57 protein-coding genes and 7 pseudogenes (1 of these 64 only partly in view) are annotated in these 54735 nt (G+C 69.9%); 29 read left to right on the forward strand and 35 right to left on the reverse strand.

All coding sequences use genetic code 11. The annotated features are described in order from the left end of the window. Positions 1-215 precede the first annotated feature (215 nt). From ABD901_RS44110 to ABD901_RS44135, 6 genes are all read right to left on the reverse strand, one after another. On the reverse strand, positions 216-995 hold the full coding sequence (locus ABD901_RS44110) for an SDR family oxidoreductase (RefSeq protein ID WP_345137222.1): 780 nt from the start codon (positions 993-995) through the stop codon (positions 216-218). Positions 996-1089: 94 nt separating this feature from the next. Next, positions 1090-2214: an IS630 family transposase gene (locus ABD901_RS44115; protein ID WP_345137225.1), complete on the reverse strand. Its 1125-nt coding sequence runs from the start codon at positions 2212-2214 to the stop codon at positions 1090-1092. 79 nt (positions 2215-2293) lie between these two features. After that, on the reverse strand, positions 2294-2626 hold the full coding sequence (locus ABD901_RS44120; RefSeq protein ID WP_345137227.1) for a YybH family protein: 333 nt from the start codon (positions 2624-2626) through the stop codon (positions 2294-2296). A gap of 310 nt (positions 2627-2936) precedes the next feature. Further along, complete coding sequence (locus ABD901_RS44125; RefSeq protein WP_345137228.1) at positions 2937-3710, reverse strand: aquaporin; 774 nt, start codon at positions 3708-3710, stop codon at positions 2937-2939. Positions 3711-3824: 114 nt separating this feature from the next. Then, positions 3825-4076 (reverse strand): hypothetical protein, encoded by a 252-nt coding sequence (locus ABD901_RS44130; RefSeq protein WP_345137229.1) that lies wholly within the window; start codon positions 4074-4076, stop codon positions 3825-3827. Positions 4077-4824: 748 nt separating this feature from the next. Further along, on the reverse strand, positions 4825-5748 hold the full coding sequence (locus ABD901_RS44135) for an alpha/beta hydrolase (RefSeq protein WP_345137232.1): 924 nt from the start codon (positions 5746-5748) through the stop codon (positions 4825-4827). 66 nt (positions 5749-5814) lie between these two features. On the opposite strand from ABD901_RS44135, the gene ABD901_RS44140 reads away from it, so the two are divergent. The 4 genes and pseudogenes from ABD901_RS44140 to ABD901_RS44155 form a co-directional block, all read left to right on the forward strand. Continuing rightward, positions 5815-6267 carry a MarR family winged helix-turn-helix transcriptional regulator gene (locus ABD901_RS44140; protein WP_345137233.1) on the forward strand — a complete coding sequence of 151 codons (453 nt, stop codon included), beginning with the start codon at positions 5815-5817 and terminating at the stop codon, positions 6265-6267. Positions 6268-6453: 186 nt separating this feature from the next. Next, the gene (locus ABD901_RS44145) at positions 6454-6726 is read left to right on the forward strand and encodes an SRPBCC family protein (protein ID WP_345137235.1); all 273 of its coding nucleotides are present in this window, start codon (positions 6454-6456) and stop codon (positions 6724-6726) included. A gap of 12 nt (positions 6727-6738) precedes the next feature. After that, positions 6739-7095, forward strand: coding sequence for an ArsR/SmtB family transcription factor (locus tag ABD901_RS44150; protein ID WP_345137239.1), 357 nt, complete (start codon positions 6739-6741; stop codon positions 7093-7095). Positions 7096-7164: 69 nt separating this feature from the next. Further along, positions 7165-7452 (forward strand): annotated as a pseudogene (locus tag ABD901_RS44155) (SRPBCC family protein); the annotation flags it as partial. 16 nt (positions 7453-7468) lie between these two features. Here the strand turns inward: ABD901_RS44155 and ABD901_RS44160 are convergent. The 6 genes from ABD901_RS44160 to ABD901_RS44185 form a co-directional block, all read right to left on the reverse strand. After that, a complete protein-coding gene (locus tag ABD901_RS44160) occupies positions 7469-7900 on the reverse strand; it encodes an integrase core domain-containing protein (RefSeq protein ID WP_345137241.1) in 432 nt (143 codons plus the stop codon). Then, entirely contained in the window at positions 7897-9051 is a 1155-nt protein-coding gene (locus ABD901_RS44165) for a hypothetical protein (protein WP_345137243.1), read from the reverse strand. The genes ABD901_RS44160 and ABD901_RS44165 overlap by 4 nt, the downstream gene beginning before the upstream one ends. A 35-nt stretch (positions 9052-9086) precedes the next feature. Continuing rightward, entirely contained in the window at positions 9087-9476 is a 390-nt protein-coding gene (locus ABD901_RS44170) for a hypothetical protein (RefSeq protein ID WP_345137246.1), read from the reverse strand. 15 nt (positions 9477-9491) lie between these two features. Then, complete coding sequence (locus tag ABD901_RS44175) at positions 9492-9788, reverse strand: helix-turn-helix domain-containing protein (protein ID WP_345137248.1); 297 nt, start codon at positions 9786-9788, stop codon at positions 9492-9494. After that, a complete protein-coding gene (locus tag ABD901_RS44180) occupies positions 9778-9999 on the reverse strand; it encodes a hypothetical protein (protein ID WP_345137250.1) in 222 nt (73 codons plus the stop codon). The genes ABD901_RS44175 and ABD901_RS44180 overlap by 11 nt, the downstream gene beginning before the upstream one ends. A gap of 392 nt (positions 10000-10391) precedes the next feature. Beyond that, positions 10392-11195, reverse strand: a complete 804-nt coding sequence (locus ABD901_RS44185; RefSeq protein ID WP_345137253.1) for a TetR/AcrR family transcriptional regulator — start codon at positions 11193-11195, stop codon at positions 10392-10394. A 70-nt stretch (positions 11196-11265) separates the two neighbouring features. On the opposite strand from ABD901_RS44185, the gene ABD901_RS44190 reads away from it, so the two are divergent. After that, a complete protein-coding gene (locus ABD901_RS44190) occupies positions 11266-11991 on the forward strand; it encodes a hypothetical protein (RefSeq protein ID WP_345137255.1) in 726 nt (241 codons plus the stop codon). Positions 11992-12292: 301 nt separating this feature from the next. Further along, positions 12293-12814, forward strand: coding sequence for an IS6 family transposase (locus tag ABD901_RS44195; protein ID WP_345137256.1), 522 nt, complete (start codon positions 12293-12295; stop codon positions 12812-12814). A gap of 6 nt (positions 12815-12820) precedes the next feature. Here the strand turns inward: ABD901_RS44195 and ABD901_RS44200 are convergent. Next, positions 12821-13093, reverse strand: a pseudogene (locus ABD901_RS44200) (transposase); the annotation flags it as partial. Positions 13094-13310: 217 nt separating this feature from the next. Continuing rightward, the gene (locus ABD901_RS44205; protein ID WP_345137257.1) at positions 13311-14297 is read right to left on the reverse strand and encodes an ArsR/SmtB family transcription factor; all 987 of its coding nucleotides are present in this window, start codon (positions 14295-14297) and stop codon (positions 13311-13313) included. Between the two features lie 57 nt (positions 14298-14354). Here ABD901_RS44205 and ABD901_RS44210 point away from each other — a divergent pair, with 57 nt between their 5' ends. Together ABD901_RS44210 and ABD901_RS44215 are read left to right on the forward strand one after the other, a co-directional pair. Further along, on the forward strand, positions 14355-15137 hold the full coding sequence (locus ABD901_RS44210) for an SDR family NAD(P)-dependent oxidoreductase (protein ID WP_345137259.1): 783 nt from the start codon (positions 14355-14357) through the stop codon (positions 15135-15137). A 34-nt stretch (positions 15138-15171) separates the two neighbouring features. Then, entirely contained in the window at positions 15172-16410 is a 1239-nt protein-coding gene (locus ABD901_RS44215; protein ID WP_345137261.1) for an MFS transporter, read from the forward strand. Here the strand turns inward: ABD901_RS44215 and ABD901_RS44220 are convergent. Together ABD901_RS44220 and ABD901_RS44225 are read right to left on the reverse strand one after the other, a co-directional pair. After that, complete coding sequence (locus tag ABD901_RS44220) at positions 16377-16976, reverse strand: hypothetical protein (protein WP_345137263.1); 600 nt, start codon at positions 16974-16976, stop codon at positions 16377-16379. The genes ABD901_RS44215 and ABD901_RS44220 overlap by 34 nt on opposite strands. Before the next feature lie 376 nt (positions 16977-17352). Then, positions 17353-18144, reverse strand: a complete 792-nt coding sequence (locus ABD901_RS44225; protein ID WP_345137265.1) for a hypothetical protein — start codon at positions 18142-18144, stop codon at positions 17353-17355. Between the two features lie 296 nt (positions 18145-18440). Between ABD901_RS44225 and ABD901_RS44230 the strand changes: the two genes are divergently transcribed. The 16 genes and pseudogenes from ABD901_RS44230 to ABD901_RS59230 form a co-directional block, all read left to right on the forward strand. Then, positions 18441-18917 (forward strand): hypothetical protein, encoded by a 477-nt coding sequence (locus tag ABD901_RS44230; protein ID WP_345137267.1) that lies wholly within the window; start codon positions 18441-18443, stop codon positions 18915-18917. A 10-nt stretch (positions 18918-18927) separates the two neighbouring features. After that, the gene (locus ABD901_RS44235) at positions 18928-19113 is read left to right on the forward strand and encodes a hypothetical protein (RefSeq protein ID WP_345137269.1); all 186 of its coding nucleotides are present in this window, start codon (positions 18928-18930) and stop codon (positions 19111-19113) included. Between the two features lie 53 nt (positions 19114-19166). Then, positions 19167-19403 (forward strand): annotated as a pseudogene (locus ABD901_RS59225) (IS3 family transposase); the annotation flags it as partial. Positions 19404-19491: 88 nt separating this feature from the next. Next, positions 19492-20319 carry a YhjD/YihY/BrkB family envelope integrity protein gene (locus tag ABD901_RS44240; protein WP_345137271.1) on the forward strand — a complete coding sequence of 276 codons (828 nt, stop codon included), beginning with the start codon at positions 19492-19494 and terminating at the stop codon, positions 20317-20319. A gap of 211 nt (positions 20320-20530) precedes the next feature. Continuing rightward, positions 20531-21805, forward strand: a complete 1275-nt coding sequence (locus tag ABD901_RS44245; protein WP_345137273.1) for an FAD-dependent oxidoreductase — start codon at positions 20531-20533, stop codon at positions 21803-21805. A gap of 236 nt (positions 21806-22041) precedes the next feature. After that, complete coding sequence (locus ABD901_RS44250; protein WP_345137275.1) at positions 22042-22644, forward strand: pyridoxal 5'-phosphate synthase; 603 nt, start codon at positions 22042-22044, stop codon at positions 22642-22644. A gap of 146 nt (positions 22645-22790) precedes the next feature. Then, complete coding sequence (locus ABD901_RS44255) at positions 22791-23684, forward strand: NAD(P)H-binding protein (RefSeq protein ID WP_345137277.1); 894 nt, start codon at positions 22791-22793, stop codon at positions 23682-23684. Next, complete coding sequence (locus tag ABD901_RS44260; protein WP_345137279.1) at positions 23681-24382, forward strand: CPBP family glutamic-type intramembrane protease; 702 nt, start codon at positions 23681-23683, stop codon at positions 24380-24382. The genes ABD901_RS44255 and ABD901_RS44260 overlap by 4 nt, the downstream gene beginning before the upstream one ends. 605 nt (positions 24383-24987) lie before the next feature. Then, complete coding sequence (locus ABD901_RS44265) at positions 24988-25542, forward strand: RNA polymerase sigma factor (protein WP_345137281.1); 555 nt, start codon at positions 24988-24990, stop codon at positions 25540-25542. Beyond that, complete coding sequence (locus ABD901_RS44270; RefSeq protein ID WP_345137283.1) at positions 25539-26369, forward strand: zf-HC2 domain-containing protein; 831 nt, start codon at positions 25539-25541, stop codon at positions 26367-26369. The genes ABD901_RS44265 and ABD901_RS44270 overlap by 4 nt, the downstream gene beginning before the upstream one ends. Further along, positions 26366-27220 (forward strand): ATP-binding cassette domain-containing protein, encoded by an 855-nt coding sequence (locus tag ABD901_RS44275; RefSeq protein ID WP_345137285.1) that lies wholly within the window; start codon positions 26366-26368, stop codon positions 27218-27220. Before ABD901_RS44270 ends, ABD901_RS44275 begins: the two co-directional genes overlap by 4 nt. Next, positions 27217-28116: a hypothetical protein gene (locus ABD901_RS44280; RefSeq protein ID WP_345137287.1), complete on the forward strand. Its 900-nt coding sequence runs from the start codon at positions 27217-27219 to the stop codon at positions 28114-28116. Before ABD901_RS44275 ends, ABD901_RS44280 begins: the two co-directional genes overlap by 4 nt. Next, a complete protein-coding gene (locus ABD901_RS44285) occupies positions 28116-28727 on the forward strand; it encodes a hypothetical protein (RefSeq protein ID WP_345137289.1) in 612 nt (203 codons plus the stop codon). The genes ABD901_RS44280 and ABD901_RS44285 overlap by 1 nt, the downstream gene beginning before the upstream one ends. Positions 28728-28926: 199 nt before the next feature. Beyond that, positions 28927-29595 (forward strand): hypothetical protein, encoded by a 669-nt coding sequence (locus ABD901_RS44290; protein ID WP_345137292.1) that lies wholly within the window; start codon positions 28927-28929, stop codon positions 29593-29595. After that, complete coding sequence (locus ABD901_RS44295) at positions 29520-30083, forward strand: transposase (RefSeq protein ID WP_345137294.1); 564 nt, start codon at positions 29520-29522, stop codon at positions 30081-30083. The genes ABD901_RS44290 and ABD901_RS44295 overlap by 76 nt, the downstream gene beginning before the upstream one ends. A gap of 730 nt (positions 30084-30813) precedes the next feature. Next, positions 30814-31035: pseudogene (locus ABD901_RS59230) on the forward strand (RHS repeat-associated core domain-containing protein); the annotation flags it as partial. Between the two features lie 124 nt (positions 31036-31159). Here the strand turns inward: ABD901_RS59230 and ABD901_RS44305 are convergent. The 6 genes from ABD901_RS44305 to ABD901_RS44330 all read right to left on the reverse strand — a co-directional run bounded on the left by ABD901_RS44305 (position 31160) and on the right by ABD901_RS44330 (position 38217). Further along, the gene (locus ABD901_RS44305) at positions 31160-31588 is read right to left on the reverse strand and encodes a VOC family protein (RefSeq protein ID WP_345137298.1); all 429 of its coding nucleotides are present in this window, start codon (positions 31586-31588) and stop codon (positions 31160-31162) included. A gap of 302 nt (positions 31589-31890) precedes the next feature. Then, complete coding sequence (locus ABD901_RS44310) at positions 31891-32979, reverse strand: IS630 family transposase (protein WP_345137300.1); 1089 nt, start codon at positions 32977-32979, stop codon at positions 31891-31893. Positions 32980-33120: 141 nt separating this feature from the next. Then, a complete protein-coding gene (locus tag ABD901_RS44315) occupies positions 33121-34092 on the reverse strand; it encodes a hypothetical protein (RefSeq protein ID WP_345137302.1) in 972 nt (323 codons plus the stop codon). Next, the gene (locus ABD901_RS44320; protein WP_345137304.1) at positions 34089-34574 is read right to left on the reverse strand and encodes a hypothetical protein; all 486 of its coding nucleotides are present in this window, start codon (positions 34572-34574) and stop codon (positions 34089-34091) included. Before ABD901_RS44320 ends, ABD901_RS44315 begins: the two co-directional genes overlap by 4 nt. After that, on the reverse strand, positions 34571-35824 hold the full coding sequence (locus tag ABD901_RS44325; protein WP_345137305.1) for a CHAT domain-containing protein: 1254 nt from the start codon (positions 35822-35824) through the stop codon (positions 34571-34573). Before ABD901_RS44325 ends, ABD901_RS44320 begins: the two co-directional genes overlap by 4 nt. Then, positions 35821-38217, reverse strand: a complete 2397-nt coding sequence (locus tag ABD901_RS44330; RefSeq protein ID WP_345137307.1) for a hypothetical protein — start codon at positions 38215-38217, stop codon at positions 35821-35823. The genes ABD901_RS44325 and ABD901_RS44330 overlap by 4 nt, the downstream gene beginning before the upstream one ends. Positions 38218-38316: 99 nt before the next feature. Here ABD901_RS44330 and ABD901_RS44335 point away from each other — a divergent pair, with 99 nt between their 5' ends. Continuing rightward, positions 38317-40260 (forward strand): hypothetical protein, encoded by a 1944-nt coding sequence (locus ABD901_RS44335; RefSeq protein ID WP_345137309.1) that lies wholly within the window; start codon positions 38317-38319, stop codon positions 40258-40260. Positions 40261-40726: 466 nt separating this feature from the next. Further along, a complete protein-coding gene (locus ABD901_RS44340) occupies positions 40727-41605 on the forward strand; it encodes a helix-turn-helix domain-containing protein (protein WP_345137311.1) in 879 nt (292 codons plus the stop codon). Here the strand turns inward: ABD901_RS44340 and ABD901_RS44345 are convergent. Next, positions 41602-42234 carry a hypothetical protein gene (locus tag ABD901_RS44345; RefSeq protein ID WP_345137313.1) on the reverse strand — a complete coding sequence of 211 codons (633 nt, stop codon included), beginning with the start codon at positions 42232-42234 and terminating at the stop codon, positions 41602-41604. The two genes, ABD901_RS44340 and ABD901_RS44345, sit on opposite strands and share 4 nt — an antisense overlap. A gap of 384 nt (positions 42235-42618) precedes the next feature. Between ABD901_RS44345 and ABD901_RS44350 the strand changes: the two genes are divergently transcribed. Then, positions 42619-43062 (forward strand): hypothetical protein, encoded by a 444-nt coding sequence (locus tag ABD901_RS44350; protein ID WP_345137315.1) that lies wholly within the window; start codon positions 42619-42621, stop codon positions 43060-43062. Here ABD901_RS44350 and ABD901_RS44355 read toward each other — a convergent pair. The 5 genes and pseudogenes from ABD901_RS44355 to ABD901_RS44370 form a co-directional block, all read right to left on the reverse strand. Continuing rightward, positions 43011-43676, reverse strand: a complete 666-nt coding sequence (locus ABD901_RS44355; protein ID WP_425556802.1) for an Hsp70 family protein — start codon at positions 43674-43676, stop codon at positions 43011-43013. The genes ABD901_RS44350 and ABD901_RS44355 overlap by 52 nt on opposite strands. Further along, positions 43660-43770 (reverse strand): annotated as a pseudogene (locus ABD901_RS59235) (Hsp70 family protein); the annotation flags it as partial. The pseudogene ABD901_RS59235 and the gene ABD901_RS44355, both read right to left, overlap by 17 nt. A 290-nt stretch (positions 43771-44060) precedes the next feature. Continuing rightward, complete coding sequence (locus tag ABD901_RS44360) at positions 44061-44357, reverse strand: hypothetical protein (RefSeq protein ID WP_345137319.1); 297 nt, start codon at positions 44355-44357, stop codon at positions 44061-44063. A gap of 6 nt (positions 44358-44363) precedes the next feature. Further along, positions 44364-44720 (reverse strand): helix-turn-helix domain-containing protein, encoded by a 357-nt coding sequence (locus ABD901_RS44365; protein ID WP_345137324.1) that lies wholly within the window; start codon positions 44718-44720, stop codon positions 44364-44366. Positions 44721-44810: 90 nt separating this feature from the next. Next, the gene (locus ABD901_RS44370) at positions 44811-45299 is read right to left on the reverse strand and encodes an Hsp20/alpha crystallin family protein (RefSeq protein ID WP_345137325.1); all 489 of its coding nucleotides are present in this window, start codon (positions 45297-45299) and stop codon (positions 44811-44813) included. A gap of 631 nt (positions 45300-45930) precedes the next feature. Between ABD901_RS44370 and ABD901_RS44375 the strand changes: the two genes are divergently transcribed. Beyond that, the gene (locus ABD901_RS44375) at positions 45931-46281 is read left to right on the forward strand and encodes a hypothetical protein (protein ID WP_345137326.1); all 351 of its coding nucleotides are present in this window, start codon (positions 45931-45933) and stop codon (positions 46279-46281) included. 487 nt (positions 46282-46768) lie between these two features. Here ABD901_RS44375 and ABD901_RS44380 read toward each other — a convergent pair whose 3' ends face one another. Both ABD901_RS44380 and ABD901_RS44385 read right to left on the reverse strand, forming a co-directional pair. After that, complete coding sequence (locus ABD901_RS44380; protein ID WP_345137327.1) at positions 46769-48295, reverse strand: AAA domain-containing protein; 1527 nt, start codon at positions 48293-48295, stop codon at positions 46769-46771. Positions 48296-48321: 26 nt separating this feature from the next. Next, on the reverse strand, positions 48322-48597 hold the full coding sequence (locus ABD901_RS44385) for a hypothetical protein (RefSeq protein ID WP_345137329.1): 276 nt from the start codon (positions 48595-48597) through the stop codon (positions 48322-48324). A gap of 398 nt (positions 48598-48995) precedes the next feature. Between ABD901_RS44385 and ABD901_RS59240 the strand changes: the two are divergent. Then, a pseudogene (locus ABD901_RS59240) lies at positions 48996-49436 on the forward strand (tyrosine-type recombinase/integrase); the annotation flags it as partial. Between the two features lie 134 nt (positions 49437-49570). Here ABD901_RS59240 and ABD901_RS44390 read toward each other — a convergent pair. The 5 genes and pseudogenes from ABD901_RS44390 to ABD901_RS44410 all read right to left on the reverse strand — a co-directional run. After that, positions 49571-50026: a DDE-type integrase/transposase/recombinase gene (locus ABD901_RS44390; RefSeq protein ID WP_345137396.1), complete on the reverse strand. Its 456-nt coding sequence runs from the start codon at positions 50024-50026 to the stop codon at positions 49571-49573. After that, positions 49936-50466, reverse strand: coding sequence for an IS3 family transposase (locus ABD901_RS44395; protein WP_345137331.1), 531 nt, complete (start codon positions 50464-50466; stop codon positions 49936-49938). The genes ABD901_RS44390 and ABD901_RS44395 overlap by 91 nt, the downstream gene beginning before the upstream one ends. Beyond that, a complete protein-coding gene (locus ABD901_RS44400) occupies positions 50463-50762 on the reverse strand; it encodes a transposase (protein WP_345137333.1) in 300 nt (99 codons plus the stop codon). Before ABD901_RS44400 ends, ABD901_RS44395 begins: the two co-directional genes overlap by 4 nt. A gap of 82 nt (positions 50763-50844) precedes the next feature. Next, positions 50845-51087: pseudogene (locus ABD901_RS44405) on the reverse strand (tyrosine-type recombinase/integrase); the annotation flags it as partial. Between the two features lie 24 nt (positions 51088-51111). Continuing rightward, positions 51112-54735 carry the 3' portion of an nSTAND1 domain-containing NTPase gene (locus ABD901_RS44410; protein WP_345137335.1) on the reverse strand. Its footprint extends 66 nt past the window's final position, so the window shows 3624 of its 3690 coding nt (coding positions 67-3690); the start codon falls outside the window, past its right edge; it ends in the stop codon at positions 51112-51114.

Genomic DNA, 54735 nt, shown 5'->3' on the forward strand with positions numbered 1-54735 from the left:
GGACCACACGCGTCAACACTCCGATCGCGATGCGATCCGACAACCGCTCATCCGTCGGCGGCTTCACCTGTCCAGCACGCGGCACGAAACCAACTATAGCAGTTGATCTATTAAGTCAGCGGTATTGGGTCTAGAGAGCGTTTGAGGTCAGGGTTTGGGTTTCTCCTCCTTGCGGGTGATCGCTTTCGCTGCTGGTGGCGGTTTTCTTGGATGTACTAGATGACGGGGAGTTCACCGCCGTCGACTGTCAGGCTTACTCCAGTGACCCACTGAGCCCGGTCCGATGCGAGGTAGGCGACGGCCTCGGCGATGTCGCGCGGGTCTCCGGGACGACCCAGAGGGATGCCCGCTGTGGTGGCGGCAAGCGGGACGTCCATCGCGTCGGCGAAGTTCTGGCGGATCGCGTCGGCGCCCGGGGTGAGCACGTTGCCGGGGATGATCGTGGTGACGCGGATTCCGGCAGGCGCGAGCTCGGAAGCGAGCGCTTTGCTGTAGGTGTTAAGGGCGGCCTTGGCGGCACCGTAGTGAGCCAATGGCGGCGCCGGCGTGAGAGCCGCTCCCGATGAGATGTTGACGATCACGCTGCCCGGCCCGGCCTCGCGCAGCGCCGGCAGCAGCGCGTTGTTGACCCTCACGGCGGACAGGTAGTTGAGGTCGAGTGCGTCGATCCATTCCTCATCGGGGATGGACGAGACACCCCCGATGTGGGCGCGTGCCGCCGCCGCGTTGTTGACCACGATGTCGACGCCGCCGAGTTCGTCGAGCGCTGCCGCGGTGAATGCCTGCACGCCCGCGAGCGTGCCGATGTCGCCCTGAATGAAGGTGGCGGCCTTCGGCGTCTCGTCGGAGGCGTTACGCGCCGTGGTGACGACGGTCGCGCCGCCGTCGAGCAGCCGCTGCACGATGGCCGCGCCGATCCCGCGAGAACCTCCCGTGACGACCGCGCGCTTGCCCGCGAACTCGGTCGGATCTGGTGGAGCAAGCGTTCTGAACATGAGGCACAGAATAGCGAGTGCCGAGGTGCTCGGCGGGCTGATCGACACCATCGCACTCAAGGAGTGCTCTGACCGGAAACGTTGGCCGGGTTGGTCAGGCCGCCGCCTTCGCGGCGGTCTGACCCCATCGGCGTTGTCGTTCGGAGCGGACCCGGGCTCGTTCGCGGCGTTGGGCGGCGAGGACGTCGGGGTGGCGGGCGTTGGCGTTGCGCCAGCGCAGGTAGTCATGCAGGGCCTGAGTGGCGACCGGGTGGTTGGGGTGGTTGGAGCCGGCCACGACGAACATCCGCAGCGGTCCGAAGTGCGCCTCGATCGGGTTCGCCCACGACGAGTATGTCGGGGTGAAACACAACTCGACCCGGTTGCGGGCGGCCCAGGCCTGGATCGCTTTGCCCTTGTGCGCGGACAGGTTGTCCAGGATGACGTAGACCGGCGCCCCGTCCGGCCGCGCCGCGCGGATGGATTTGAGCGCGGCGAGGGTGTTGGCGGCGGACTTGCGCCGCCGTACGACGCCCCACATGATGTCATCGCCAACGCTGTAGCAGGCGTGGAACTGCCGCACGCCGTGCAGCTTGTGATAGTTGCCGGGCAGCCGGTCCGGGTGCCCGGCCGGCGCCCAGGATGTTCCCGCGTGCGGGCGGATGGTCAGCGGTCCGAACTCGTCGAAGGCGAAGACCCGATCGGGAAATGCCGTGGTGACCTCCTCGATGCGCGCCAGTTTGGCCTCGGCGTGCGGGTCGTTGGTCTCCTTCCACGTCTTCGTCCGCTGGAACGTGATGTCGTGGCGGTGCAGGAGCTCCCGCAACCGTTCCCGACCGATCGCCACGCGGCGCGGGCCGCGGTTGTGGGCGAGGTAGTCGGCGAGTTTGCGCAGGCTCCACCGGGTGAACGGCTGGCCGAGGGCTTGGGGTCGCGTGTTGGCCGTCGCGACGATGAACGCCTCGTCCTCAGGACTGATCCGGCGGGGACGGCCACCCGCCCACTGAGGTCCAGACAGGCCAGGCCCATCTCGTTGAAACCGGTGGATCACCTCACGGACCGCGTCCTCGTCACCCTGGACGAGGCGGGCGATCGCTGGGACCGTGTTCCCGCTGGCCGAGGCCATGATGACCATCGCCCGCCGCAGCCGGATCGGTGACCCGGTCCCACGCCGCACGATCTGTTGCAGTCGCCGGCCCTCGTCATCACTGAGCCGGCGAGCCCGGACAGGTTCCGCCATCCCAACAGCCTGAACCCCACCCAACACCAAAACCGGAAACGTTGACCGGCGTGTCACCCAACCCGGCCAACGTTTCCGGTCAGAGCACTAGATCACCCGCTATTAACGCAGGTCGCTGCTCGACAATGCTGAACTCTGAGCGAACGGCGAACAGCCGGGTGTACGCCGCGCGAATGGCATCGATGCCCACTGCGGTCCCTCCATCGGGCAGAGCGAGCACAGCGCCCGACTCGTACAAGGCGACCACGCCCTCGACGTCGCCTACGCGGGCACGGGCGATGAACAGACGCCCAAGGTCTTCGGGTATCGCGGCGGCCTCGTTGGTCGAGGTTCGCGGGGATTCAGTCACCACTGGTCCTATCGACGCTGTCGGACCGGCAAACGAAGTCAGCTCGGCCAGAACAATTGGCATGACTACTAGCAAGCAATCCGCAGTCTGACTGCCACCCCTCTTCGCGGCACCCGCAGCGGGCGCTGGCAGAGCTGCCTGTTCAGTTGCACATCTTGCGGTCTGACAGGCTTGACGCGCGGGACCGATGACTGGTCAGAACATCGATCGTATCGGGGGTGCACGACCTCGTCGGCTACAACGATCGTGGCGCCACCGTGCGCGTGGCCGTAACGTCGCCCAGGGGAGGCTTCACCCCCGGCGAGCTGCTGCAGTCTCACGGCTGGCTGCGCTCATTGCCGAACACCCCACCCGTGCGGAAGGAAGCTGAATCTCACTGACCCGAGGTGATGCTCGCGCTCTCCTTGGCGATCAGCGACGCGCACGCGAGGGTGCGATAGAGCGCCGCGGCCGCGGCGCCGCCGACCAGCGGGCCCACCAGGTACGCCCACCAATCGGTCAGGTCGCCGGCGACGATCATCGGGCCGAGGGCGCGGGCGGGATTGACCCCGGCCCCCGTGATCGGGCCGCTGATCAGGATGGCCACGCCGAGAGACGTGCCGACGGCTACCCCGCTGGCGAGTCGGGAAAATCGGCCGTCGGCGGCCACCGTGACCACGACTAGTACCAGCACGAACGTCACCAATGCTTCGACCAGGAGGACCCGGGCGCCGCTCACCCCCGCAGCCGGGACGGTCGCGCCCAACCCGGCCGCCGAGAGGGCTCGCTCGCCCTCGGCGGCCCAGGCCGTCAGCGCGGCCAGCAGCGCGCCGGCGAGCTGGGCGACGACGTAGGACGGCACGTGACGCCAGGGGAACTGCCGGGTCACTGCCAGCGCAACGGTGACCGCCGGGTTGAGGTGCGCTCCGCTCACGCCGCCGAAGGCCACCGCCATGATGACGATGGCCGCCGCCCCGGCCAAGGCCACCGTCTCCGAGCTGTACGCGACGCCGGCGATCGCCGTGTTGAGCGCCGCCGAGATGGCGGTGGCGATGATCGTGAGCACCAGCACGAACGTACCGATGAACTCCGCCGCCGTCGCCCGTCCAGTGGCGATGCCGATCGGATGCCCGTGCAGTCCGGCGTGGTGGCGCAGCGTGCTGGTCATGTGTCAGCCCTTTCAGAAGGCGAGCAGGTCCTTGTCGAAGGCCTGCTGGCCATCGGAAGAACTGCTGCAGGCCCTTGTGCTGGTTCAGGGCGGTGGACGCGGAGCGGGTTTCGATCATCCAGGCCTGGAACGCCTCGACGTGGGCCTTGGTGACCACGGTCGGTCGTCGGCGGCGTCGTCGGCGTCCGGGTCGGGGGAGTGCTCGGCGAGGTACCAGGCGAGTTGCGCGGCGGCGAGGAGGTAGTTGTACCGGGTGGTCTCCGGGTAGTTCCCGGCGCGCAGCGAGCGGTCCCAGTCGCGGAGGAATCCCGACCAGTCCCGGGCGAGCCCTTCAACGAGCTTTCGATCTTCAACAGCGGCATTCAAAAACCTGCCTAGTCAAGGGGTCCAACAGCGGCGTGCTAGACCTGGCAGTGATGCCGAGCAATGAAAAAGGGGCCCCCGCAAGTCGCTGACCTGCCGAAACCCCTAGCTGGTCGGGACAGCGGGATTTGAACCCACGACCCCCAGGCTTGAACCGGGTCCACTATGGAGTGTCGCCTCGTGTCGGCCTATACCCCCACATCCAAGTGACCTGACGATACTAACACTGCTGTGTGCTGACCGGTGCTGCGTGATGATGACGTCCACCTGGAGGTGATCTCCGCTGTGAGCGCATTCGTTAGCCCCTCGGATCAAGCGCCGTTCGTGATGCTGCGTCCACGATGGACTTGCAGGCATAGACGGGGGTGGCTGCTGGGTCGTTGATCTTCCAGGCTAGTTTCGGCGGTCGGTCTGCTCTGTCGAGGTGTGTGTGACAGCTGCTGTTGGTGTGATGAGGTCGGCGAGGTCGTGGCGACCCGGCTGTCCGACCCGGCCAAACGGGTCTAACGCACGCCGTCCGGACTTCTTGCGCGGCTGTCGAGTCAGAGGTTGGTTATGCGTTTCGGCCTGTTCGGAGTAGCGGCCGCCCTGGATGTCGGGGATCGGCACGATCCAGGGCCGCTGGGCGAGAATGCGGGGCTGCGTAGGGCGGGCTGGTGTCCGCGTGCGTGCGCACGGCGAAGAGGGCGCTCGGGCGGCGCAGATCGTGCGCACCTCGGAAGGCGTTTCTCGGTGACTCGGGCGGGAGGCCCTACCTTGCTGACGTGTGCGCGGCGCCCCTGGCGCGGATGCGCTGGCTGAGGAAGAGAGCCGCGCGGTCCAGTGCCTCGTCTGCCTCGTCCAAGACGCCGGCGAACGATTGGAACACGTGCGGCACGTCGGCGGTGACGTCCAGGATGACGTCCACTCCGGCTGCCCTCGCACGCGCTGCCAGGCGCGTGGAGTCGTCCAGCAGGATCTCGTTGGTGCCCACCTGGATCAGCATCGGGGGGAAGCCGGTCAGGTCGGCGAGGACGGCCGGGCTGAGCAGCGGCTGGTGCGGGTCGGCTCCCGCGAGGTACATGGCTCCAGTGCGTTCCACGGCCTTGCGGGTGAAGATCGGGTCGATGCCTTCCTTGATGTCCATGCTTCTGCCCGTTCGGGTGGCGTCGAGGCCCGGGGAGAACGCCACGATTGCGGCGGGCAGCGGCAGGCCGGCGTCGCGAGCGGCGAGGCAGGTGGTGACGGTGAGGCCGCCGCCGGCCGAGTCCCCGGCGAAGGCGATGGTCGAAGGGTCCTCGCCGCGGTCGAGGAGGGCGCGGTAGGCGCTCAGTGTGTCTTCGATTGCGGCCGGGAACGGGTGTTCGGGCGCAAGCCGGTAGTCCAGTGAGTATGCCCCGAAGCCGGTCTTGGCCACGAGGTGGCCCGTCAGTGGCAGAGCGGTCTCGGGTGAGCCGAACACCCAGCCGCCGCCGTGGAAGTACAGGATCGTCCCGGCGCGTGGTCCGTTGTCCGGCTCGACCCGCAGTGCGGGCCGGTCGGCGAGCGTTGTCCGCGTGGTGCGGATGTTGCCGGGCACGATCATCTGAGCCATTAGCTCCTCGAATCCAACTCGGATCGCCGCGACTGATCGAGGTCCCTCGGGTCGCGGCTGCCGCATCATCGCGTCGACCCGGGCGCGCTGTTCCCTGCTCATGAGGTGCTCCTACCGTAAGTAGCTTCCGCTACATTATATGCCGTGGCATCTAACTCGAGCCGAGACGTGGTCGACCTCACGGGCTTCTTCGCCGACCTGGTCCGATGCGAAACGCGCCTGTACAACGCCCTCAACGACCGTCTGCGTGAGCGGCACGGGATCGTCACCTCGCAGTTCGAGTTCCTGCGCTACCTGCGCGACCACCCTGGGGTCCGGGTGGCCGACCTTGCCGCCGAATTCGCCATCGGCATCGGGGCGACCAGCAAAGGCGTGGACCGTCTGGAGAAGCAGGGATGGGTCATCCGGCAGCCGAATCCATCCGATCGCCGGTCCTCACTGCTGGCGCTGACCGACGACGGCTCGCAGCTCGTCGATGCGGCCGAGAACACCTTCACCGATGCAGTGACCGAGCTGATCGGAGGCACGCTCGACCGCTCCTCAGCGTCGGCCGCCGCGCAGGCCCTCTCGAAACTGCGCTCCGCACTCGAACGCAACCAGATCGGCACGCCCACAGGCTGACGGGCATCGCTTCAGTACCGGGTGGCGGCGCCCGGTGCCGGGACGGTGAGCGATCGGGCAGCCCTGCGCTCGATGTACCCGCCGGACGTGCGGATCGCGTCAGCCGCTGGTGGGGTCCAACCGAGGGCGACGGGCGGGTCGGCGGCACCCTGGTGACCAGCTTCGGCGCCTACGGGCGCCAACGCGATGCGGGTGCTGGAGGCCGGACCCGGCCGGGTGGTCTGGGAGTCCGTCGCGCCCGACGGCGCCGAGCCCACCGGACACACCCTGGAGTGGCTGGGCACGACCATGGAGTTCGACATCGTCCCGCTGGGCGCCTGCACGCAGCTGCGCTTCCGCCACGCCGGCCTGACGCCCCGGCTGGCCTGCTGGGACGACTGCGCCGCGGCCTGGCGGCAATTCCTGGCCAGCATCCAGGCCTTCGCCGAGACCGGCCGCGGCACCCCGTTCGCGGTCTAACACCCTGATCCCATGGCCACACAACGGGAGCAGCCGGCGCGCTCCGCACCCGACGCGGTGCTGCGGGCGCTGGCCGACCCCAACCGGCGGCAGATCCTCTGGCTGGTGCAGCACACCGAGCTGGCGGCTGGGCAGATCGCCGAGGCATTCCCGCTGACCCAGCAGGCGGTCAGCCAGCACATCGGCGTGCTCAAGCGGGCCGGGCTGCTCAACGAGCGCCGCGGGGGAGTGCGCCGGCTGTATACGATGCGCCGAGAGGCCCTCGAGCCCGTGCGCCGCGTACTGAGCGAGCTCTGGCCGGACGCCCTGGACCGGTTGAAGCAGGCCGTCGAGACCCCACACCCCCAACCACCGCAGAGGGATCCGTGACCGCCGAGATTCACGACGAGGTCATCGTCGCGACCACGCGCATCAAGGCGCCGCCCGAGGTCATGTTTCCCGTACTTCACCGACCCGGCCCTCATCGTGGACTGGATCGGCGAGCGCGCCGAGCTCGACCCGCGGCCCGGCGGCCTGCTCCTGCTCGACTTCGGCACCATCGCCGCGCGCGGCACGTACACCAGCATCGAGCCGCCACACCGCGTCATGTTCGCCTGGGGCATTCCCGGCAGCGACGGGCTGCCGCCCGGCGCCTCGACTGTCGAGGTCGTGCTGACCGCCGACGGCGCGGACACGGTCGTCGTGCTCCGCCACCGCGGCGTGCCTTCCACCCTGCGTGTGCCGTAAACCCTATCCATGCAGGTCATGCGGCATGTCTGTATTCGTGGATGAGGCCGCCGAGACGGTCACGCCGCCGGATGTCGAGTCGGGCGAGTTGGTCCGGGTTGGTGATCGGCTGGGGGAGTGGGTGCAGTGGTCGGGCGTTCGAGATACCTCGGTGGGGTCGGTGATGGTTATAGTGCCGTTCGTACTCGCGCAGGGCGTTCAGGAGTTGCGTCTGGTTCCAGATGAGGGTGCGATCGAGCAGCTCATGGCGGCACGACTGGATCCACCGCTCGATTACGGAGTTCATCCGTGGGATCTGGACACCGCTGAGCACGACCGCGATGCCCGAGTCGGCCAGGATGGCGTCGAACAGGGTTGGGTACTTGCCGTCGCGGTCGCGGATAAGGTACTTCGCTTGACATCCGGCATCCGCGATGTCCATGGCAAGGTTGCGGGCGGCCTGGGTCACCCACGCCGCGGTCGGGTGGGCAGTGGCGCCGAGGATGCGTACCCGGCGGGTGGCGTGCTCGATGACGGCCAGGACGTAGAGTCTGGCGCCGGTGAGGGTGGAGGTTTCGAAGAAGTCCGCGGCGATGATGGCCTGGGCTTGGGAGCGCAGGAACGCCGCCAGGTCTGCGATGCCCGCCGGGGTGCCGGGTCGATGCTGGCGTCCTTGAGAATCTCCCAGACGGTCGAGGCCGCGACCTTGATGCCCAACACGAGGAGTTCACCGTGGATTCTGCGGTATCCCCAGGAGCTGTTGTCGCGGGCCAGCCGCAGCACCAGGGCGCGAATGGAGCGGACGGTGGGTGGTCGACCGACCCGCTTGGGGCGGGAGTTCACGGCGAGTCGGCGGCTGATCAGGTCGCGGTGCCAGCGCAGCACGGTCTCGGGGCGTACCAGCAGCCGGATGCGGCGTAGTACGTCGCGGGGCAGGTTGTGTAGCAGCGCGGCAAGGAATGCCCGGTCAGCGGAGGTGAACCGGATCTTCTCGCCGCGCAGTTGCCGTTCGAGCACGGTGATCTGGTGCCGCAGAGCGAGGATTTCCGTGTCCTTGTCCCGGTCACTCATAGGCAGTAGCCGCAGCAGCGCGAGAGCGTTGGTCACGCCGAGGTAGGCCAGTCGAAACAGCACGACCAGACATCCTCGCCCAGCGGTCGTCAGCGGTAGGACCACCGCGGCTGGTGGGACGTCCTCGCAGAGCAGGTCACATATCGTTCCCTCGACAAGGCCGTAGGCAACCCAGCGGTCTGGCGCGTGAAGCCAACCGCGAAACGTGACGAATCGACCGTCGACCTCGAGTTGCAGTTCGGACCATGCTTGTTCGTCCGGAAGGTCGATCTCTGGCACGGCACCGTGCCAGAGGGTGGTCAGCAGGGCGGCCCTGAACCGGTCTTGTTCAATGGTTGGGGTGCGGTGGGTGGATACCGAGACCCGCCCACCGGACCGGCCGATGTGGGTCAAAGTCCGCCTGTGCAAGACGGGCGGCGCGCCGCCGAATGCCATCTGAGCGAGCCGGGATTCGGCCCGTCCGCGGATACCGAGGAGCGGAACGGTGTCGTCGGCCCAGGCGCGCTCCCGTGCGGCTCGATGACCGAGTCTGCGGATCGGCAGTCTCATGAGTGCCCCCTACCGCCGTCGCTATGCTGTCGAGCCTACCGCCCAAGGCCCTGCACCCTCCTTGGCCGCGAACGCTGCCTCCCCGGCCGGAAAATCGCAAAGTAGATCCGGACAACACCCATCCGGATCGTCCGGACCTGCCTTGCGAGCGGCAGCTCACGCCGTTGATCACTCGCAAGCTTCAGGCGGACGCGACAGACGTGTTGTCCTGTGCCCAGGTTCTTCACCCGGCATCCGGCATCCTCGAGGTCCATCACGAGGTTCTTTGCCGCTTGCGTCACCCAGGTGGCAGCCGGGTGCGGGGTCGCGCCCAGGACCCGGACCCGGCGGTTGGCGTGCTCGATCACCGCGAGCACGTACATCCGCGTTCCGGTCAGGGTGACGGTCTCGAAGAAGTCGCAGGCCAGCAGGGCATCGGCCTGCAAGCGCAGGAATTCGGCTCACGTGCTGCAGCCGCGCTCGGGTGCCGGGTCGATCCCGGCCTCTCGCAAGATCTCCCACACGGTGGACGCGGCCACCTCAATCTCAAGCACGAGCAGATCGCCGTGCAGTCGGCGATATCCCCAGCTGGGATTCTCCCGAGCCAGGCGCAGGACCAGGGCACGAATCGAGTGCACGGTCCGCGGCCGGCCCGGGCGCTTGGGCCGGGACTGGGCCGCGCGGCGGCGAGCGAGCAGGTCCCGGTGCCAGCGCAGGACCGTGTCCGGAAGCACCAGCAGCCGCAACCTACGCAGCACGTCCCGCGGAAGCCGGTGTAGCAGCGCCGCCAGGAACGCCCGATCGCTCGGGTCGAACCGGGGCCTGTCGTTGCCGAGTTTGCCGCTCCAACACGGCGATCTGATGGCGCAGGGCAAGGATCTCCACCTCCTTGTCCCGGTCGCTCATCGGCAGTAGGCGCAGCATGGCGAACGCGTTCGTCACGGCCAGGTAGGCCAGTCGCAGCAGCACGGTCGATCATCATGTCGCGGCGATCGCCAGCCACACCAGCGGCCGACTCGAGCGACCGCTGTCGACATCCAGTACCCCCTCATGCGCCAGCTTCTACCAGGGCGGATGGGGTTTTCGGCAAGGGCAACGGCGGCAGCGGCAGCAGACACGAGCCACCAGTATTTACGCCGAGCCACCCGACCACAGTACCTACGGGAATCAACTATCTACATAAATGATTGTCTAGTCCCGCGTCGCCAGGTAGCCGATAGCGGTGCACGGCACTTGCCGCATGCCCGTGAGGGTCGTCGGCGTCGCCGACCGGCTCACCGCGTTCGTCGTCACCGACGCGGACCACGGCACCGGACTGTCCGAGATGGACCTCGAGCGAACTGCGGGAGCCGTCCGCTGTCTCACCGCTGCACATGTGCCTCGATGCCGTCGAGGATCCTCGCAAGGCCGAATTCGAAGCCATCGAGCGAGGGCTCGTCGGCGAGAAACGCCGGATCCTCCATCACGTCCGCGACGGCATGCAGATTGCGGGAGCGGAGTTGGCTGTCCAGGAACACGCGGACGGCACGCATCGCCCGCTGCTGATCAGGATTCGCGCGGCGCAACGCGGCCGGTGTTGGCGTGTTGCGCCGCAGGTTGGCGACGTACCGGGCGTGGCTGTCGAGAAGGTACGCACAGGTCAGCATCTGCTGCGCCGCCATCCCGGTCGGCTTGAGCACGGTGATCAGCGCATCCAACCAGGCCGCGTTGTGCGGAGTCAGGGGGACAGTTGTCGGTACGTCCAGCAGCCATGGACGGGATACGAAGCGTTCGAACAGCTGGCGTGACCACAACGCAGCCGCCGCTCGCCAATCGCCGGCTGGCAACGCGGGCGGGTCGCCCCAGGCACGATCGGCCAGGAGCACGATGAGCTCCTCCTTGGAGCTGACGTAGCGATACAGCGCGTTGGTGGTCACGCCGATCCGGCCGGCCACCTTCGGCAGCGAGGCCGCAGCGATGCCTTCCTCGTCGGCCAACTCCGTCGCGGCCGCGACGATCTCCTCGACGCTGTGCGCCGGCTTGGGACCGCGCCGCCCCTCGGTGTCGACAACGCCCCAGGCTGCAGCAAGGCCGGGCGGCAGCGCCTCGAGATCCGCGTCATCGGTGCGCGTGCGATCCGGTGCGACCGGTCCAGCGCCGCGTCCGGAGCTCTTGCGTGGGGTCATGGTCGGCATCCTCTCAGAGGTCTGAACAAAATTGTAGACGGCATACACAGTTGTTGTTACTGTGCATGGCATGAACACTTCACTGCTTACACAGATTCAGCTGCCGGGTACGGCCCGCCGCTGGATCGGCCTGGCCGCGATCCTCGGCGCCGTCTTCGCGATGGCCGAACTTCCGCTCTACTTCGTGGTACCCGCATGTGACGCTGCGGCCTGCGGTGTCGAGACCGGCAGTCCCATGCCGGACTGGCTGATCCTGACCCGTTCGCTCTGCAACTTCCTCGCGCTCACGCTGTTCCTGGTCTCCATGACCGGCGTCCGGTACCTGATCGCGCGGGCCGACGCCCGGTACGAATGGTTCGGCGCCGTGGCCGGTACCGCCGGCGTGGCATGGGCGATCATCGACATGGTCGCCAAGGGGCTCGAAGGCGGCAGCGCCATCAAGGCCACCGAGGAGATCGACCCGACGCGCACCGTGCCCACGTACCTGCTCTACGGCTCCATCAGCCACCTGATGCTGGTCGTCTTCGGTCTTGCCTTCGGGTACGCGGTCCTGCGCACCCGCGCTCTTCCCCGGTGGGTCGGCTGGTCGTCATTTGGCATCGCCGCCCTCCACCTGGCCGCAGTACCGTCCATGTTCTTCGGCTTCAATTCGTCGGAGTTCTACGCCTCCAACGGCTGGGGTGCGGTCGCGATGTTCAATGGCTACGCCGCCATCTGGCTGGCGACCGTCGGCGTCGCAACGCTGACGAAGAAGGACTTCGCCAGCGTTGACACTCGCCTGACCGCCACCGCATAGGCGCGTACGCGTGGCGAGTTCGGCGGGTCGGCTTCCGCTGCGCTCGCCAGCGATGCGCCCAACGGTGGATATGACGCAGCCCGCAGCGCACCGGGTCGTACGTTGCGGGCTGCCCTTGACTTCAATCCTGGCTATTTCCCGCCACCGGCGCGGAATGCCACCCAGGCATCGCTCATCCGGTCCGCCTGCCCGGCGGTGAACATGTTCATGCACGAGTCCTGCGGGCGCTGTTGCATTCGCCGTTGAGCAAGATCAAGGCACGCTTGAGCGATGAAGATCGCGACCCATCGGCGCACTTGCCTTGACACCGAGATCGGCATTCGCGGGATTTCGGTTCCCGCCAGACGTGATCATGGTCGCGGTCCGCTGGTACCTGCGCTACGGCCTGTCCTACCGTGACGTCGAGGAACTCCTCGCTGAGCGCGGTGTTGAGGTCGACCACGTCACGGTGTTCCGCTGGGTGCAACGGTTCACGCCCCTGCTTGCTGACGCGGCCCGGTTCTGCCGGCATGCACCGGGTGACCGGTGGTTTGTCGACGAAACGTATGTGAAGGTCACAGGCGTCTGGCGGTACGTGTACCGCGCCGTCGACCAGCAGGGCCAGGTCATCGACGTGCTGGTCTCGCCCCGCCGGGATGCTGCTGCGGCCCGACGGTTCTTCCACCGCGCATTCAAGACGCTCAAGGTGACCCCGAGCGAGATCGTCACCGACGCCGCGCCCGTCTACCCGGCTGTGCTCGACGAGCTTGTTCCGTCGGCATGGCATCACGTCGAGCGCTACGCCAACAACCCGATCGAAGCCGACGTGATTCATCTGCGCTGAGCCCCCTTTGCGGGCTCCTGCTGCATGCTGGTGCGCCCGCACGATCGTGGCATCGACCTGGGCTCGCCAGTCCAGATCGCCCGCAGCGTCCGCGTCGGCCCGCAACCGCTGCTCGATCCGTGCCCACGTCCCGTCGGACTCCCACCGAGCGAACCGGTCATAGCAGGTCTGCCACGGCCCATACCGCTCTGGGACCTCACGCCACTTCGCGCCGTTGTCGATCCGCCAGAGAATTCCGTTGATCACCTGCCGGTGATCCCGCCACCGACCGCCGCCACCCGTAGAACTCCGACCGGAACCGTGACAGCATCGCCAGCTCCCCGGACGTGGCAGCCACGTCCGCGTCATGCACAATCTTCACGACAGCCCTTGGTAGAGATCATCTTCCTTCGACAAGAACATGATCAATCAAGGGCTGTCGCCATGTCTCACCGGGGCCACCCGCCAGAGCCCACAGGTTAAAGAACAAGTTAATAGCGGCGTACTGCGGCCGCGGTCACCCGCGAGCCGACTGGCCGGCCAGTCGATCGCCGAGCGGGCTGCGGCGGTACAACACCTGCCGGCCGTCGCGGGTGCGGGTGACCAGGCCGGTCGCGTGGAGGACTTGGAGATGCTGTGACACGGCGCTGGGCGTCACCCTGAGCCGGCGAGCGATCTCCACCGTCGGCAGCGGCTCGCCGAGCAGGCCGAGCAGGCGCGTTCTGGGCGCGCCGAGCAGCGACCGGAGAGCGGTCGCGTTCCCGGTCGGCGCCGGGGCCCACAGCGTGGCCACCGCACGGCAGGGGTACGACAGCATCGGTGGTTCCTCCGAGCTGACCGGCGGGGCGGGCTTGTGGGCGAACACGGACGGCACCAGCAGCAGTCCACGGCCGGACGCCACGACCCGGTGCGCACCGATCATCTTGTCGATGTGCAGCACTCCGTCGTGCCATCGCAGGTTCGGATGCATGTCGGCGAACAGTTGGCGGGCGCCGCCCACGGCCAGTTGCCGGGCCCGGTAGGTCATGTCGGCTTCCAGCACGAGCTGCATCTGCGGCCAGCTCGGCTCGATCGCCACGTCCCAGTACCGCTGCAGCTGGTCGCAGATCGACCCGCAGAGCGCGCGGACGGACTCGTCGTCCGCGGTGATGTCCCGCAAGATGTCCGGGAGCCTGCCACGCGGGTACACGGCCACCACGTCACGGCGCACGAGATCCGCCGGCGTGCGGCGTACCGCCGCCAGCTCCTCCTCGAAGGTCGCGGCGAACCGCGTCGGCCGCGGGGTCAGGAAGTCCGCGATGGCGCGGTCCGGCCCGACCAGGGACATCAGCAACTCGGCGTCGAACGCATCGAGTCTGCCCAGCACCGACCTCCGCCACGGCAGGTGCAGCGCGTGCAGGCCCGGCTCGCGCAGCACCCGCAGGCTCAGCACGGTCTCGTGGATCGGTGAGATCGCGAACCGGGTGTCGGCGAGGTCGTCGACGCCGAGGACAAAGCTGATCATTAAGCTATATCCTACATCGTTTTCCTGGCACTCCAGGGGTGGCGTGGACTTACAGGCATGAACGAGATCAACAAGTCAGCCCAGGCCGGTCGGCCAGGTGTAGCGATCGTGACGGGGGCGGCCCGCGGCATCGGGGCGGCAGTGGCCAAGAGGTTGGCGCGGGACGGCTTCGCGGTTGCGGTGATCGACCTGCGCGAAGACGACTGCGCCGGCACCATGGAAGCGATCACCGCCGCCGGCGGGTCGGCGATGGCGGTCGGTGCCGACGTCGCCGACGAGGCTGCCGTGACGGCGGCCGTCGCGCGGGTGGCGGCCGAGTTGGGGCCACCCACCGTGCTCGTCAACAACGCCGGGATCGGTCCGCGTGCCCCGTTGGTGGAAATGCCGACCGCGCAGTGGGACCTAGTCATCGCGGTCAACCTGCGTGGGCCCTTCCTCGTCACCCGGGCTGTCTGCCAGTACATGATCGACGCTGGCTGGGGGCGCATCGTCAACGTGTCCAGCATCTCCGCAGTCGGCGACGCCGGTCGGGTCGACTACGGCAGCGCGAAGGCCGGGTTGCTCGGCTTCACCAAGTCGCTCGCCCTCCAACTCGGGCGGTACGGCATCTCCGCCAACGCCATCGCGCCCGGCTTCGTGGTGAGCGACATGACCAGGGCGTCGGCTCGGCGCCTCGGCATCGACTTCACCGAATTCCAGCGCCGCGCGGCGGAGTCCACCCCGGTCGGCCGGGTCGGCCAGCCCGAGGACATCGCGCACACCGCGTCATACCTCGTCAGCCCAGAGGCGGGCTTCGTTTCCGGCCAGGTCATCTACGTCGCCGGCGGCCCGGTGGACTGACGTACTCGACGATTCCGAACAGGTGGTTACCCTCTTGAACCGTCAGCTGCTGTTCCTCCTCACCGTCACCTGTGGGGTGGCGGTCGGCAACGTCTACTTCCCTCAGACAATCAGCCCGTTGGTTGCCGCCGGTCTGCACGTCAGCCCCGACTCGGCCGCCCTGGTGGTGACCGCGGTGCAGTTCGGTTACGCCGCCGGGATCTTCCTGCTGGTGCCGCTCGGCGACCGGCTCCCACCGCGCCCGTTCATCGTCGCGTTGCTCGGTTTCACCGGGCTCGGACTGCTCGCCGCGAGCATCGCACCCGCGCTGCCACCACTCGTCGGCGCAAGCGCCCTCATCGGGGTCACGACCGTGGTTGCGCCGATCGTCGGGCCGCTGGCAGCCGGTCTGACCGCCGACGAGCGGCGGGGCGCGGTCAGCGGCACGCTGCTGAGCGGCTCGATCGCTGGTATGCTGCTGTCCCGTACGGTCGCCGGAACCATCGGCGACTGGTGGGGATGGCGAGCCCCCTACCTGATGGCTGCAGCGTCCGTGCTGCTCGTCGCGGTGGCCCTGGCGCGCGTGCTGCCGACGACGCGACCGCCGTCCAGGCAGCGGTATCCGGCGCTGCTGGCCGGATCGCTGCGCCTACTGACCACAGAGCCCGAGTTGCGCCGCTCCTGCTTCTACCAGGCGACCGTCTTCGCCGGTTTCTCGGCGGTCTGGATCGGGGTCGCGCTGCTGCTGACCGGCCCGACGTACGGCCTGAGCGCACGGGCAGTGGGGATGCTCGCCCTGGTCAACGCCGCAACCATGCTGTGCACCCCGCTCGCGGGTCGCCAGGTGGACCGTCGCGGCGCCGATGCGGTCAACCTGATCTGCATGCTCGGGGTCGTAGCCGCGGCCGGCGTCCTCGCATTCGGCACAGTCGGCGGAACGACGGGCCTGGTGGCCCTGGTACTGGGCACGTTGCTGCTCGACGTCGGGATGCAATCCGGCATGGTCGCCAACCATGTGCGGATCTACGCCCTGCATCCCGAGGCGCGCGGCAGGCTCAACACCGCCTACATGACCTGCGCCTACCTCGGGGGCAGCTTGGGCTCCTGGCTTGGAGCCAGCGCGTACGGCTACGTCGGATGGTTGGGCGTGTGCGCGGTCCTGGCGTTGCTTGCAGCAGCGGCTCTGGCCGGCCACATGGTGTCGACCGTCGCTACCCGCTGGCGTCCAGCCGTTGTCGCCGCCGCCCGTGCCAAGGAGGGCTACCCCACGGACCCGGTGCTCGACAGGCCGTGATTACCCTCCGCCGCAGAACTCGATGCGGCACCGGCACCGGCACCGGCGAACGCATCTACGTCGATCCCGGCAACGTCAAGAACGTCCTCGATGTACTTGCAGAGCGACTCTCGTTCTCCGGTCTCGTACGCAGCTTCGTCATACCGAACGTTGACGGCGTTCAGTGCCCTTACAGTTCGCTCGATGACCCCGAAGATCTCGGCGTCCCCGGCGGGCTCGTAGCGGTGGTTCACCAGCCCGGCGACGTCCGTCTCGAAGAGGTCCAGCACCTCGTCGGTATCGCGAATCATGTCATCCGGCCACAGTTGAGCCGCCACGGCTTCGTCGGGATCGAGGGTTCCCGCTGCCAGGCCTGCGACGTCTTCTTCCACATTTGCCCGCCACGCAGCGGTTGGTCGCTCCACCATGGTCGGCAGACTAACGTTCGCCTTGCCCGTCGGATCGAACAGGTTGCCGAATGCGGTTCTCGCTGGCCGGCGCATGCTCGCCCCGGGCGCTGCACAGGACCTGCTCCCGGCGGGCAGGACCTCCGGCTCCAGCTGGCGGCCGCCCCTGTCCCAGGCCATGCCGGGCTGCTGGCGTGGCTGGCTGGGCGGGCGGCGCGGAGTCAGTCGATCGGTTGCATCAGCGTCCGGATATCCGCTTCCGGAGGGCGGGCGGCTGTCGACTGGCTGTGATGCGGTGAGCAGCGCATATGCAGGCGGTTGGTCCGTCCAGGCAGGAACTTCGGCGCCTATTCGGCGTGGCGCCGGCGCCGTGGCCTGACCCTCGATGCGAACGGCCAGGGTGGACGCGACGAATGTGTAGTCCAAGTCACGCATTGCCTCCACCTGGGCAGATGCCCCTCGCCGAGCGTTCGTCGGGACGCCTCCTCCATCTCACCCCGCTGTCTGAGCAGGAGCGCGACGTTGTGCGAGGCGTTTGACAATGACGGCTCATTCGTCAGCCCTGTTGCCGACGTTCCGCAGACCAGGTCAGCGGATCATCGTTCAGCTCCCGGTAGGCGGCGAGGACGGCCTCTGCGCGCTCTGTGAAGTCGGCGGCAGGATCAGTGCGATTTCCCCAGGCGGCGACCTCGGCAATACTCGCGTCTACCTGGGCAAGGGTGCGCCGTGCCCGCTCGGCAGTCGCTCGCCTTTTCTGGCTCTCAGCTTCTTCGGTCGCTAAGGCGGTGCTCTGTACTGCCAGGCTTTGCAGCCGCTCAAATCGTTGCTCGATCTCGGTCTCAATAGATCGCAGCTGTTCGGTCAGCAGCGTGTGGCGCAGGTCGAGTTCGCCGTGCAAGGGGTCGTCGGCAGCCAATCCCTGCGTTGAGCGACGAGTGGCCTGTTGCAGATTCATCAGCCGACTTTGATCGCGGATAAGGCAGGCCAAGTCCCAACGAGCAGCCTGGACGGCGGACCGCACTTCCCTGCGGCCAAGCGCGCTCACGCTAGGCAGATGCTTGGCGATCGCGTCACAGACCCGGTCGACCCGCTCCCAGCGATAGCGGTCAGCAATCACAACATAACGCGTCGTTAGCCTAGCCACCCACGCGGCCAACCAGAGCGCGACCACGACAGCTGCCAGAGCGATCACGGTCACGATGTTGACGAAAATGAGGACCCTGCCAATGATCAGGGCGGCTGCTGTAACGAACGACAGCCACAGCGTCGTGGCAGGTGACAGCAGCGGCGCCAGCCAAAGCAGCCAGGGTGCACCGTACACACGGATCGGCCCCCTGTGTGCACCCATCTGTTCAGCTCCTTGGCCGCGTCACGGTCGCCACGCTTTCTTGCCTCGCCGTCGGTCAAGCGTCAACGTGGCCGACGCTCCACTGGGGCTGCGAGACGACAGCTGTCTCGTGCCGAACGCAATGCATTTGTTCGCGTAGTTTACGGCCCCGCCCTTCGGCTCGATCCATTAAACGCTCTCGTTGTCGAGGCGGTGGGTCCCGCTGGGATGTACGCAGCGCCGGTGAGCTGCTGGCGTGGTACGGCCTCGATCACGTGCCCGGCTTCGACCGCGCCGGCCGACCCGCGGCCGGTCTGGTGACCGCCGACGAGACCCTTATTCAGGGCCTGCACGACACCGCCCGTTTCGCCGAGGCGTGGGGCCTGGTAGGCGTCGACATGCCGGAGCAGCACCTGCGAGTCAACTGGAGGATGGCGCTCGGCTTCTGGTATCGGTTGCCGCAGGTCGCCGGCGCGGTCCGCCACATCGGTGCCGAGTCCGGCTCGGACCGCGTGGAAGCCGGCTACGAAGGTCGGCCGTACCTGGTGTTCGAGCAGGTAGCGGCCGAGCGGATGCGCATGACATTCAAGTCGCCCTTGTACAAGACCGGCAACCCCTACGTACCGCTCGATCGGCTCGGCGTGCCGCTCGATGCCCTGCTGCTGTACCTGCGGCACCTGCCGCCGGACGACCTGCACCCCCCTGGTCCACGCCGCACTCTTCCCCGAGGCGACGGCGCCGCCGACCGGTCCACCACCGCCCGCCGGACGCAGCTACGCCGACGTTGCGCGTGATTTCGGTTTGGTGGCCGAGACGGTTCGGAATTGGGTAATCGCGGAGCGGAAGAAGAACCCGGGTAGTAGCGACGATGCGCGGGAAGCGATCGACCGGGCCCGCACGGCGGAAATGGAACGGCGCATCCGGGAGCTGGAGCAGGAAAACGCCTTTCTGAAAAAAGCTGCGGCCTTCTTCGCGCGCGAACAACGGTGAGTGAGCGGTACGCGTTCATCGCCGGGGAGAAGTCCGACTTCGAGGTGAGTATGATGTGTCGATTGCTGGACGTTTCCCGGTCCGGTTTCTACGAATGGCTGGATCGACCGGCTTCGGCGCAGGCAGTACGTCGTACGGAACTGACCGAGCAGATCCGGAGCATTTTTGCTGACTCGGGTCGCACCTACGGTTATCGGCGGGTCCATGCCGAGTTGGTGCGCGCCGGCGTGCGCGTCGACGACGAGCTCGTGCGGCGGTTGATGGCTGCGGCTGGTCTGATGCCGGTGCAGGTCAGGCAACGTCGTGGGCTGACGGTGGCCGACCGGGCCGGTCCCTGCTGGCCGTTCTGGTCGGTGTCCGGGTGGGTACCTCGTTGGAGTGATAGTCCGCTTCGCCCGCCTGGTAGCCGGGTTCCTGCGCGGCCGCGACCTCAACCTGCACGCCGCCGCGGTCACGTTCTACGCCGGCGTCGCGGTCGTGCCGGTCGCGCTGCTGGTGATGCGCGTGGCGAGCGCCGTGGCGGGGCCCGGCCGGGTGCGCCACCTGGCCGGGCCGGTGATCGACGCGATGCCCGCGCGGATGGCTGCCGGCGCGGGGGTGCTCGTCTCGGCCGGTCTTGCAATGTCGTGGTGGCTCACGCTTGTCGCGCTCGTGCCGGCCACCCTCTACGGCGAGGGTCTGCGTCGCGCCCTGGCGTCACTGTCCGGCGTGGCCGGCGCCGCGACGGCGGGCTGGCGCGGCCGGCTACTGGTACTGCCGCTGCTGGCCGTCGGGCCGGTGCTGCTGCTGATCATGCTCGCGGCGTTGGCCTGGCCGGCCCGCCTGCTGCGCACGGGCGGCTGGACCGCCGTGGGCTCGGTGGTGCTGTCCTTCCTGGTTGTGTGGCTCGTCCTGAGCCCCGTGCTCATCCTCGTGTACCGCCTGATCGCCCCGGTGAGTCCGGGCTGGGCGGCGACCGCCGCGGTGGGCTCGTTCACCGCAGCGAACCTCGCCGGTTTCGCCCATGGCTTCGTCTTGTTCTGGTCCTTGCCGCTGAACCTCGGCGCGCCGTTCGGCGGCCTCGAAGGCGTCGGCGCGGCCGTTGCCGTGGGGCTGTGGCTCTATCTGTTCCACGTGCTGACCCTTCTCGGGTACGCCGCAACGATCCAGGTGCACCGCATGCTGCTTCTGCGTCGCGAGCCGGAGGCCGGCAATCATCCGAAATAGATCGTTGTCAGGCTCACCGCCGGTCTCGTGCGGTGCAACTTCAGCTCGACGAGTAGGGCAGGCTCCGGGGATCTCTCGCCAGGACAAGCGGGAGCACGTCTTCACCTCGGGGCGCCGCGCGGCGTTCGTATCGTTCCGTGACGCGCTGCCGAGGTGCCGGGTACGCTGGAGGGGAATCGACGCGTAAATCGACGCAACAGGTGGATCCTGGATGGTGCTGCGATGTGTGGTGGTGGGCGGCGGCCCGGGCGGGATGGTGCTGGCCTACCTGCTGGGCCAGGCCGGCGTGGCCGTGTGCCTGCTGGAGTCCCACCGCGACTTCGACCGCGATTTTCGGGGCGACTCGCTGCATCCCTACACCCTGGAACTGCTCGACGAACTCGGCCTGGGCGACGCCCTGCTCACCCTCGGGCATCACCCCGCCCGCCAGTTCCGGTTCCACACCCCTGCCGCGTCCGTCACCGTCGCTGACTACGCCCGCCTGCCCACGCGCCGCAACTACGTGGCGCTCATGCCGCAGGCACAGTTCCTCGACTTCCTCGCCGGCCGCGCCCGGCAACTGCCGGGGTGCGAGATCCGCACCGGCGCGAAGGTCACCGGCCTACTGCACGACGGCGCAGGCACGGTGCGCGGCGTGCAGTACACCGACGCCGCCGACGGCGGACGCCACGAGCTGACTGCGGACCTCGTCGTCGGCGCGGACGGCCGCTTCTCGAAGATCCGGCAGTTGGCCGGCATCCCGGCGCGCAGCCTCGGCGCGAGCACCGACCTGCTGTGGTTCCGCCTGCCCCGCGTGCCCACAGACCCGCCCGACGCCGACGCCGAGCTGTACTTCGGCCGCGACCACTACGTCGGAGTCCTGGGCGGCGTCACCGACTGGCAGGTCGGTTATACGCTGCCCAAGGGCGACTACGCCGCAGCCCGCGACCGTGGCGTCGAGCCGATCCGCGCCTTCATCGCCCGGCACGTGCCGTGGCTGGCCGACCGCGTCCATATGCTCACCGACTTCCGCCAGACCACACTGCTGTCGGTGGAGATCAGCCGCGTCCAGACCTGGCACCGTCCCGGCCTGCTGCTTATCGGCGACGCCGCGCACGTCATCTCGCCCGTCGGCGGCAACGGCATTCTCATGGCGATACAGGACGCCGTCGCCGCAGCGAACGTGCTCGTGCCGGCCCTGCGCCCAATTGACCCGCCCGCGAACGGTGCCAACAATGTCGAGGCGGCCCTGGAACACGTGCAACGGATGCGCGCGCCGGCCATCGAACAGGTCCAGCGAGCCCAGGTCCGCCTCGAACAACGCACCGCCCGCGCCCGCGCCGCCGGGCGCAGCATCGCCCCGCCCGGACGACTCCTCAAGATCGTCACGGCCCTCCCGGTCGTGCGCACCCGCAACGCCCGAGCCAACGCCTACGGTCCCCGACCGCCGAAGCTCTCGACCGCCGTGCTGCGTTGCGCTGAGAATGGAAAGAATACGTACGGCTGACCCGCCACCGATTCGCGCGGCGGTCGGGCGCCCCACCGGAAGGCCGGCCGCCACCTCGATCCCGGCGTGCGCCCGTCGTTGGCACCAACGCCTCGGCCACTGTGCCGCGGAGACCGGTGCCTCACCGGTCGGCGCCGGCGGTACGCGGGCACGCTGGGTGACAGCGGCTGGTCGAACCGAACGGTGGCTGATGCACCGCCAGCAGATCATCGACATGTCTGGGTACCGTGGGCAAGATGGACGACCTGCCGCTGCCCGAGTTCGACGACCCACCGGGGGACCCCGTCGCGCTGCTGTGCGCCTGGCTCGACGGCGCCCAGGCACGGGGCATCGCACTGCCGAACGCGGCCGCCCTCGCCACCGTCGGCGCCGACGGTCGCCCGTCCAACCGCACCGTGCTCGTCCAGCACGTCACCGCCGATGGGCTGGTCTTCGGCACGCACACCGTCAGCCGCAAGGGCCGCGACCTCGCCGCGCGTCCCTATGCGGCCGCGACGTTCTTCTGGCGCGAGACCCTGCAACAGATCCACGTCGCCGGCCCCGTGTACCCGCTGCCGGCACCCGAGTCCGACGCGCTGTTCGCCGAACGGGCGCCGGTGGCCCGGGCCATGGCCGCCGCCTCGCGCCAGAGCGAGCCCATGCCGGACGAGTCCGCCCTGCGCACCCGCGCCGCGGAACTCGCCGCGGCGGGCCCGGTCGCTCGCCCCGACACCTGGGCCGGATACCGTATCGCCTACCAGACGATCGAGTTCTGGCACGACCGCCCCGATCGGCTGCACCGCCGGCTGCGCTACGACCGCACGGAGGACAGTTGGACGTCCGTCCGCCTGCAGCCCTGACTGTGGACCGGCGACCCCGCCTTCCGCAGGTGCTGCTGGGTGACCCGCACATGGGAGGGGGCCGCGATGCGCCGGGCCTGTTCCAAGTATGTCCGACTCGACTGGTTCGCGGGTGACACGGCGGGTACGACAGCGGGGTGAACCGGGTGACGCGAACGGTACTCGTGACGGGTGCATCTGGCTTCATCGGCTCGCACCTCGCATCGGCGCTTGTGCGGGACGGCTACGACGTCCGTGCGATGACCCGGCGCCCCGAGCGGTACACGGGCGCTGGCACGCCGGTCGCCGGTGACGTCGCCGACTTGCCGAGCCTGCGGGCGCCGTTGCGGGGCGTCGACGCTGCCTACTACCTGGTCCACTCTCTGAACTGCGACGACTTCGCGACCAAGGATGCCCAGGCCGCTCGCAACTTCGCCGCGGCGGCCGCGGAGGCCGGGCTGGAGCGGATCGTGTACCTCGGCGGGCTCGGCGCGGACGACGCCGAGCTCAGCGAGCATCTGCGTTCGCGGCGCGAGGTCGAACAGATCCTGACTGCCGGGCCGGTACCGGTGACCACGCTGCGCGCCGCCGTGGTGATCGGGCACGGCGGCATCTCGTGGGAGATCACCCGGCAGATTGTGGCCCACCTGCCGGCAATGGTCACCCCACGCTGGGTGGAGACCCGGACCCAGCCGATCGCCCTGCCGGACGTGATCCGCTACCTCGTCGGCGTCCTGGAGCCGAAGCAGGCGCGAGGCCGAGTGTTCGAGATCGGCGGACCGGACGTGCTGCGCTATATCGACATGCTGCAGCGTGCCGCGGTCGTGCACGGCCGGGCAGTGCCGAACATCACCGTGCCGCTGCTGACCCCGCGGCTGTCCTCGGCCTGGCTCGCCCTGGTAACCGACGTCGACATCCCCACCGCGCGCAACCTCGTCGACTCGCTCACCACCGAGGTCGTCGTGCACGAGAGCAGCATCGAGGAGATCGTGCGCGGCCCGACGATCGGCTACGACGAAGCCGTCCGGCTTGCCCTGCGCGACCAGGCCGCCGCCAAGTGAAGGCGCCGCGCGGCTGGTTCCGGGCGGCGCTGGTCGACGTCGTGCCGCGCGACCACACGCAGACCGGCGCCCAGTTCCGCCGGCGCCGCGTGGTGGTCGGCGCAACCCTCGTCGCCGGTGCGGTACTGCTCGGGATCTCCCTCGCCATCCGGCCCGGCGACCCCTTGTTCTACGTAATGACCACGGCGGTGGCAGGCGTCTGGATCGGCGGCGCGGCGCTGTCCGGACCGCTGCACCTGGGCTGGATGCCGTACCGCGGCAACCTGCGCCGCCCGATCATCACCCCGATCGTGACCGGGCTGCTCATCGGCGCAATGTTTGTCCTGGGCGGGCTTTTCCTGCAGCAACTGCCCGCCCTGCGTGACTCGGCGAACGAGGTCCTCAACCACGCCCGCGAGGGATCGATCGTGATGATCGCTATCGTCACCCTGCTCAACGGGATTGCCGAGGAGATCTTCTTCAGGGGCGCGCTGTTCGCCGCGATCGGCCGCTCCCACCCGGTGCTCATCTCGACCGGCGTCTACGCCCTGGTGACGGTCGTCACCGCCAACCCGCTGTTGGTCTTCGCCGCGCTGCTGCTCGGCGCCGTGCTCGGCCTGCAGCGCCGGGCGTCGGGCGGCATCCTCGGCCCGATTCTGACGCACGTGACCTGGTCCACCATCATGCTGTTCGCCCTGCCCGCGATCATCCGCCGTTGAGCTGGCGGCGCGGCGCCGAGACCGCCGCCCAGGCCTGTGGGCCGGTCCCGGCCCACCACACCACCACAGCCACGGGCAGCCACGAGCCTCCCGCTTCCTCGCTGCCCGTCACCATCACGAAGACAGCCGCAGGTCCAGCGCGAACGGGGCTTGGCGACCCGTCACGGCGCGTAACCGTGAGACTCGATCATGGCGTGTGCAACCGGCACACCGAGCAGCGCCGAAACTGGTGTCCCGTGCCATCGAGCCCGAGGCACTTGCCATTCGAGGTGAGGCACCGACGGCAAGGCGCCTGACCAACGTCAATTCGGTCAGGCGCCTCGAGTCGTGCTAGCGGCCGCGAACGAGAGGTCGTTGACAACAGGGAGGGGAGTCGGAACTGTTCCCGACTTTTGGCGAGAAGACGCTGCCAGGCGGATACGGCTCTGGCGTTGTCCCGGCCGGGATGGCAGGTGGTGTCGAAGGTACGGATGCGGCAATGCCGGCAACCAGCGACACGCCCGCTGCCCGCCTCGAGGGCTGGAGCGCCGACGATCCTCGCGGCGGTGGAAAACTTGTCGCTTCGGCTGTGATCCGATCGGGTCGGTAGCCGCGACAGTGAGGTCATGAAGACGCCTCCGCTGAGCGACGCCGAGCTGCTGGCGCAGGTCGCGGCTGGCGACGAGCATGCGCTCCGGGTGCTGGTGGAGCGGCACTCGGCCTGGGTGCTGCTCCGGCTGCGGCGGCGCACGTCCGACGAGGAGTTGGCCGCCTCGGCCGTGCAGGACACCTTTGTCGCGGTGTGGCACAACGCCCGCCGTTACCGCGGCGACGGCGATGTCGGCGCCTGGCTGTGGGGTATCGCGATCAAGCAGCTTGTGTCGCGGCTGCGGACGAGGCGGCAGCCGATCCCGGTCAGTAAGCAGGTCATCTCCGCATTGTCGCCCAGCCTGCGCAGCGCCGAGGACGAGCTGCTGATCGCGGTCGAGCATGGTGATCTCGGGGCCGCCCTGCGGGGTCTGTCACCGGAGTTGCGGCAGGCGTTGCAGGTGACCGTCCTCGACGGTCTCAGCACGAAGGAGGCGGCGCTGCTGCTCGGCGTGCCCCAGGGCACGGTGAAGAGCCGGGTGCGGTTGGCCAAGGCACGGCTGCGGCAGCAGCTGATGGAGGAATTGGCATGAGTTGGCACGTCGACGAGACGATCTGGCGGGCGTACGCAGCCGGTCGCCTGGATGCGGTGGCCGAGGCCGCCGTGGAGGGGCACGTGACGTCGTGTCCGAGTTGCCGCGACGGGGCGCGCACGGTCGTGCCGGATGTGCAGCCGCTCTGGCCCGCGGTCCACGCTGAGATCACCGCCCGAACCACCGCACCCCGACGGTCCGGGCCGCTGCGCCTGCTCGCCCGCCTCGGGGTCTCCGACGCCGACCTGGTCGTCGTTGGCGCCGCCGGCGATCTGTTGCTGTCCTGGTCGGTCGCCGTCGGCGCCGCTGTGGCCTGCGCCCTGCTCACCGGTCTGGCCCCGGTGCCCCTTCCCGGTGGGTCGCCGGCGCTCTTCCTCATCCTCGCGCCGCTGATCCCGGCGCTGGCCGTGGTGGCGGCGTACGACGCCACGGACCCGCTCCGCGAGGTCACCGAGACCGCGCCCTTCTCCAAGCTCCGGGTCGCGTTGCTGCGCACCGCCGCCGCCCTCACCGCGGCGATCCCGCTGACCGTGGCGGTCGCCCTGCTCGTGCCCGTCCTGCGCGGCTCCTTCGCCGCCTGGCTGCTGCCCGGGCTGGCCCTCACCGTGGCCACGCTGATTCTGCTGACCTGGCTCACCGCGTGGATCGCCGGCGCGGTGGTGGGCGCCGGCTGGCTCGGCGCGGCCTCGGTGGCTGCCGGGACCGGAAGCATCGGGGGCGTCGCGACGGCACCGGGCCAGGCCCTGTCCGCACTCGCCGTGGTGGTCCTCGGCGTCGTGCTCGTTCACGTCACCACCACCCAGCACACAGGGGGAGTCACCAGATGACCGCCATCCTCGACAACGTCGCCAAAAGCTACGGCCGTATCGTCGCGCTGCACCCGACCACGCTGCGGTTCGACCACGGCGTGATCGGCTTGCTCGGCCCCAACGGTGCGGGCAAGACCACGATGCTGCGGGTGCTTTCGAGCGCGCTGGCGCCAAGTACCGGCACGGTCACCGTCGCCGGGCACGAGATCACCGGTTCGCATGCCGAGCGCACCGAGGCCCGCCGCCGGATCGGCTACCTACCCCAGGAGGTCGTCTTTCCCCGAGGCATGACCGTGTTCGGATTCCTCGACTACATCGCCGTGCTCAAGGAATGGAGCGACACCACACGCCGTCACCACGAGGTCCGCCGGGTACTCGCACTGGTCGACCTGGCCGAGCGCGCCACCGTCAAGGTGAAGAAGCTCTCCGGTGGGCAGCGGCGCCGCCTTGCGATCGCCCAGGCGCTGCTCGGCGACCCCGCCTTGCTGATCCTCGACGAGCCCACCACCGGGCTGGACCCCGAGCAGCGGGCCTCGCTGCGCGGCCTGCTCTCCGGCCGGCCCGGCACGGTCCTGATCTCCACCCACCAGACCGAGGACGTCTCCGCGCTGTGCGACCGCGTCGTTGTGCTCGACGCCGGCCGGGTCCGTTTCGACGGCACCGTGCCGACCCTGCTGGCCACCGCCGCGGGCCGGGTACACCAGGGCCGGTCCGCGACACCCGACGCGATCCAGACCTGGCGTACGGGAACAGGGCTCATCCGGTCGGTCGGCGGCCGGCCCACCCCCGGCTCCTCGGCCGTCGAGCCGACCGTCGAGGACGCCTACCTCCTGCTCGGAAGCGCCACAACTGAAGGGACTGCCGCATGACCACCAATGTCACCACCACCGCACCAACGCTGCGTGTCCTCGCCCGACACGAGATCCGTCAGTACCTCAACGCCAAGCTTTACTGGTTCGGAGCGGCTCTGCTCGCCGCCGTCACGGTGGTCAGCGTCGTCGGTTCGGCCGGCAACGACAGCGCAGACCACCAGGCGTCCACCGCCATGGACATGATCGCGCCGGCCGCGCTGCTCGGCGTCCTGGGCCTCATCATCATGGCCGGCCTGACCAGGCGGTCCGATCGGGCCGCGGCCGCGGCCGGCACCGTCGCCGTTCCGGAGCGCACCCGGACCGCGGCCCTCGTGGCGGCGACCGTCGTACCCGTCGCCACCGGCCTGCTGTGGTACACGGCGGCAGTGGTCACCTACCTGGTCAACCCACCGACGCCGGACACGGTGCCGATCCCGCCGTTCGGCGACGGCCACGTTTTCACCGTGATGTTCGCCCTCGGCGTGGTTCCGGCGCTCAGCGGCCCCATCCTCGGCCTGCTGATCGCCCGCTGGCTGCCGCGCCGCGGCGTCACCCCGCTCGCGGTCGTCCTGGTCGTGCTGGTCACGATCGTCATGCAGGGCAACTTCGAGACGACGTGGCATTGGCGGGTCGTCTGGCCCTGGACGTACTGGTACGGCCCGGTCGGCTGGAACACCGGCGAAGGGCGCTGGGCGGCGCTGCCCGGCTCACCCCAACTGTGGATTGCCTACCTGCTGGCCCTCTGTGTGCTCGGCGTACTCGTCGCCGTCTACCACGACCCGGAGTCCGACCGGTCCCGGCTGCGGGTACTGATCGCCGCGACCGCCGTCGTCGCCGTGGCGGCTGTGGTACTCACCATGGTGTTCGGGCTGCCCGAGGCGACCTGGAACCCGGTCACCGGCCCTGTCTCCTGATGCTGCGTTCTGCGTTGCTGCGTCACGCGGCCAGGGCAGTCCCCTGGCGGCTGCTGGCCGCGTCGGCCCTGCTGATCGTCGGACTGCTCGGGGCGGTGCGCTACGACCCTTGGACGCTCTGGCCGTTGCAGGGCACTGCGGTCGGACTACTCGCCGGCGCGGCCGGCTGGTGTCTCGACGAGCCAGCCGCCGCGGTGGTCGACGCCGCCCCACGAGGGCTGGCCTGGCGGACCCTCGCCCGCGCCTGCGGCATTGCGGCCCTGCTCGCCACCTGGTCCGCCGCCGTCTGGTGGGCCCGCGCCGAGCTCTACGGCCACCAGTGGGCAGTGCTCGCCCAGGGTTTCGGGGCGGCGGCCGTCGCGACCGCCTGGGTGACCTGGCGCCGGGCGGCCGGCGAGGCCACTCCCGGCCAGCGCTGGGCCATCGTCATGGTTCCCGCGACCACCGTCTGGGCCCTCGTCCGGCCGCTCGAGAAGTACCTACCCATCTTTCCGTACGCCTTCGGCGGTGACTACGGCAACTGGACGACGAGCAGCGCCGGCTGGACCGTCACCAGCCTGGCCGCCGCCCTGACGCTCGCCACGATCCTCGTCCGAGACGGCCGGCCCTGACGCCGGAACAGGCGCCGAACCAGGCGCTGGACCAGCTACATCTTCCCGCCTTGGCCGGGAGCATTTCCCGGTCGAGAAGGGACAGCGGACCGTGGCGTCGGGCCCGATGTGCCCGCATGCTTGCTTCGACCATCACCACTACAGATGCCAAGGACCATCCTCATGGGCCTCAACGTCGTCAAACAACGAAGGGGAAGTCATGCGCAAGGTCATTACCGGCGTGATCGTGGTGATCCTCGGGCTGGCGATCGTCTCCAATCCGGATGTGAAACGCCGGATCGACGAGTTCCTCCACCCGCCGCTACCGATGGGTTCACCCAAGGCCGACGGCGGTCCTACGTACGGCGCGCCGCCGGCTCCCAGCAGCGCCACAATAAGCACCTGTGGCACCACCAAAGCTACGCGGAGTTGCGAGATCCACGGCTCGGGCTTTGACCCCAGCGAGCAGGTGACACTGAAATTTTCCGATGGCGGAACGGCAACCGAGAAAGCGGACGCGTCAGGAAGGTTTTCGGACCGGCTGTCCAACTCACCGCTAGGTGAAATCACCAAAACCGCTAGCCGGCGTACGGGTCAGCGAGTCACGGCCAGGTTCACCGTTGAGGCTGTCCCCACTCGCATCGTCACCTGCGACACGGCGCCCAATGGAGATTCATGCAAGATCGATTTAGAGGGCTTCCCACCGAACACGACCGTCATGGTGCGGGAGATCTGCTCCGGTTCGATTCCCCCCAGCCATATCTCGATGAAGGTTCTGGGCAACGGCATCGCCAGCAGCGTTATCAATCAACAGTGCGGACCCGGACCGGTGCGCGTGGAGGCCGACGGCCCACACGGGCTCGTCGTCGGGTCCTACGTACAGTCCTGACTACTGCGAACCGGCACGCCCTCGGCCAATACAGACCAGCCGGATCCTGCAGGCCGCGCGCGGCTTTCGGGATTGGGCTGAGCACCGCGATGATCCTCGGTGAGACCGCCGGCGCCACCCGGTTCCGGTCCAAGCACGCCTACGCCCGATTTACCGGTACCGCACCGATCCCTGTGTGGTCGGGTAACAACGTGCGGGTACGGCTCAACCGCGGCGGCAACCGCACCATCAACACCGCCCTGCACATGATCGCCGTCACCCAGGTGCGAGGCGTCGGAGCCGGAAAGTCCTATGTGGACAGCCTGATCGGCAAAGGCAAGACACGCACCGAGGCGCTACGGCTGCTGCGCCGCCGCCTGTCCGACCGGGTCTACTCAGCGCTGCTCGCCGACGAGAAGCCAGCCGGCCAGCCCTCGGCCACACCGCCGATCAGTCCCATCCGCGGCCAGAACGCGCCGGCTGCTGCGACGCTCGCGAACGCGGCTTGACATAGGAGCATCAGGGAGACCCGGTGAACGTGTACCCGTTCATCGAGGCGGAGCAGGCCGGCAAGCACAACGTCAAACGCGCGTGTGAGCTGCTGAAGGTCTCCCGGTCCGCCTACTACGGCGGTAGCGCAGGCGGCTATGCCCAGCAGTTCAACTACGACGCTTGGGGGCATTCGACCGGCGAGGTGCTGCTCGGCTCCGCAGGCAACACCGGTACCGTGACCAACACCTTCGATCTGCACACCGGTCGTCTGCTCGAACAGAACGTCTCCGCCACGAATGGCACCACGACCCGCACTGTCAACGATGAGGCCTACAAGTACGACCTCGCTGGCAACATCATCCGACAGACGTCCACCCGCCGGGGTGCGTCCACGCCCACGGAAACCCAATGCAGCACCTACGACAATCTCGCCAGATTCACCCAGGCGTGGACCGCGACAGACAACTGTGCAGCAACCCCTTCCGGCCAAGGAAATCAGACGCTGACGTGGGACGATGCCGGCCGGCTCACCAAGATCGCGACAACGGCATCGACCAGCACGTACGTCTACGACGCCGACGGCAAACTGCTGATCCAGCACGACCCCGGGTCCACCACGCTCTACCTCGAAGGTGAACAGCTCGTACTCAACACGAGCACTAGCGTCGTCAGCGGAACCCGCTACTGCATTCTGCCGGGCGGCATCATCGCCGTCCGCAACGGCAGCAGCGCCAGCTACCAGTTCGAATTCACCGACCAACACGGCACACCTACGCTCTACCTCGACAGCACCCTGCAAACGCCGTATGGCGGCAGACCACGCCGTATGGCGAGCCTCGGGGCACTGCAGGCGCCTGGCCGGACAACCATGGATTCCTTAACGCGCCCGCCGGCGCGCCCACCGGCCTCACCCGGCTCGGCGCTCGCGAATACGATCCTGCCATCGCACAGTTCATCAGCCTCGACCCCGTCCTGGACGGGTCCGACCCGCAAACGCTCAACGGCTACGCCTATGCACGGAACAACCCGCCGCCGCTACTAACTATGAAAGACGCTCATAGACCATCGACACACCGCAGCTATCCACCTGTGATCAGGCGCAGAACTCGTTGCCCTCCGGGTCGGCGAGCGTGGTCCAGTGGTGCGGGCCCTGGCTCGCCTCGTGCAGGACGGTCGCGCCGCGTGCCACGAGCTTGTCGACCAGCGCCGCGGGGTCGTCTCCGACGCCCCGCAGATCGAGATGCATGCGGTTCTTGGTCGTCTTCGCCTCCGGTACGAGTTGGAACAGCACCCGCGGGGCACGCGTCAGGCCCTCGGGATGGCGGATCGCGGCGCCTTCCTTCCACACCAGCGATCCATTGTGGAGCTTCGTATCGTCGTCGGTTGCGTAGCCCTCGCTGATCATGCGCCGGACGAACGCCTCGTCGGTGGGTTCCACTTCCCAGCCGAGGGTCTCGGCCCACCAGTCGGCGAGCGCGTGCGGGTCGGAACTGTCCTGGGTCACCTGAAAGTCGAATGCCATGAGCAGGACGCTACCGGCAATTGCGGACAGTCTCGGTCCTCGACGTCTGGCAGAATTCTCGCCACGCTCGACACGTCCGCGCGGCTGCTCCGGCTGCTGTCGCTGCTACCGACCCGGCCGGCCGGGTAGCCACGGCGCTGTCGGTGCCGCCGGGGTTCGCGGCACCGATACTGCCCGGCTAGCTGACCCAGCTTACGCCGGCGGCACTGCTGCAACCAGCACCGGGCAACCACCGCCATCGCGGCGATCCCTTGCCCTCGAAACCGGCCACCACCAGCGCTAGCGAGGTCGGAAAAGGCTCACTAGTGTGCTGAGTCGTTAATTCGGCCGCAGTAGGCGGCGAGTGATTCGAGGATCTCGTCGGCGGTTCTGGTCCAAACGAACGGCTTCGGGTCGGCGTTCCACGCCTCGATCCATGCCTTCACGTCGGCTTCCAGGGCGGCGACGCTGCGATGGGTGGAACGACGCAGTTTGCGGTTGGTCAGCTCGGCGAACCAGCGCTCCACGATGTTGAGCCAGGACGAGTAGGTCGGCGTGAAGTGCAGATGGAACCTGGGATGCTTGACCAACCACTGATGGATCTGCGGCGTCTTGTGCGTGCCGTAGTTGTCGAGGATGAGATGAAGGTCCACATCGGACGGTGTGGCCTTGTCGATCGTGCGGAGGAACCGCAGGAGTTCCTGATGCCGGTGCCGGCGCTGGGTCTGCCCGATCACCGTGCCGGTCGCGAGATCCAATGCGGCGAACAGGCTTGTGGTGCCGTGCCGCACATAGTCGTGGGTCTGCCGGGCGGGCGCGGCCGGCATCATCGGCAGAACCGGCGCCGTGCGGTCCAACGCCTGCATCTGACTTTTCTCATCCACGGCAAGGACCATCGCCCCGACCGGCGGGTCGAGGTACAACCCGACAATGTCGCGGACCTTCTCGATGAACTGTGGGTCCGTCGAGAGTTTCCAGTCGTCGATCAGGTGCGGCTTGAGCCCGAACGCCCGCCAGATCCGCGACACCGCGGTCTGGTTCAGTCCGACCGCCCTGGCCATCGACCGGGTCGACCAGTGACTGTCACCTCGCGGCGGCGCCTGCTCCAACGTTGCCACCACCACTGCCTCGACGGCGTCATCGGTCAGCTTGCGCGGTGCTCCGGGCCGCGGCTCGTCTGACAGTCCCTCCAGCCGTTTGGCGATGAACCGCGAACGCCACTTCCCGACCATGTCCCGCGACACGCCCAGCTGCACGGCCACAGCGGTGTTCGGAGTCCCGTCCGCGCACGCCAGGACGATCCGCGCCCGCATCGCCAGCGCCTGCGACGACTTCGCCCGCCGTGTCCACCGCAGCAACGCCTGCCGCTCGTCGTCCGACAACACCAACGAACCCTGCGCCTTCCCTGGCATACCCCAAGTGTAGGGGAATTAACGACTCAGCAACTAGCAAGCAATCCGCAGTCTGACTGCCACCCCCTCTTCGCGGCACCTGCAGCGGGCGCTGGCAGACCGCCGTAGCAGTACTGGGCCTCGAGTGGCGTGCCGCCACCGTCATCGGCGCGTCAGCGCAAGACCGGCCAGTCCGGTCAGCACCATCAACGTCCACCACCAGATGCGCAGCGGTACGGCGGAAAACCGGCCCGGCGCGCCCAGATCCGGCCGCTGCGGCGTTTCCGCGGTGGCGTCGGCGGTGAGCGGGACACCGATCTGCCAGAGGTTGGCGAGTTGCTGCCAGGTGGCGCGTTCCATGGCCGGGTCGGCCGGCAGGTCGAGGCGGTGCAGTAGGTCGGCGCGGTAGAGGTCGAACGCGACCCGCACCTGCAGCGCGTACTGCCGGGCGGGCCCGGCGGCGGCGTGCCGCACGGCTGCCGCGAGCAGCGCCGCACCCCAGTACCAGCCGAGGAACAGCCCGGCCGGCGCGTGCCCGGCGGCGAGCGTGATCCCGCCCGCGACGCCCAGCGCGGTGGCGAGGGTGCTCACCACGACGTACAGCTCCAGGTCGGCCTTCGCGGCCCCGATCGTGGTGACGAACGACGGCGGGAGCAGCGGATACAGCCGCGGCCAGACGATGACGGGGTCGAGCCCGTAGCGCAGCCGCGGATACATCTCGGCCGCCTTGAGCACGTTGCCGACCCGTGTCGGCATGAGCTCCTCGGGCCGCGTCTGCGGCGGGAAGTCGTCGCCGGCCGCGCCGGTCCGGCGGTAGTGGTCGCGGCCCAGCGCGGCGAGCCGCCGGCCGGCCGGGGTCGGCCAGTAGCCCTCGTGCCAGCGGACCAGCGTGCTCGTGTTGGCGGCCAGGAGCCCGGCGAGGATGGCGGTGGCCGCGATCAGGGCGACCACGACGAGCGCCTGGCGCCCGCTGTTCAGCGCGTCCCAGCGCCGCAGCGCCCGCCCGGTGCCGACGCTCACCTGCGCCGCCACGGCCGCCGCCAGAGCGAGGGTGGCGAGCGCGGGCAGCAGCGCGTTGAGCACGAAGCGGCGGTCGAGGAGGCTGCCGGCCTTGCCGGTGAGGTCGGGGATCACCCGATGGCCAGCGGGTGCGGCGGCAGCGCCGGGTTCGCGCAGGGCGGCGGCCGGTCGGGGTCGAAGAAGGTGAGGGTGTTGACGTGGCCGCAGCCGGGGTGGGCGCAGCGGACGCGGGCCACGCCGACCTGGGGGTCGCCGTGCAGGCTGCCGTCGGCGTTGCCGCCGTGCGGGCCGCTCATAGTGGTCGGCCGGGCCGCGTAGTCGCCGCCGGCCAGGTACGCGCCGATCGTCTCGACCGGTACCAGGCCGATCGGCCGTCCGGCCTCGGCGAGGGCCACGAAGCGGGCGCCGAGGTCCAGCAGCGTGACCGCGTCGGAGTCGGCGAATTCAGCGAAGGTCAGGTCCGCGGGTACGACCACCACCGGCGTACTGTCGCCGTCGGCCGTGACTGCGCCCAGTACCTCGCCGGCCTCCTCGACGAGCAGGTGGACCTCGGCCTCGTCGGCGTCGACGGCCGCGTCGCGCAGCCTCCGGTTCATCGCCAGTCTCCGACCAGGGCGAACGGCGCCCAGTAGTAGGGATGGTCGTACATCGTGCGCTCGTGGTCCACGGTGGCCGGTCCTTTCGAGGCCGCCCGGGCGCGCGCGGCGGCCCGGCGCAGGCCGCCGTAGCGCGGTGCTTCCGGTCCTGCGGACGCCAGCAGGTCCGTGTAGGCGGCGAGCGCTCCCGCGGCGTCGCCAGCCCGCAGCCGCGCGCCCGCGAGGTCGGCGGCGAGCAGCGCCCGGGCGGTGGCATTCTGCGCCGAGCCCGCGTCCGGGGCGGCTTCGAGCTCGGCGATGGCGGCGGTGCAGTACGCGATCACGTCGGCCGCCGTGGTGGCGCGCAGCGCGAGCTGGGCCGTGCGCAGCGCGTCCGCCTTGCCGGCGCCGTCCATTAGGGCCTGGTAGAACGCGCGCATCAGCAGGCTCGTGGAGAGCTCGTCGACCGACCAGAGCGACACCAGCAGCGAGGCCGCTCCGGCGTAGATGAACGAGCGGGTCAGGCCGATCAGCTCGTCGCCGGGCCGGCGCGCGTTGACGCCGCTCTGGCAGGCGCTCAGCGTCACCAGGTCGGCGGGGAGGCTGAGCCGCAGTACCTGCTCGCTGGTGAGCAGCGCGTCCTGGGCGAGCATCAGGCCGGAGCGCATGGGCTCGGCGGCGTTGAAGAGCCCGTGGCAGGCGAGGTGGAGCACCCGGGCCGGCTCGCCGGCGGTGAGGCGCTCGGCGGTGGCGTCGTCGCCGAGGTACAGGTTGCTGTGCTCGCCGAAGAGCCGGGCCACGGCCGAGGCCTGCTCGTACGCGTGCACCAGCGGCCGGTCCGGTGGTGCACCGGCGAGGATCCGCACCGCGCGCCCGGCCGGCTGGCGTTTGCGGCGGCAGTAGCGCATGGCCCCGGCGCTCGGCGAGTAGCACACCGGGTGGCGTTCGGCGACGAGGCCGGTGGGCAGTTTCAGGGCGTGCAGCGGCAGGTAGTGCAGCACGTCGTGCGGTACGAACCACACCGTCTCGCCGTCGGGCACGCGCCCGGCGAGCGGCGCGACCAGCGCGTCGAACGGCTCGCTCCACGCCGCGGGGTCCGCCCGCCGCAGCGGCTCGCCCTCGCCCTCGGCGCCGAGCAGCTCCCCGACGAGGTCGCGCAGGGCCGCCCGCCGCAGGGGCACCTCGATCACCTCGGGCCGGTCGCGGTCGCCGCGTACCAGGAAGAGCCAGGTCCTGTCGGCGGTGACGAAGTATTCGGCGAGGACGGTCACCGCAGCATCTCCCGCACGTCCTGGAAGGTGAGCGGGTCGCCGCGCCGCAGGGTGGCGTACTCGGCCGAGGCGGGGTCGGCCGCGATCCGGTCCCACACGGCGACGAGCCCGTCCCTGGCCTGGCGAAGGTTCTGCAGGCCGGTGATGTCGCGGCGCCCTGCACGCAGGGCTTTCAGCCGCTCGTCCGCCGCGCGTTCCTCGGCGGCCAGCTCGGGCGGCAGATGCCCGGCGGCGGGCAGGCCGTCGCCGAGCAACTCCAGCAGCGCGCGGGAGCGGCCGTGCTCGACCAGCTCGAACGCGCGGGTGCTCTCCTGCGGGCCGACCGCGGCGAGCAGGTTGATCAGGTCCTCGTAGGTGTCCTCGGTGTCGCCGCCGAGGTGCATGCGTACCTCGGGGTCGAGCACCTCCAGGCGGGCCTGCTCCTGCAGGTCGAGGGCGGCGGTCAGGTTGCGGATCGCGCGCGGAGGGTCGATGCCGTACAGGGCGCGGCCGAGGCGCTGGCGCACGTTGAGCGCGTTGTGCTCGTAGCCGTCGCGCACCAGCAGACCGGCGGCGCGCTCGTACGCGTCGGCCGCGGCGTCGTAGCGCCCGCGGCCCCACTGGCGGGCCGCCCGCTCGGCCAGGGTGCGCGCCGGGCCGTACGCCCAATCGGAGGTGTCGATCGTCGGGATGTACTGGATCTCGCCGCGTTCCCGCGGACGCGGCTGAGGCGTCTTGCGTCCCGCCCACGCGGTGATGAACTGATAGCCGCGCTGCTGGTACGCCACGAAGGTGTCCCCGGACGCGGGGCCGAGGCCGGCGGCGAGGGACTCGCGCGTGTAGTGCCAGGTGTCGAGCCAGCCGCTGAACGTGAACCGGGCCCGCAGGTCGAGGTCCTGCGCCCGGTCGCTGTCGCCGGAGACCCGGGCGGCCGCGCCGGCGGCGGCGAGGGCCATCCGCCGGATCGTCGGCGTCACCCGCTGGTCGTCGAGGACCGGCGCCAGCGTCGTAAGTGTCTGCGCCGGCTGCCCGAGCCAGAACAGCTGCGCCAGCCCGGCGTCGACGAGGCGCTCGGCCGCGAGATTGGGCAGGCCGTGCCGCAGCAGCAGCTCGGCCGCGGCCTGGTACGCGGCCGCCTCCTCCTCGCGGCGTGACTCCAGGCGGGCGATCGCGGCCTCGCTGGTGAGCAGGTCGGCGCGGGCCAGGTCGAACGCCCGCGCGACGGCCGGGCTGGCGTTGTCGGTGTAGTACAGCATCCGCCACACCAGCGGCTCGGTCCGGCGCAGCCATTGCCGGGCGGCGCGGCCCGTGCCGGACCACTCGGAGGTGAGCATCTGCAGCCCGGTGTTCGGCGCGCCGGCCGCGGCGAGGCGGGTCTCGGCGGCGAGCGTGTGCAGCAGCGCCAGGTCGGGTGCGCGGTCGCGGCGGGCGATCACGGCGTCGTGCACCCAGGCGTCGAAGTCGTCGATGTGACCGATGCGCATGTGCCCGAACCGTCCGGCGTCGAGGCGGCGCAGCTCGTGCGCGGGCGACCGGGACCGCCACAGGTTGCGTGCCTGCAGGGGCACGAGGAACAGCGCCAGCCAGCCTGCGAAGCGCAGGAACGCCGGGTCGGCATGGGACACGCTCGCGAGGAACGCGAACAGGCCCTGCTCGACCAGTACGAAGGCCCAGCTGAGGACGGCGTCGCGCCGGGACGCCCGGATCTCGCGGCGGCGGCGCAGCAGGTCGTAGACCTCGGCGATGAGCACCGGCAGCCCGGCGAGCACGACCGCGACGAGCGCCTCGCGGTGGGTCGCCGCGACGTGGTCACGCCACCACGACACGATGGCCCCGCCGATCGGGCCGGCCGCCACCAGCGCCGCGGCGGTCCAGCGCAGCAGCGCTTTGAACTGCTGGTCGCGCCGGCTGTACCGGGTCAACGGGCGTAGCGCGGCCAGCATCCCGAGCATCAGCAGCGACACCAGGCCACCGACGAGCAGCGGTAACGGCTGCCGTGCGAGGACCACCGCGGCCGCTGCCGGGGCGAGCGCGGCCGCATACGCCGCCAGCGACACCAGACGGACCTGCGGCTCGACGCGCGGCGCGATCGCGGCCTTGTTCGACGGTGCAAGGGTTAGGTTGCGCAGGAAGGCGTCCGGTCTCCGGCGCCTCGGCGGGAGGTTGGCGGCCGCGGCCGGGACGACCCAGCAGACCAGCAGCAGCCACGGGGAGCCGCCGCTCGCGAACGGCCCGGCAACCGCGAGACCAGCGGCGACGCCCGCCGCCGACCATTTGCTGAGCGCGCCGGCGATAAAGGCGGCGTACGCGACGAGCGCGCACGCGGCGAGGCCGTGCGACGCGAACGCGGCCGCGGGGGAGCACCCGGCCGCGCCGAGCACGGCAGAGGACGCGACCACCAGCGTTCTGCGCATCGGCATCGATCTTCCGGGCCCGGCAGCAGCGGCGCAACGGTCCGATCGGATCACTGACAGTAGTCACCCGCCCGTCGTTCCGGGCGGGACGATGGCGGCATGCTCAGCGGCCTGCTGTCGTGGCCCGTCGCGATCGGGGTGCTCGCCGCCGGCTGCGTCGAGCTGCACCGCCGGGTGATCGCTCACCAGCAGCGCGCCCGGACCACCGCGTTCATCCAGGTGCTGCCGCGCTCGTGGATCGGCGCTGGCCTGCTGTGGACGCTGCTCGCCTGGCCGCTCTCGTTCCCGCTGCACTGGCTCTCCGCCACGGCCGGCACGTGGGCGCTCGCCGCGGTCGGCTTCGTGCTCTTCGGGCTGGGCGGGTCACCGGGCGTCGCGATCGGCGCGGCCGTCTGCTACTCGATCTGGCGACCCGATCCCGACCTGATCCAGTACTGGGCAGCCCCGATTGTGGCGGGCGCCGTCGTCAACCTCATCAACACGGGCCCGTCCGCGTGGGGGCCGGTCGCCGTCCGGCTGCGCGAGGCTTCGCGGCGCGTGGGTGCGGTACGGCCGCCGCGTCCGCACGACTGGTTCTGGCTCGCCGCCGCGACGCTCGCGGCGCTGGCGCCGACCGGCTACGTCCTCTGGCACCACCATCCCTTGTGGACCGTGGCCACAGCCGCGGCCGGAGTGCAGCTGCTCGCCTGGGTCTTTGACCTGCGCGCGCTCATCCGCTCGGTGCGGCGCTGGGCCCGGATGGTCGTGGTGGCCGCGGTCGCCGCCGCCGTGATCCTCGCCCGGTCGCCCTGGACGTTCCCGCTCCCGCACGGCTGGGCGGGCGGCGTGGCCCTGGCCGTGCTCGCCTTCACCGCCTGGGCGATCCGCCACTACCTGGTCGAGCGGCAGTCCGTACCCTGGAACGGGACGACTCCCGTGCTCCGGCGGCTCTTCGGCTGGCGCCGGATCGTCGCCCTCCTCGCCGGCGCGGTCCGCCTGGCGCTCGGCACCGGCCTCCTCCCGCTCGCCATCGCCGTCACGCAGGGCTCGCCGTCGCTGGTCGAGGCCGCGACCGTGCTCGCGGTCGCCGAGGCGTTGACCCTGCCGCTGCGGCGGCGCGACCTGCACCGGTCGGCCGAGATCGCGTCGATCACCCGGCTCCTGAGCCAAGACCCGCCCTGGCCGTCAGAAGAACTCGGTGCCTGGCTGCACGACACGTACCTTTCCCGTACGAGCCCCCGCGACCTGGCGATCTACCGGCTGATCACATTGCTGTGCGAGGCGGCGCAGTGGTCCGCCGCCGGAAACATGATCCACGGACAGGGGTTCATGGCCGGGGACATCCGCCTGCGCTTCCCGCTGCGCGGCGAGCGGGCCTTGCGCTGGACCGACCTCGCCGAACAGGCGCTGAGCATGGTGGACGCCGAGGTCGTACCGCGCCTGCTCGACGACGACGGCCCGCTCCCGCGCTGGCAGCACCTGGCTCGCGGTCAGACGGCGGTGACCCGCGCCGCAGTGTGGGCGGTGACCACCCAATGGTTGGCCGCCTACGAGGCCGATCCCTTTTCCGGCAGCTGGGTCATGCCGCTCCCGCCGATCGCCGACTCGGACTATCCCGACCTGACGAAGAGCCAGGCCATCATGTCCAGCGCCGCCGAGATGCGCCAGGCGTCGGCCGAGTTCACGGCGGCGGGCGCGTCGGTCGCCGACCGGCTGGCCCGTTTCAACGCCGCCTACCTGCTCGCGTCGGTCGGGGAACCGCCGCACCGGGTGTTCGCCGAGCTCGGCGACCCCGGCGGCCCCGAGTGGTGGGAGCGGCTGACAGCGGTCATCCGCGCGTCCGTGGCCATGCGCGACAGCGGCGACATCGTGCTCGGCGAACCCTTCGACGAGGCCCTCTTCACCACGATCGTGGCCGACGCCGCGGCCGAGCTGGCCGAGTGGCCGCTCGACATGCTGACCGAGCTCCTCAGCACCGTCGAGGTCGCCGACCGGATCGTCCATGCCGCGGCCGCCCAGCGCGTCGGCTTGGCCTTGACTGATGTGACGGACAGGTCGACGTAGTAGCCAGGGCTACCGTCAAGGGCTCTCCTTCCCCGTGACAGAGGCAGGGTCGGCGAGGGGGAGTGAGGCGGCCGCGGGCGCGGTCCGATGGGGCGGCCGCCGGCGGTTCGGCCGAGCGGGTTGAATCGGTTGCTGAGGTTGTCGGGCCGGAGCGGCTGGCCGCGGCGTCCGAGGAGCATTTGGCCGAAGATGCGCGCCGTCTCCGCGGTTGTCTAATCGTGGTCAGTCCGCTGAGGGTGGTCGGATCGACGAGCAGGGGTGCGGGGGTGCCGTTGTGGGACTTGAGTGGCTCCCTCGGCAAACTCGGCCGAGGCACTGGCGTCGGCCCGGACCACGAGGACCGTGAAACTGACTTTATGCTTGGCGAATGCGTGGGCCGATGAATGCGCCCGTGGCGTTGTCCGACCAAGAGCGCGCGCAGTTGCTTGCCTGGTCGGATCAGTCGGCGAACGCTGACGGGCTGGCGATGCGTGCCAGGATCGTCCTGGCGGCGGCGGCCGGTTCGGCCAACCCGGCGATCGCTCGCGAGCTTGGGATCGCGCGGTCCACGGCCGTCAGGTGGCGCCGGCGGTTCGCCGCCGAGGGCCTCAATGGGCTGCTGGACAAGCCGCGCCCGGCACGGCCGCAGCCGGGATCCGGCGAGCGGCCAAACACGGTCGGCGCCGAACCTCGGCAGACGGCCCCCGATGCGCCGGACGGGTCGGTCCCTGGCCCGGCCGGGCCGCCGGACCCGCCCCCGCCGCCGGTGTCGCTGGTCCGGCGGATGCTCACCTGGCGGCCGCGCCGTCCGGCCTCGGCGACGGCCGGGCGCCGCCCGATGCTCGTGCGCCGGCTCGACGTCGTCGTCCTGGTGCTCGGCATGCTGCTCTCCGGCATCAACGCCGTCGCGGGTGCGGCTCACGTTGCGTGGTACTGGCTGTTCGGGCTGGGAGGCGTGATTGCAGGCATCGGCGCCACCGCGAGCAGCGCTGCCACGGCGACCGAAGCGGGCGCGAAGATTCGGGGGCTGTGGATCGCGTTGGGCCTCAGTGGCGGTTTGCTCCTCGGGATCTTCGGGTACCACACGTATCTGGACCCGGCGTCCCATCAGGTGACCCCGGTCGAGATGGTGGTGACCCTGCCCGCGGAGTCGTACGTTGTGCACCCGCAGGGCCGGCCCGGCGGCAGCGACCAGTTCGCGTTCCCCCCGTTGATCGACGGCGCGCATGTCCGCGTCGACTGCGTGGCCACCGCGCCCGACGGGACCGCCTGGTACCGCCTCGCCGCCGATCACAGCTTCATTCCGGTGGCGGCCGTCAGCACGGTCAAGGGGCTCGGCTCCGGCCGGCCCGCCGCCTGCTCCTAGCAGGGCAGGAAGTCGGCGCCGTGCTGCTCCAGCCGTGGCGTCTGGTCGGGGTGCGGCTCGTACACGGTTGCCTTCGTGAAGCCGCAGTGCTGGCCGGTCACGAGGAACGGCGCGTGAGCGACATCGGCCTGGAACTTCCGGCCGTTGACCTCGTACTCGACCTGGACGCCGAACGCGTAGTTCCCCCGGTGCGCCTCGATTAGCAGGATCAGCTCCTGCTTTGCGGCCCGGCCGACGTGGATGGAGTCCGCCGTGTCGAAGAACGGCCGGTCCGTCGGGTGGAGCTCCTCGTCGAGCGCCCTGGGGAAGGGGTTCGCATCGTCCAGCTCGAACGCCATCCGACCGGGCGTGTCACCCTGGCTCGTGTACAGCCCGACCAGGTAGCCGCCGACCGGCACCTCGGTCCGCTTGCGGTTGACAATCCGCACGTAGGTGACCGTGACCTGGCTGTCGAGCCGCGTCTCGAGCGTCAGGTACAGCAGGAGGGAAACCTGCGCGGAGGCGCCGGCCTGGTACTCGCGTGCCTCGAACGCCTCGACGTCTGCCGGGTAGGCGGTCTGGGCTACGAACGGCTCTGCGGCGGCCGCGCGGTCGGCGGGGAAGACCACGTTCGTCGCGCCGCTGTGCATCCGCGTCAACGTGATCGTCAGCCCGCCGGAGATCGGCCCGGTCGGCGGCGCGGCACTGCTCGGCCCAACCGACCCCCGGGGACTGGCCGACGCCGGGGCGCTTGGCCGGCCGTCCTGGCGGTCCGGCTGGGCCGTGCAGGCGACGGTAGCGAGGGCGGCCAGGCAGATGGCGAACGACGCCGACGCGCGGCGGGCGACTCGACGACCGCCGGAACTGCGCAGTGATCGCCCGCGGCCGTCCATACAGTCCCCTTGGGCTCGGTTGGCTCATTGGCGCGAAGCGCGACCAGACGCCACCGTACGCACCGCGACGAATGCGAGACATCGGCGCATCGGCAGCGTTGCCGGTCCGTCCGGGTGGCCGATTCCGGTAGCGTCTGCGGCATGTCGATGGGGCTGGAGGAATACGTGGGCGCCCCGGAGCTGACCGGCGAGGTCATCTACCAGCCGGGGTGGTACCTGCTCGCTGTACCCCCGGAAGCCCACGCCCGCTTGCTCACCCTGCTCGACCCGCTCGGCGCCCGCCACAAGCCGGCGGGCCTGCCACGAGCCTCGGTCACCAGAAATGAGGCCCCCAACCAGAGCCAGGAGGACTCCAGCACCGCCTTCGGCGGCGAGCGCGTCACCGTCCGGTACTCCACCACCGTCCGCGACGAGAACGGCCTGCGCTTCCGGATCGACTGCCACAGCGAGCGCCTGTGCGAGATCCGCGAGCACTTCGGCCTGGTCACCCTCAAACGCGACAACGGCTGGCACCCGGTCAACTTCCACATCACTTACAGTCGCTGGGGTGAACTACAGCTGGAGGCACGCCGACCGCGGCAGTAACCGATGAGCGCCATTCGCTGGGTCGGACTCAGTCCCGCCACCATCGAGCAGGCGATCCAGATCCTGCTTGTGGAGCTGCATATGGCGCCCGCCCGGTCGAGGTCGCGGGCGCCTGGGCGCGGGTGCGGACCGATCACGTCGTCCCCGCCGGCGTCCCTTTGCCGGCGGGATCGCCGCTGTTCGGGCTCGGGGAGCCATCCGACGCCCCCGCTGGCTGCGAGGCCATGCAGGATCTGCTGCAGATCGGCGGTCAACGGCCGGAGCCGATCCAGTGGAGCCTCGTCCTTGACGGCCTGCCGGGCGTCGGCGATGAGCATCTCGGCGCGGGCCTTGTCGTGCACCGCCACCTGCTCGCCGAGCTCGGCCAGGCGCCGCTGTACCTGGTAGGCGACCGAGTCCAGCCCGTTGCGGGCGTCGACCGCCTCGCGCAGCCGGGCGTCGTCGGCGCGGGCCTGCGGGTCCTTGCGCAGCTCGATGCCGCTGTCCCGGCTGAAGTCCTCGGCGAGGTGGTCGACGAGGCGGCGGTCGAAGTCGTCGCCGCCCAGATGCGTGTCGCCCGCGGTGGCGCGCACCTCGACCACCCCGTCACCGACGTCCAGGATGGACACGTCCACCTTCGGCGTTCGCGAGCACCTGCGGATGGCCGCGCTCGTACACGGCGATCACCGAGTTGGTGGTGCCCAAGTCGATACCTACGGCGCGTCCCATGGTCAACCTCCTCACTCGCTGCGAGCGCGGCGGCCGCAAGCAGATCGAGGCCTGAGCCGGACTGTACAAAGAGCCACCGCTGATCGACCGTCGGTCCTTGCACGTCGGCTTTGCTCCTGGTCACACCCGCGAAGCGGCCCGGCGCCCATCCGGTGCCGGGTCGTGACCTGGCAACCCCGGTTTGTCGTACGCGACGATGTCCGGCGTCCCGGGTGCTCGGTACGGCGCGGCCCGGTTCGGTGCCGACGTAGCCGAGCGGTACGTGGTGGGACTTCGTGGCGTGGGGATGCTCAGCACGGTGTACGGGCCTGCTCTGGTTGGCGTTTGTAGTGTTGATGGTCCTTGACCACAGCTGCCACGGCCGGCTCCGGGTTTGTCGCAGGGACGTCGGTGCGGACGCATGCGGGGCAGTACGTCGGTTGTCCGGGCCGCGTTGCGGCGTCCCAGCCGGCGTAGACGGCTTCGTCCCGCAGTGAGGTGAATTCGTAGCAGGCGTCGTCGTAGCAGGCGAACGGCAGGCCGCAGCGGTCGCAGGTCAGGGAGAAGTAGACGCGGCTGTCGTGGTCGAGGTTGAGATGCAGCGTCATGGCCGTTCACTCCTGGCGGCTGCCGCCTCGCTTGGACGGTCCGGCCTTGCGGCGGAGCACGTCGATCATGGCGTGGGCGGCGGCGAGTTGATATTCGAGGGTGACGATGCGCACGGCGGCGTCCATGCGGATGCCGTCGTCGACGAGCCGGCGGGCGCGGTCGGCGCGGTGCAGGTCGTCGCGGCTGTAGCGGCGGTGTCCGCCGCTGGAGCGGGCGATGTCGAACAGGCCGGCGGCCTCGGCCGCTCGCAGGAAGGCGGGGGTGACCCCGATGGCGTCGGCTGCCGCGCCCATGGCGTAGCCGGGGAAGCCGGCGTCATCCAGCGCCGCGGCCCGCTCGGCCGGGCGGGGCAGTTCCGCCACCGAGGTCACCTCCATCGCAGATGTCGTTGTTCGCAGTTACCGTTCTGTCGACCACCTCCCTCACGCAGCGGAGGTCGCGCGGCGCGCGGGTCAGCTGGTCGCGCCGGCCGACTGACGGTCCTTCCCGGTCTCGCCGGAGATCATCTTGTGGCCTTCGTGGGAGCCGATCGCTGTGCTCCTGGGCCGGGCGATCTCGATCTTGCGGGGCTTGGCTTGCTCAGCGACCGGGATGGTCAACGTAAGCACACCGTCGCTGTACTCGGCCGTGATGTCGTCGAGGGCCAGCCCTTCGCCGAGGACCAGTTGCCGGCTGTAGGTGCCGGACGGGCGTTCGGAGACCAGGTACGTCGAGTCATCCGGGTCGTGGCGGGTGCGCTCCGCGCGTACGGTCAGCGTCTGGTTCTCAGCCGACACGTCGAGGGAGTCGGTGTCGATGCCGGGCAGGTCGAAACGGACCATGAACGTGTCGCCGGTGCGCAGGCAGTCCATCGGCATCAGCGACGGCGTGCGCGCCGTGCCGAATGCCTCGGCGGCGAGCCGGTCGAGGTCGCGGAACGGGTCGAATCGAAGGGGAAACATAACGGACACACCTCCACAAACTGTCCTGAGGAAAGCTGTCGCTCGTGCGGGCCGACCCCGGCGTTCCCGGGCTGGCGCGGCCGGCCTCGCGCTGATCGGCCGTGAGCACCCCGGTCCGGTGCCACGCATGCCACGGGTGGTCAGTGACGCCGGTTCGGCGGTCTGCGGCAGGAGACGCGCCGCCATGGGCGGCGGTGATGGTAATGGGCAGGGACCAGCAAGGCCATCATGATCACCTCCTGTCAGAACCTTCGTCCTCACCGGGAACCATGACCCAACCAACACATAAATTCTGTACTCGCGACTGCAGACTTTGTCAAGTGCTTCGGCCGCCGCTGCTGCCATGATCATCCGTGTGCCGGCGACGTGTCGGCGGGTGGGATTCGGCTTCGAGCGGTGGGCCGGGGTTTGCGCTGGGCGGGGCGGGAATTCGACGCGGGGTGAGGATGGAGGAGGTCGCCGGGGAGCTGTACGGGTTGCCGCCCGAGCATTTCACCGCGCAGCGCAACACCCGGGCGAAGCAGGCGAGGCAGGACGGCGACCGGGAACTCGCCGAGGCGATCCGACGGCTGGCCAAGTCGAACCTGGCAGCGTGGCTGGTCAACCAGATGGTCCGCGAGTACCCGTCGAGATGGCGGAGCTACTCGACCTCGGCGGCGCGTTGCGCGAGGCGACCGCCTCGCTGGACTCGGGGCAATTGCAGGAGCTCTCCGGGCAGCAGCGGCCGGTGGTGCACGCCTGGTACAGCAGGCGCGCAGCCTCGCCGCGCCTGCCGCACCAGGCGCAGACCGCGGCCGAGCGGGCGGACTCCCGGGCCGCTGAACTGCGGGCCCGGCTCGACGAGGCGGCCGCCGAGCAGGCCGAGGCGGACAAGACGGTCCGCGCCAGGAGGTCCGAGGCGAGCCGGATCGAGAAGAAGGCCCGTGAGGCGGAGCGGCGGCTGCACGATGCGACGGAGCGTCGCCGCAGGCTTGCGGGCTGATCCGGGCCGCGGTCCGCTATCACCGGGTCAACGAGCGCACCGGCAAGGAGGTCCACGTCGCCGACATCGTCTCCGTCCGGGCGTAGCCAGGCGATGTCCTCCACGGTGCCCTTGCCGACCGGCCGGCCGCGGAAGAAGTGACGCCTGCGAAAGATCGGGTGAGCGGTACGCAGGCCGATGAGTTCGGCGGTGAACCGCGTCAGTTCGTGGTGCTCCGTGGGAACGCGACAACACGATGCCGGTGATGGCGATCGTCGGGCGGCGGGCGTCCACGGCGCGCGGCGTCGTCATCCGCCCGTCCGGTGGACGACGGCGAGCCCACCGAACGCCGGGCCGTCGCTGCGGTGATCACAGCGCCTGCCCGGCAGGCGGGCACCGCCGCGTCATCGCCGGTCGTTCGCGTCGCATGGCGCGCGTTGCGCACGGCGCGCCAGTGGCTGTGCCTATCGCATCCAGCGTTCGGGCAACAGCCGGGGCAGGACGCCCTTCACCGTGGGCCCGGTACGTACGACTGCGCCAAGTACGAACCGCAGATGATGTTGGCGCCGGCGAGCACGGGCACCGCGACCTGCGTCATGCGCTGACGGCCCTGCCACTTCGCGATTTCCGGTGGTGTATCGGCGGTTGGCACCGTGGCGTCCTGCACCTCGATCCGGTCGCCCCTGGCCGCGGCCTGCTCGGCCGCCCGGCCGATCCGCATGCCGCAATAGGCCGAGTACGCCGTGGCCGCCGCGCCGGCCACGGTGATACCGGCCTTTAACCCGCCCACCGTGCCGAAGCCCTTCTGCAGCGCTATTCGCCGGCGACCGGGCAAAAGCTGCACCGATCGCTGATCACGAGGCGCTGACCATCGCCGGCGGCGCTGATGACCGCCGGCGCCCGGGATAGGTGACGGCTCCTTCAGCTCGATGAAGACGGCGCGCGTCTCGGAGGTGCCGATGTTCTCTCCGGCGTGTTCCTGGGCGCCGACCCACCGGGCGCGCGCCGCCGGCAGCTCGATGTCGGCGTGCCAGCCGCCGCTGCAGACCCGGCGCTGGAAGCTGTTGAGGGTGACCATCACGCTGTCCGGGTGGCGGTGCGGATGCGTCCGCTGGTGCTGTTGCATTTGCCGATCGGAGGGCGCGTTGACAAGCGTGTGCCGAGCGGTCCTCAGATGGCGGTGGCGAGTTCGGTGAACGCCGCGACGACGCGGAGTCCGCGTGGGGCGTCGATGCTGAGTTCGTAGTGTCCGCAGCGGAGGTTCTGCATGAACGCGGTTACGCCACCGGGCCAGGCGGGAACCAGCGTGCAGTTCGCGCAGCACGCCTTCCAGCCGGTTGGCCTCATCGCGGGCGGTCAGGGCGTCCACCGCGACCCGGTCCGCGGCCTGCTGGGCGTCGGCGACCTGGCGCTGCAGCCCGGCGATGCCAGCCAGAGCGGTGCGGCTGTCGGCGGTCTGCGTCAACGCCGTCTGCGCCTCGGAGAGCCCGGCCTCCGACTGGCGTAGCGTCTGCCTGCGGGCGTCCCGTTGTTCGGCGGCGGTGTGGACCTGTTCGGCGAGCTGGGGAATCCGGTCGGTCGCCGCGATCAGGGCTCGGGCTCGGGTGTCGGCTTGTGGGTTGAACCCGGCGAGCGCTTCCTCTTCGGCGGCCAGCCGGTCACCGTCCTCCCGCAGCGTCACCAGCTGCCGGTTGAGCTCCTCGCGGCGATGGTCGACCTCCGCGAGCCGGCCGCGCACGAGGTGGGCCAGCGACACCTGCAGGTTGCTGGCGATCTCGGCCCAATGCGGGGTACCAACGCGTACCAGGTCACCCGGAGCGTGGCCGCGGTGGCGCAGCACCCCGGCAAGGGCGTTGTCGACGGCGATGTTCGTCGACGACACGAGCAGGACCCGTTTGCCGGCCTGAGCGAGAGCGTTGATGGCCTCGCTGAGGACACGGGTCTTGCCGGTCCCCGGCGGGCCCCACACCAGCCGTACTCCAGGGCTCAGGCACGAGGTGTACGCCTCGCATTGCGCGGGCGAGAACCCGTTCACCGCCCGGATCGTCCGCGGTGACTAGGTCAACCGCCCGGCGGCCAGTTCGTGGGCCAAGCCCGAGTCACCCACGGCGTGTAGCCCGTCGCGCAGCTGGGTGCCCGGAAGCCCTCCAGCCGGCGGTTCTGCCACAGGTACGCCTCGGGCAGGTCGACGAACTCTGCCACCCGTACCCGCAGCAGGCGGCCGTCCTGCACCACCTCCAGCGGCGTGAACCCGGCCCCGGGGCCTGGCTGCGAGGCGCCGGCCAGGCGCAGGTCGTCGATCTGGTCGGGGTCGATCCGCTGGTCGCGGACATCCACGGCATACCAGCCCGATGCAGACTCGCGACGGATCCGACCGATGAGCTTCAGCCTTGGCCGCCCGCCCCGCTCCGCGTTATCAGCGCCGCCGACAACCTCGATCCAGCGCTCGACCGCCGTACAGACCTCGTCACGCCAGTCCGGCACTACGCACACCCAGAGGAATGTCCGGCCGAATATCACGCACAGAATAACGTCGATCACTAACAGTGAGATAGCCCTATCGTCGAATAGACGCTGTGCGGCTAACCGTCGGGTAACGGCGGCGCCGCACGAACAGGAACGCGCCGCCCCTTGACGGTGCCGCACCGGCCCGCCGCTGACCTGCGGCGACGGGGCCGGTGGTCGCGGTGTGGTCGCAGGCCGGGCCAGGCTGGTGTTGAAGTCCACCGCACGTCCACGACCTACGCCACCTCGCCGCCACCCTCATGATCACATCCGGCGTCCCGCTCGCCGTGGTCTCCAAAACCCTGCGACACAGCACGCTCTCGGTGACCGTCAACATCTACGGCCATCTGACCCGACAGGCCGCCCACGACGCCGTCGAAGCCACCGCCGCCGCCGCAACCCCAACCCAACCCAGGGTAGGCAGCCGGGCCGGGCCCGCAGCGCCCTGGCAGCAATCCCGGACGGCGCGACCATCTAGCGACCACGCCCCGGACAGCTACAGCCCCGAACACCGCCGTCGCACCGAACGCACACACCAGCGTGCCGGATCAACCCGCAACGACCACGCAGTGCGCGACCACCCTGCGACCACCTCAGCCCGAAACGCCAACAGCGGACATGCCATGAAAGACATATCCGCTGGTCACAACCGTCGGGACAGCGGGATTTGAACCCACGACCCCTTGACCCCCAGTAGCCGGAGGCCCCAGCGACGTGCTCAGCAACGTTCTCCCAGGTCGCCTCAAGCATAAACCGGCCGAGTAAAGGGGTCTGTGTCAATCCCCTGGAATCGTGGAGGACACCGTTATGCGGCCTGAACCTCCAGCGCTCGAGCCGTTGATCGTTCGTAGTCGATCGGTGAGTGTCCGTCGCAGACGGAATGCCGGCGACGGGGGTTGTAGAAGTCGGTGATCCAGGTGGCGATCTTCAGCCGTGCCTCGGCGCGGGTGCGGAACTGGCGGCGGTGGACGTACTCGACCTTGATGGTGGAGAAGGTGGCCTCGGCCACGGCGTTGTCGAAGCATGAGCCGACCCGGCCCATCGATTGGCGCACCTTCCAGCGGGCGCAGGCCCGGGCGAAGTCGGCCGAGGTGTATTCGCCTTCGCTGCCGCGGTCGCTGTGGAAGATCACTCCGGCGACGTCGCCGCCGCGGGTGACCGCGGCCATGTTTAGTGCGGCGACGACCAGGCCGGCGTCGTGGTGGGCGCCCATGGCGTAGCCGAGGATGCGCCGGGAGTACAGGTCGATGACGGTGGCCAGGTAGAGCTTGCCTCGCCGGTGACGATCTCGGTCATGTCACCGCACCAGGCGACATCCGGCCCGGGCGCGGTGAACTTCCGCTTGACCAGGTCCGGTGCGGCCGGCCGCTTCCCCGGCCGGGTCAGCCCGCGCCGGCGGCGCTTGACCCGGGCGACCAGACCGAGCTCGGCCATCAGCTGCGCGATCGTGTTATCGGAGACCTGCCAGCCCTGCGCGCGCAGCTCGATGCCGACACGTGGGCTGCCGTAGGTGCCGCCGGAGTCGTCGAACACCCGGCGGACCGCGGCCGCCAGCCGGGCCCGGCGGTCCTGGCGAGGTGTGGGCGGCCGGTCCCGCCACTTGTAGAACCAGGACTCAGACACCCCGAGGGCCCGGCAGGCCACCGCGTGCGGCACCTCGTGCTCGGTCCGCTGGGCAGCGATGAAGGCGGCCACGCTCACCGACCCGTCGCCTCCTTGACCCACAGGACCACGGATCGCTTGAGGACATCACGCTCCATCGCCAGCTCGGCGTTCTCACGCCGCAGCCGGGCCAACTCCGCACGCTCGTCCTCCGACAACTGCCCAGCGGCGGCCTCGCCGCGGGCCTCCCGGTCCTGCTTCACCCAGTTGGCCAGAGTGCCGCTGTTGATCCCCAGGTCACGGGCAACCTGTGCGATCGACTTCCCCGTCTCACGCACGATCCGGACCGCTCCCTCGCGGAACTCCGGATCGAACCGACGTCTCGTCTCAGCCATGAACCTCTATCCCTCAAGTTCTGGCCTCCACGTTACGAGGGGAACCGCACTGTGGTCTGGTGGCGCGCTGGCATTGAGGTGGTTATGCCACCTGTAGTTCGGGTGCTGTGTCGACGCGCATCAGGGTCGCTGTTGGTGTGACGAGTTCGACGACGTCGCGGGCGGCTTGGCGGCGGCGTTGGGCGTTGATGCGGGTGTAGTAGCGCATGAGGGTTGCGGGGTCGTGGCCGAGGCGTTCGGCGACTTCGGGGATGCCGTAGCCGAGGTCGAGGAGGTTAGAGGCGAGGAGGTGCCGGATCTGGTGCGGGCCGAGGGGTCGGACGTTGGCGGCTCGCTGGACGCTCCGGCCTTAGCAGGGAGGGTCGAACGGGAGCCCTGGCACGTACTGGCTCCATTCGGCCGGGGTGATCGGGGTTCCGGCGGTGGTGCATACCCAGGCCGCCACACGTGCCGGTGATGTGTCCCAGAGCCGGGTCTGCGGATCGGCGCCTGCGGCGGCCAGGGTGTGGCCGTTGGGGCTGAAGGCGACCGTGTACGTCGAGTCGTTCGCGCGTGTCAGGACCGCGAACACGGCGGGACGGGATCGGTCGGTGATGTTCCACAGCCAGACGGTGCCGTCGATGGAGGCGGCGGCGAGGGTTTGGCCGTCGGGACTGAACGTAACCCAGAATACGTCGCTCATCGGCCCGGTCAGCGAGGTGCTGAGTGGCGCAGGGTGGCTCGGGTCGCTCACGTTCCAGAGCCGGACGGTGCGGTCCGCGCTGCCGACCGCGAGGGTCAGGCCGTCCGGGCTGAAGGCCGCGCCGTACGCGTAGCCGGCGAAGCCGCCGAGCGGTCCGCCGAGTTGATGCGGGTGGGTGGCATCGGTGAGGTCCCAGAGCCGGGCGGTGTTGTCGGACGTGGCGACCGCGAGGATCGTGCCGCCGGGCCGGAAGGCGAGGGCGAAGATCAGGCCGCCGGTGTCGTTGATGGTGCCGAGTGGCACTGGCTGGCTGGGGTCGCGGACGTTCCAGAGGTGCACCTGCGAGTCATCGCCACCGGTGGCCAGCATCGTGCCGTCGGGGCTGAACGCGGCTGTCTCCACGAGTTTGGTGGGGCCGGTGAGGACGGCGGCGAGGACGGGTTCGGCCGGGCGGCTGACGTTCCAGAGCTGAACCTCGCCGGTGCGGGTGCCGACGGCGAGCAGGCGGCCGTCGGGGCGGATCACCGCCGTGCCGGAGAAGGCGGGGTGCCCGGACGGGCTGGTGAGCGCAGGGCCGAGTGCCGCGGGCCGATGGCGATCGTGAACGTTCCACAGACGGACGGTCCGATCGCGGCTAGCGACGGCAAGTTCCCCGGAGTCGGCAGTGAAGGACATGCTGAAGACGTTGTCGGAAGGGCCGGTGAGCACCGGGCCGGGCAGCGACCACAGCCGGACCATCGCGTCGATGCCGCCGGTGGCCAGGGTGTGCCCGTCCGCGCCGAACGCCAGCGCGGTGACCGGTGCCGGGTGTGGAAGTGTGGCAGTGCGATCTCCGGTCGCGACGTTCCACATGATCACGTTCTTGTCGGAGGTGCCCGCGGCGATGGTGGTGCCGTCGGGGCTGAACGTCACCGCGTTGATCCAGCTGGTGGCGCCGGTGAGCGGGGTGCCGCGGGCGGTCGGGTGTGCCGGGTCGGAGAGGTCCCACAGGCGCACGGTGTCATCCGCACTACCACTGGCGAGAATGGTGCTGCCGGGGCTGAACGCGACGCTGTACACCTTCAGCGTGTGGCCGGCGAGCGGCGCGCCGACGGGCGTGACGTCGGTCGGGCCGGTGACTCGCCAGAGGTGGACCAGGGCGTCAGCGCTCCCGGCCGCGAGGATGTGCCCGTCGGGGCTGAATGCGACGGACTGCACGGCGTCGGTGGGCCCGGTGAGCGTCGGCAGCGGTTGCTGTTGCGCCATGTCCCAGCGCCAGATGGCGTGGTCGGCGCTGCCGGCGGCGAGGACCTGCCCGTCCGGGCTGAAGGCAAGCGAGTAGACCGTCGAGGCGGGACCGGTCAGCGGCGACCCGACCGGGACCGGACGGGCCGGATCGGTGATGTTCCACAGCCGGACCTGCTTGTCCGCCCCGCCGGCGGCGAGCAGGTGCCCGTCGGGGCTGATCGCGACTGCGAAGATCGTGAGGCCGTCGCCGGCCAATGGCGGCCCGAGGGGATCAGGCGTCGTGAGCCGCCAGAGCCGCACGGTGCCGTCGGCGCCGCCCACGGCGAGCAGTGTGTGGTCCGCACTGACGGCGACCGCCTGGACCGCGTTGGTGAATCCGCCCAGCCGGGTAACGGCGGGTCCGGCGGACGCGTCGAGGAGGCTCGAGCGCGCCTCGACGGTGGGCGAGATCCGATAGGCGGCGAGGCTCAGCTGCATCGCTAGCGAAGGGTCGCGGCTGCGGAGCCGGTCGGCGCGGCCGGCGACGAGCCGGGAGACCGCCTGGTTGCGCTGGTCGAGCGCGGCCCGCCGGGCGGCGTTGGCGGTGGCGCGCTGGTCGAGGCCGAAGACGGCGAGCGCCATGGTGACGAGCGCGAGGACGGTGAGCGCACCGATCAGTTGCCGGGCCTGCCGCACCCGGCGACGCGAGTGCCGCGTGCTGGCATCGAGGAACTCGCGAACGACGTCGGACAGCTCCTCGGGATGCTCGGCGGTCCACGCTCGGGCGGCAGCCAGCCGCGTACCCCGGTAGAGCAGTGCCGGATCAGCGTTCTCGCGCCGCCACGCGGCCGCGGCGACGGCGAGTTGCTGGCCCACGACCAAGGTGGCGCGGTCGGTGTCCAGCCACGCCCGGAGGGTGGGCCAGGCGCCGAGCAGCGCGTCGTGGCTGATCCGCAGGGTCTCGGTGTCCGCGGTGATCAGCCGCGCGGCGACGAACCGGTCCAGAATGTCCTCGAGGTCAACCGCGTCGTCGCTGAATTCGGCCATCAGGTCGGGCCAGGCGACCTGGCGGCGGGTATCGACGGTGTCCACACCGATGTGGATCAGTCGGAGGAACAGCCGGCGCGCCAGCCGCTGCTGGCGTTCGTCGAGCGTTCGGTAGACATCGGCGGCGGTCTCCGCGACGGCGCCGCGGATGCCGCCGATGGCCCGGTATCCGGCGCAGGTCAGTGGGCCGCCATCGGCCTGGCGCCAGGTCGCGTAGAGCGCGTGCGACAGCAGCGGCAGGACGCCGTCCTGCAGGTGGGACCGCTCGTCGAGCAGAAGCTCGACGAGCTCGTCCTCGATCTCCACACCCGCCTTGCGGGCCGGCTCGACGATCGCGGCCCGGACCTCGGCCGCGAGCATCGGCCCGACGGTGAACTGTCCCGCCTGCACCGCCGCGAGCAGTTCGGCGTACCGCAGCGCCGGCCCGTAGAAGTCGGCGCGGAGGCCCAGGACCACCACAGTGTTGGATGCCGCGAGCGCGGCGATGACCTCGCGCCGCGCCGGCTCCGGGACGCCGCCGGTGAGCAGTTCCTCGAACTGGTCGATCACCATCGTCGACGCGGTGTCGAGTAGTGTCACCAGTTCGCTGAGCGGCTGGGCGGCGGGTGTGGTCAGCACCACGTCCGGAAGGGCGGGGACGACACCGGCCCGCAGCAACGACGACTTACCGGCGCCGGAGGCACCGACGACCATCAGGATGCCGCCGCCCTGGGCGTGCAGCGCGAGCACCCGGTCCACCAACTGCGCGGTGAGGCGTTCCCGGCCGAAGAACCAGGCGGCGTCTTCAGGCTGATAGCTGGCCAGTCCCCGGTAGGGTTCGGCGCCCGTGGCACGGACCGCAGGACGGCGCCGTGCCCGGTGCCATGCCGAGAGCCACGGCGCCACCTCCACCTCGCCGCACACGGACAGCACCCGCACGAGGAGGTCCTGGGACGACAGTGACGGCAGCCCGCGGCCTGCGAACCAGTCCCCGATGGTGCTGTGGGCGCCGTCCGCGCCGGCTCTCGCGGCGACCTGCCGGACGGTGAGCGCCGCGCG

Source organism: Dactylosporangium darangshiense (assembly GCF_039537565.1).
GTDB lineage: Bacteria > Actinomycetota > Actinomycetes > Mycobacteriales > Micromonosporaceae > Dactylosporangium > Dactylosporangium darangshiense.

Excerpts from the sequence above, each read along its gene's own strand:
- ABD901_RS44110 (WP_345137222.1), bottom strand. The coding sequence starts at position 995 with ATGTTCAGAACGCTTGCTCCACCAGATCCGACCGAGTTCGCGGGCAAG.
- ABD901_RS44115 (WP_345137225.1), bottom strand. The coding sequence starts at position 2,214 with ATGGCGGAACCTGTCCGGGCTCGCCGGCTCAGTGATGACGAGGGCCGG.
- ABD901_RS44120 (WP_345137227.1), bottom strand. The coding sequence starts at position 2,626 with ATGCCAATTGTTCTGGCCGAGCTGACTTCGTTTGCCGGTCCGACAGCG.
- ABD901_RS44125 (WP_345137228.1), bottom strand. The coding sequence starts at position 3,710 with ATGACCAGCACGCTGCGCCACCACGCCGGACTGCACGGGCATCCGATC.
- ABD901_RS44135 (WP_345137232.1), bottom strand. The coding sequence starts at position 5,748 with ATGAGCAGGGAACAGCGCGCCCGGGTCGACGCGATGATGCGGCAGCCG.
- ABD901_RS44145 (WP_345137235.1), top strand. The coding sequence starts at position 6,454 with ATGCGGGTGCTGGAGGCCGGACCCGGCCGGGTGGTCTGGGAGTCCGTC.
- ABD901_RS44150 (WP_345137239.1), top strand. The coding sequence starts at position 6,739 with ATGGCCACACAACGGGAGCAGCCGGCGCGCTCCGCACCCGACGCGGTG.
- ABD901_RS44165 (WP_345137243.1), bottom strand. The coding sequence starts at position 9,051 with ATGAGACTGCCGATCCGCAGACTCGGTCATCGAGCCGCACGGGAGCGC.
- ABD901_RS44185 (WP_345137253.1), bottom strand. The coding sequence starts at position 11,195 with ATGACCCCACGCAAGAGCTCCGGACGCGGCGCTGGACCGGTCGCACCG.
- ABD901_RS44190 (WP_345137255.1), top strand. The coding sequence starts at position 11,266 with ATGAACACTTCACTGCTTACACAGATTCAGCTGCCGGGTACGGCCCGC.
- ABD901_RS44205 (WP_345137257.1), bottom strand. The coding sequence starts at position 14,297 with ATGATCAGCTTTGTCCTCGGCGTCGACGACCTCGCCGACACCCGGTTC.
- ABD901_RS44210 (WP_345137259.1), top strand. The coding sequence starts at position 14,355 with ATGAACGAGATCAACAAGTCAGCCCAGGCCGGTCGGCCAGGTGTAGCG.
- ABD901_RS44220 (WP_345137263.1), bottom strand. The coding sequence starts at position 16,976 with ATGGCCTGGGACAGGGGCGGCCGCCAGCTGGAGCCGGAGGTCCTGCCC.
- ABD901_RS44225 (WP_345137265.1), bottom strand. The coding sequence starts at position 18,144 with ATGGGTGCACACAGGGGGCCGATCCGTGTGTACGGTGCACCCTGGCTG.
- ABD901_RS44245 (WP_345137273.1), top strand. The coding sequence starts at position 20,531 with ATGGTGCTGCGATGTGTGGTGGTGGGCGGCGGCCCGGGCGGGATGGTG.
- ABD901_RS44250 (WP_345137275.1), top strand. The coding sequence starts at position 22,042 with ATGGACGACCTGCCGCTGCCCGAGTTCGACGACCCACCGGGGGACCCC.
- ABD901_RS44265 (WP_345137281.1), top strand. The coding sequence starts at position 24,988 with ATGAAGACGCCTCCGCTGAGCGACGCCGAGCTGCTGGCGCAGGTCGCG.
- ABD901_RS44270 (WP_345137283.1), top strand. The coding sequence starts at position 25,539 with ATGAGTTGGCACGTCGACGAGACGATCTGGCGGGCGTACGCAGCCGGT.
- ABD901_RS44275 (WP_345137285.1), top strand. The coding sequence starts at position 26,366 with ATGACCGCCATCCTCGACAACGTCGCCAAAAGCTACGGCCGTATCGTC.
- ABD901_RS44280 (WP_345137287.1), top strand. The coding sequence starts at position 27,217 with ATGACCACCAATGTCACCACCACCGCACCAACGCTGCGTGTCCTCGCC.
- ABD901_RS44285 (WP_345137289.1), top strand. The coding sequence starts at position 28,116 with ATGCTGCGTTCTGCGTTGCTGCGTCACGCGGCCAGGGCAGTCCCCTGG.
- ABD901_RS44290 (WP_345137292.1), top strand. The coding sequence starts at position 28,927 with ATGCGCAAGGTCATTACCGGCGTGATCGTGGTGATCCTCGGGCTGGCG.
- ABD901_RS44305 (WP_345137298.1), bottom strand. The coding sequence starts at position 31,588 with ATGGCATTCGACTTTCAGGTGACCCAGGACAGTTCCGACCCGCACGCG.
- ABD901_RS44310 (WP_345137300.1), bottom strand. The coding sequence starts at position 32,979 with ATGCCAGGGAAGGCGCAGGGTTCGTTGGTGTTGTCGGACGACGAGCGG.
- ABD901_RS44320 (WP_345137304.1), bottom strand. The coding sequence starts at position 34,574 with ATGAACCGGAGGCTGCGCGACGCGGCCGTCGACGCCGACGAGGCCGAG.
- ABD901_RS44330 (WP_345137307.1), bottom strand. The coding sequence starts at position 38,217 with ATGCGCAGAACGCTGGTGGTCGCGTCCTCTGCCGTGCTCGGCGCGGCC.
- ABD901_RS44335 (WP_345137309.1), top strand. The coding sequence starts at position 38,317 with ATGCTCAGCGGCCTGCTGTCGTGGCCCGTCGCGATCGGGGTGCTCGCC.
- ABD901_RS44340 (WP_345137311.1), top strand. The coding sequence starts at position 40,727 with ATGCGTGCCAGGATCGTCCTGGCGGCGGCGGCCGGTTCGGCCAACCCG.
- ABD901_RS44345 (WP_345137313.1), bottom strand. The coding sequence starts at position 42,234 with ATGCACAGCGGCGCGACGAACGTGGTCTTCCCCGCCGACCGCGCGGCC.
- ABD901_RS44350 (WP_345137315.1), top strand. The coding sequence starts at position 42,619 with ATGTCGATGGGGCTGGAGGAATACGTGGGCGCCCCGGAGCTGACCGGC.
- ABD901_RS44360 (WP_345137319.1), bottom strand. The coding sequence starts at position 44,357 with ATGACGCTGCATCTCAACCTCGACCACGACAGCCGCGTCTACTTCTCC.
- ABD901_RS44370 (WP_345137325.1), bottom strand. The coding sequence starts at position 45,299 with ATGTTTCCCCTTCGATTCGACCCGTTCCGCGACCTCGACCGGCTCGCC.
- ABD901_RS44375 (WP_345137326.1), top strand. The coding sequence starts at position 45,931 with ATGGCGGAGCTACTCGACCTCGGCGGCGCGTTGCGCGAGGCGACCGCC.
- ABD901_RS44400 (WP_345137333.1), bottom strand. The coding sequence starts at position 50,762 with ATGGCTGAGACGAGACGTCGGTTCGATCCGGAGTTCCGCGAGGGAGCG.